The organism is Psychrobacter sp. I-STPA6b (assembly GCF_020662265.1).
GTDB lineage: Bacteria > Pseudomonadota > Gammaproteobacteria > Pseudomonadales > Moraxellaceae > Psychrobacter.
In genome coordinates, this window is sequence record NZ_VEWM01000070.1 from 115,343 (window position 1) to 158,355 (window position 43,013).

41 protein-coding genes and 1 pseudogene (1 of these 42 cut by a window edge) are annotated in these 43,013 nt (G+C 37.5%); 29 read left to right on the forward strand and 13 right to left on the reverse strand.

Annotated features, from left to right (window positions below):
- On the forward strand, window positions 1–633 hold the final stretch of the coding sequence (locus FHK88_RS08290; protein WP_264480645.1) for a lytic murein transglycosylase. 753 nt of this gene lie to the left of the window's left edge; only the last 633 of its 1,386 coding nucleotides appear in the window; the start codon falls outside the window, past its left edge; its stop codon occupies window positions 631–633.
- 345 nt (window positions 634–978) lie between these two features.
- Complete coding sequence (locus FHK88_RS08295; protein ID WP_227430269.1) at window positions 979–1,659, forward strand: MarC family protein; 681 nt, start codon at window positions 979–981, stop codon at window positions 1,657–1,659.
- A 60-nt stretch (window positions 1,660–1,719) separates the two neighbouring features.
- Here FHK88_RS08295 and FHK88_RS08300 read toward each other — a convergent pair whose 3' ends face one another.
- Window positions 1,720–2,652: an acyl-CoA thioesterase gene (locus tag FHK88_RS08300; protein ID WP_227430270.1), complete on the reverse strand. Its 933-nt coding sequence runs from the start codon at window positions 2,650–2,652 to the stop codon at window positions 1,720–1,722.
- 268 nt (window positions 2,653–2,920) lie between these two features.
- Here FHK88_RS08300 and plsB point away from each other — a divergent pair, with 268 nt between their 5' ends.
- The 4 genes from plsB (at window position 2,921) to FHK88_RS08320 (ending at window position 8,257) form a co-directional block, all read left to right on the forward strand.
- Entirely contained in the window at window positions 2,921–5,617 is a 2,697-nt protein-coding gene (plsB, locus tag FHK88_RS08305) for a glycerol-3-phosphate 1-O-acyltransferase PlsB (protein ID WP_227430271.1), read from the forward strand.
- A 56-nt stretch (window positions 5,618–5,673) separates the two neighbouring features.
- Entirely contained in the window at window positions 5,674–5,874 is a 201-nt protein-coding gene (locus FHK88_RS08310; protein WP_227430272.1) for a hypothetical protein, read from the forward strand.
- 52 nt (window positions 5,875–5,926) lie between these two features.
- Complete coding sequence (locus FHK88_RS08315; RefSeq protein WP_227430273.1) at window positions 5,927–6,640, forward strand: hypothetical protein; 714 nt, start codon at window positions 5,927–5,929, stop codon at window positions 6,638–6,640.
- A gap of 216 nt (window positions 6,641–6,856) precedes the next feature.
- Window positions 6,857–8,257 (forward strand): hypothetical protein, encoded by a 1,401-nt coding sequence (locus FHK88_RS08320; protein ID WP_227430274.1) that lies wholly within the window; start codon window positions 6,857–6,859, stop codon window positions 8,255–8,257.
- Window positions 8,258–8,425: 168 nt separating this feature from the next.
- Here the strand turns inward: FHK88_RS08320 and FHK88_RS08325 are convergent, their stop codons facing one another.
- From FHK88_RS08325 to FHK88_RS08335, 3 genes are all read right to left on the reverse strand, one after another.
- Window positions 8,426–8,854, reverse strand: a complete 429-nt coding sequence (locus FHK88_RS08325; RefSeq protein ID WP_227430275.1) for a hypothetical protein — start codon at window positions 8,852–8,854, stop codon at window positions 8,426–8,428.
- A gap of 93 nt (window positions 8,855–8,947) precedes the next feature.
- Entirely contained in the window at window positions 8,948–9,370 is a 423-nt protein-coding gene (locus FHK88_RS08330; protein WP_227430276.1) for a hypothetical protein, read from the reverse strand.
- A 329-nt stretch (window positions 9,371–9,699) separates the two neighbouring features.
- Window positions 9,700–10,122 carry a hypothetical protein gene (locus tag FHK88_RS08335; protein ID WP_227430277.1) on the reverse strand — a complete coding sequence of 141 codons (423 nt, stop codon included), beginning with the start codon at window positions 10,120–10,122 and terminating at the stop codon, window positions 9,700–9,702.
- A 249-nt stretch (window positions 10,123–10,371) separates the two neighbouring features.
- Between FHK88_RS08335 and FHK88_RS08340 the strand changes: the two genes are divergently transcribed.
- Both FHK88_RS08340 and FHK88_RS08345 read left to right on the forward strand, forming a co-directional pair.
- Entirely contained in the window at window positions 10,372–10,839 is a 468-nt protein-coding gene (locus FHK88_RS08340; RefSeq protein WP_227430278.1) for an ATP-binding protein, read from the forward strand.
- A gap of 12 nt (window positions 10,840–10,851) precedes the next feature.
- Window positions 10,852–11,613, forward strand: a complete 762-nt coding sequence (locus FHK88_RS08345; RefSeq protein WP_227430279.1) for a tRNA(His) guanylyltransferase Thg1 family protein — start codon at window positions 10,852–10,854, stop codon at window positions 11,611–11,613.
- Between the two features lie 120 nt (window positions 11,614–11,733).
- Here FHK88_RS08345 and ettA read toward each other — a convergent pair whose 3' ends face one another.
- Complete coding sequence (gene ettA, locus FHK88_RS08350; protein WP_227430280.1) at window positions 11,734–13,395, reverse strand: energy-dependent translational throttle protein EttA; 1,662 nt, start codon at window positions 13,393–13,395, stop codon at window positions 11,734–11,736.
- Between the two features lie 305 nt (window positions 13,396–13,700).
- Here ettA and FHK88_RS08355 point away from each other — a divergent pair, with 305 nt between their 5' ends.
- The 5 genes from FHK88_RS08355 to FHK88_RS08375 all read left to right on the forward strand — a co-directional run bounded on the left by FHK88_RS08355 (window position 13,701) and on the right by FHK88_RS08375 (window position 17,420).
- Entirely contained in the window at window positions 13,701–13,982 is a 282-nt protein-coding gene (locus tag FHK88_RS08355; RefSeq protein ID WP_227430281.1) for a GNAT family N-acetyltransferase, read from the forward strand.
- A gap of 337 nt (window positions 13,983–14,319) precedes the next feature.
- Entirely contained in the window at window positions 14,320–15,201 is an 882-nt protein-coding gene (locus FHK88_RS08360; RefSeq protein ID WP_227430282.1) for a substrate-binding periplasmic protein, read from the forward strand.
- Window positions 15,202–15,740: 539 nt separating this feature from the next.
- Window positions 15,741–16,037: a 4a-hydroxytetrahydrobiopterin dehydratase gene (locus FHK88_RS08365; RefSeq protein ID WP_227430283.1), complete on the forward strand. Its 297-nt coding sequence runs from the start codon at window positions 15,741–15,743 to the stop codon at window positions 16,035–16,037.
- 64 nt (window positions 16,038–16,101) lie between these two features.
- On the forward strand, window positions 16,102–16,827 hold the full coding sequence (locus FHK88_RS08370) for a metal-dependent hydrolase (RefSeq protein WP_227430284.1): 726 nt from the start codon (window positions 16,102–16,104) through the stop codon (window positions 16,825–16,827).
- Window positions 16,828–16,871: 44 nt separating this feature from the next.
- Window positions 16,872–17,420: a YchJ family protein gene (locus FHK88_RS08375; RefSeq protein ID WP_227430285.1), complete on the forward strand. Its 549-nt coding sequence runs from the start codon at window positions 16,872–16,874 to the stop codon at window positions 17,418–17,420.
- A gap of 354 nt (window positions 17,421–17,774) precedes the next feature.
- On the opposite strand, the gene FHK88_RS08380 is transcribed toward FHK88_RS08375, so the two are convergent.
- From FHK88_RS08380 to FHK88_RS08390, 3 genes are read right to left on the reverse strand one after another with little or no spacing between them, the layout of a single operon-like run.
- Window positions 17,775–18,671 (reverse strand): class II glutamine amidotransferase, encoded by an 897-nt coding sequence (locus tag FHK88_RS08380; protein WP_227430286.1) that lies wholly within the window; start codon window positions 18,669–18,671, stop codon window positions 17,775–17,777.
- Window positions 18,672–18,941, reverse strand: a complete 270-nt coding sequence (locus FHK88_RS08385; RefSeq protein WP_227430287.1) for a hypothetical protein — start codon at window positions 18,939–18,941, stop codon at window positions 18,672–18,674.
- 23 nt (window positions 18,942–18,964) lie between these two features.
- Window positions 18,965–20,197 carry a homoserine kinase gene (locus FHK88_RS08390; RefSeq protein ID WP_227430288.1) on the reverse strand — a complete coding sequence of 411 codons (1,233 nt, stop codon included), beginning with the start codon at window positions 20,195–20,197 and terminating at the stop codon, window positions 18,965–18,967.
- Window positions 20,198–20,580: 383 nt separating this feature from the next.
- On the opposite strand from FHK88_RS08390, the gene FHK88_RS08395 reads away from it, so the two are divergent.
- Window positions 20,581–21,441, forward strand: coding sequence for a hypothetical protein (locus FHK88_RS08395; protein ID WP_227430289.1), 861 nt, complete (start codon window positions 20,581–20,583; stop codon window positions 21,439–21,441).
- 45 nt (window positions 21,442–21,486) lie between these two features.
- On the opposite strand, the gene FHK88_RS08400 is transcribed toward FHK88_RS08395, so the two are convergent.
- Together FHK88_RS08400 and FHK88_RS08405 are read right to left on the reverse strand one after the other, a co-directional pair.
- Entirely contained in the window at window positions 21,487–21,969 is a 483-nt protein-coding gene (locus FHK88_RS08400; protein WP_227430290.1) for an HAD domain-containing protein, read from the reverse strand.
- On the reverse strand, window positions 21,966–22,634 hold the full coding sequence (locus FHK88_RS08405; RefSeq protein WP_227430291.1) for a LysE family translocator: 669 nt from the start codon (window positions 22,632–22,634) through the stop codon (window positions 21,966–21,968). The genes FHK88_RS08400 and FHK88_RS08405 overlap by 4 nt, the downstream gene beginning before the upstream one ends.
- 136 nt (window positions 22,635–22,770) lie before the next feature.
- On the opposite strand from FHK88_RS08405, the gene hisF reads away from it, so the two are divergent.
- The 12 genes from hisF (at window position 22,771) to FHK88_RS08465 (ending at window position 38,282) form a co-directional block, all read left to right on the forward strand.
- The gene (gene hisF, locus FHK88_RS08410; RefSeq protein WP_227430292.1) at window positions 22,771–23,556 is read left to right on the forward strand and encodes an imidazole glycerol phosphate synthase subunit HisF; all 786 of its coding nucleotides are present in this window, start codon (window positions 22,771–22,773) and stop codon (window positions 23,554–23,556) included.
- 252 nt (window positions 23,557–23,808) lie between these two features.
- Window positions 23,809–24,324: a 6,7-dimethyl-8-ribityllumazine synthase gene (gene ribE / locus FHK88_RS08415; protein WP_227430293.1), complete on the forward strand. Its 516-nt coding sequence runs from the start codon at window positions 23,809–23,811 to the stop codon at window positions 24,322–24,324.
- 216 nt (window positions 24,325–24,540) lie between these two features.
- On the forward strand, window positions 24,541–25,308 hold the full coding sequence (gene nusB, locus FHK88_RS08420; RefSeq protein ID WP_227430294.1) for a transcription antitermination factor NusB: 768 nt from the start codon (window positions 24,541–24,543) through the stop codon (window positions 25,306–25,308).
- Entirely contained in the window at window positions 25,305–26,357 is a 1,053-nt protein-coding gene (thiL, locus tag FHK88_RS08425; protein WP_227430295.1) for a thiamine-phosphate kinase, read from the forward strand. Before nusB ends, thiL begins: the two co-directional genes overlap by 4 nt.
- A 52-nt stretch (window positions 26,358–26,409) precedes the next feature.
- Entirely contained in the window at window positions 26,410–27,000 is a 591-nt protein-coding gene (locus tag FHK88_RS08430; protein WP_227430296.1) for a phosphatidylglycerophosphatase A, read from the forward strand.
- A 132-nt stretch (window positions 27,001–27,132) separates the two neighbouring features.
- Window positions 27,133–28,527, forward strand: a complete 1,395-nt coding sequence (gene glmU / locus FHK88_RS08435) for a bifunctional UDP-N-acetylglucosamine diphosphorylase/glucosamine-1-phosphate N-acetyltransferase GlmU (protein WP_227430297.1) — start codon at window positions 27,133–27,135, stop codon at window positions 28,525–28,527.
- Between the two features lie 50 nt (window positions 28,528–28,577).
- Complete coding sequence (gene glmS, locus FHK88_RS08440; protein WP_227430298.1) at window positions 28,578–30,425, forward strand: glutamine--fructose-6-phosphate transaminase (isomerizing); 1,848 nt, start codon at window positions 28,578–28,580, stop codon at window positions 30,423–30,425.
- Window positions 30,426–30,573: 148 nt separating this feature from the next.
- Window positions 30,574–31,389: a TnsA endonuclease N-terminal domain-containing protein gene (locus FHK88_RS08445; protein ID WP_227430299.1), complete on the forward strand. Its 816-nt coding sequence runs from the start codon at window positions 30,574–30,576 to the stop codon at window positions 31,387–31,389.
- Window positions 31,373–33,475 carry a Mu transposase C-terminal domain-containing protein gene (locus FHK88_RS08450; RefSeq protein WP_227430300.1) on the forward strand — a complete coding sequence of 701 codons (2,103 nt, stop codon included), beginning with the start codon at window positions 31,373–31,375 and terminating at the stop codon, window positions 33,473–33,475. Before FHK88_RS08445 ends, FHK88_RS08450 begins: the two co-directional genes overlap by 17 nt.
- Before the next feature lie 22 nt (window positions 33,476–33,497).
- A complete protein-coding gene (locus FHK88_RS08455; RefSeq protein ID WP_227430301.1) occupies window positions 33,498–35,171 on the forward strand; it encodes an AAA family ATPase in 1,674 nt (557 codons plus the stop codon).
- A gap of 1 nt (window position 35,172) precedes the next feature.
- Window positions 35,173–36,720, forward strand: a complete 1,548-nt coding sequence (locus FHK88_RS08460) for a TnsD family Tn7-like transposition protein (RefSeq protein WP_227430302.1) — start codon at window positions 35,173–35,175, stop codon at window positions 36,718–36,720.
- Entirely contained in the window at window positions 36,717–38,282 is a 1,566-nt protein-coding gene (locus FHK88_RS08465) for a Tn7-like element transposition protein TnsE (RefSeq protein WP_227430303.1), read from the forward strand. The genes FHK88_RS08460 and FHK88_RS08465 overlap by 4 nt, the downstream gene beginning before the upstream one ends.
- A 61-nt stretch (window positions 38,283–38,343) precedes the next feature.
- On the opposite strand, the gene FHK88_RS08470 is transcribed toward FHK88_RS08465, so the two are convergent.
- Window positions 38,344–38,553, reverse strand: coding sequence for a helix-turn-helix domain-containing protein (locus FHK88_RS08470; protein WP_227430304.1), 210 nt, complete (start codon window positions 38,551–38,553; stop codon window positions 38,344–38,346).
- Window positions 38,554–38,641: 88 nt separating this feature from the next.
- Between FHK88_RS08470 and FHK88_RS08475 the strand changes: the two genes are divergently transcribed.
- From FHK88_RS08475 to FHK88_RS08485, 3 genes are all read left to right on the forward strand, one after another.
- Window positions 38,642–39,934, forward strand: a complete 1,293-nt coding sequence (locus tag FHK88_RS08475) for a hypothetical protein (RefSeq protein ID WP_227430305.1) — start codon at window positions 38,642–38,644, stop codon at window positions 39,932–39,934.
- 110 nt (window positions 39,935–40,044) lie between these two features.
- Window positions 40,045–40,617, forward strand: a complete 573-nt coding sequence (locus tag FHK88_RS08480) for a hypothetical protein (RefSeq protein ID WP_227430306.1) — start codon at window positions 40,045–40,047, stop codon at window positions 40,615–40,617.
- Between the two features lie 34 nt (window positions 40,618–40,651).
- Window positions 40,652–41,122 carry a hypothetical protein gene (locus FHK88_RS08485; protein ID WP_227430307.1) on the forward strand — a complete coding sequence of 157 codons (471 nt, stop codon included), beginning with the start codon at window positions 40,652–40,654 and terminating at the stop codon, window positions 41,120–41,122.
- 388 nt (window positions 41,123–41,510) lie between these two features.
- Here the strand turns inward: FHK88_RS08485 and FHK88_RS08490 are convergent.
- Window positions 41,511–41,711: pseudogene (locus FHK88_RS08490) on the reverse strand (IS5/IS1182 family transposase); the annotation flags it as partial.
- A 151-nt stretch (window positions 41,712–41,862) separates the two neighbouring features.
- The gene (locus FHK88_RS08495) at window positions 41,863–42,912 is read right to left on the reverse strand and encodes an IS481 family transposase (protein ID WP_227429178.1); all 1,050 of its coding nucleotides are present in this window, start codon (window positions 42,910–42,912) and stop codon (window positions 41,863–41,865) included.
- Between the last annotated feature and the right edge of the window lie 101 nt (window positions 42,913–43,013).

The window sequence follows — 43,013 nt, forward strand, 5'->3', positions numbered from 1 at the left end:
CAAACTCAGTTTATTCCTGCCACATGGCTAGAGCAAGGCGTTGATGGTGATGGCGATGGTCATCGTAACCCATGGTCAACTGCTGATGCACTGTCATCTACTGCAAACTACCTACGCAATTCTGGCTGGGTACGTGGCTTAGAGCCCTTTTATGAAGTACAGTTACCAAGCAATTTTGATTATACTTTAATTGGTACTAAGATGCCGTTTTCACAATGGCGTAATCTTGGTGTTATTCCTCTCACCAGTACCTATATGGATGCTAATACACCCTTAGAGCTGTGGCTACCTGCTGGTCAAGATGGTCCAGCCCTACTACTTAGCAAAAACTTTGATGTTATTAAAGTTTATAACAATTCATCAAATTACGCATTAGGTGTTAGTTTATTAGCCAAAGCCATCTCTGGACAGGGTGGCTTACAAAAAGCATGGCCACGATATGAACAGCCACTTTCGACATATCAAGTTAAGACATTGCAACAGCGCCTGACCAATGCTGGGTATGATACACGAGGTGTAGATGGTATTATCGGTACCAATACACGCAAAGCATTTGCCCGCTGGCAGGCCAATAATGGACAAATCCCTGATGGCTTTATTTCTAAACGTAGTGCTGGTTCATTGATTTGGTAAAACGGTATTTATCTACTGATAAACCATATTGATATCAATGATTTATGTATTTAGGGTATAATAAATTTCTGTTACAGATTCTTATTATACCTTACAAAAACCTTATAATAACATTAACAAATTCTTAAACTTATTGTGTTATTTTAATAATATTACTTTTTATTTAATCAGATGCTATATCCTCTTCAATATTGATATTCAAATAAAATAACAATGTATAGCAATTATTCTAACTTTATCTTTATCATCCAAATTTATATAGCCCTGCTTTAGAAAATCAATCAATGATTTCATCATTTTAATACTATAAACATGAAACCAAATATGACACTATAGGAGGATTTTATGAACTTTATTCACCAGTTTGGACTGACATTTATGGCATTTTTTGCCATTATGAACCCTATATCCAGTTTACCTGTTTATATCAGCCTCACTGCTGATGATGATCCTAAAACAGCCAAAGCCATTGCCAGAAAAGGGCTGATTTTAGCATTTTGCATTACTGCTATTTTCGCCTTAGGTGGACAATATATTTTCTCCATGTTTGGCATTACCTTACCAGCACTTCGACTGGCAGGTGGCTCATTAGTATTTTTAATTGGCTTTCACATGTTGCAAGGTCAAAGCTCTCCCACACATCGTATTACCTCAGACCATGACAACTCGACTCAATCAAATGCGAATAACCCTAATAATACAAATCAACAAATCACCGACCCTGATAAATTAAATGTTGCCATTTCACCATTAGCGACGCCTCTATTAGCAGGTCCGGGAACAATTGCCACAGCAATGAGCTTAACGGCACACCACACCATGACAGATATGATGATCACCATCTCAGCATTTGGTGTACTATGTGTTATTACCTATGTACTGTTTTTATATAGCAAAACCATTGTTAAACTCATTGGTGACAATGCTATGAATGTCATGACGCGAATGATGGGACTTATCTTGGCAGTCATTGGCGCACAGATGCTCATTTCAGGATTACAAGGCGCTTTTAAAGTGCTGGCTTAAAATTCACCAGCGACTTAGCTTAGTTTATTAGTTTAATCATTACCAATAATAAAAGCTGGCTTATGTGGTTGCTTGACGTAAGCGCATTAAGCCTTCTTGTTGCACAGTGGCAACCAATTTACCATCTTGCCAAAACTGTCCATGATTCAATCCCTTAGCATGTGATGTGGTATCACACCACATGTCATAAAGTAGCCACTGATTAAGGTCAAAGGGACGATGAAAATGCATCGAATGGTCAATACTGGCAGCTTGTAGCCCCTTGGTCATAAAGCTAATACCATGAGGCATCAGTCCTGTACCCACCAAGTAAAAGTCTGAGGAAAATGCCAGCAAGGCTTGCTGTATTGCCGTTGGTTGCTCTCCTAGCTCATGTATGCGTAGCCAGTTTGCTTGTCTGGGGCGCATAGGCTTGGGATTAATAGGGTTACGAGGTTTAACAGGTTTTATTTCAACATGGCGATGGCGCATAAAACGTGCTTTTAGTGCATCGGGGATATCCCCCACAAAAGCTTCTTTTAGACGTTGCTCTGTTAACAAGTCTTCTGGTGGTGGATAAGCTGGCATCTCCTCTTGATAATCTAACCCTCCCTCCATGGGAGAAAAAGAGGCAATCATAGAAAAAATCACCTGCTCAATCAGCTCTCCTGTTTGAGACTCCTTATATTGCACAGCAATAACTTCTCGAGCAGATAGGCTACGCCCATCACGCAAACGTCGTACTTGATAGATAACAGGATGATTGATATTGCCACTACGCAGAAAATAACCATGAAATGAGTGGCAAGGCTTATCTTCATTTAATGTCTTGGCAGCAGCCATCATTGCTTGTGCTAGTACTTGTCCACCAAAAATACGCTTTCCCACATAGTCATAACTTTGCCCTTCAAAAACATCTTCTTCAATCTGAGTAATATTTAGTGTGTTTAGCAGTTGCTCTACCAATGCGGCATAATGAGGAGTATGTTGGTTCTCAAATGACATTTGTGACATAGATGATTACTCTCTAACTAAAATTAGCAAATGAGGTGGTCATAGTTCATAAAAGGTATGGTCAAAATCATATGGCTGCTACCTTAACAGCTTTTCAATAAATTCGCCCTGACTGTTTAGTTTTATTTAATTTTTCGCAATAAATAGACAGTATTTTACCTGATAAACGGTATCATATGGATAGAAAACTGAGCGTACAAACGTATCACTTTATCTAAAATTATGGCATCATAGACACATCTTTTTTACTATAGTTTGACGATTACTCATGCTTACTAAGATTTTAAAAAATAGTCTCCGTAAACCCTTAAACGCCCTAGTTGGCTCACAAAAAAAACGACATACATCCCAAGACAGACCATCGGTGATTCCAGCATCTGGACGCTCTGTCAATCAGCTGTATCGCAAACTATCTGGACAAGCATTAAGCGTAGCAGTAAAACCAAAAGTTTTTGGTGAGCTACCTGAGATCAACCAAGATACACCAGCATTAACTTTTTATGTATTACAAGAATACTCTCGTTCAAACAGTATCCTAATTGATTTACAGACACATGAACATCGCTTACCTCCTGCCTTGGTGGCAGTAAAAGATGAGGCGCATCATATTCACGAAAATGCTGCCATCATATTTTTACATCATCCACATGCGACCGAGTCTCAAATATCTCCAAGACTACATCGTTTAGTCACCGCCTGTCTACAATACCCAGAGCTAGAGATTAATATTGTTCCTGTTTCTATTTTATGGGGACGTGCGCCAGAAAAAGAAGACTCCTTATTCAAACTATTAATGGCAGATAACTGGGAAGACCCTAGTATTACCAAACAACTATTTAACATTGGGGTGATGGGTCGAGATACCTTTGTACAATTTCATCCTGCACAATCCCTGTGCCAACTAATTCAAACCATACATAGTGCAGAGTGTACGGATAATGCGGCTATGCCTTCCACAAGCAAGGCTTTAATAACAGCCCCACAAGCCAATCTGGAACTCACTCGACTTGTACAGCAAAATCTCCGACACTACTTAGATAAACAACGTGCAACCATGCTTGGTCCAGACTTATCTGATAGACGCAATCTGGTCGATAAGCTTATTTATTCACCAGCCATTAAGCATGCTTGTGAGCAAGAAGCAGAAAGAGAGAATATCAATCTACGAGATGCTCGCCGCATTGCTCGCGGCTATGCTGATGAGATTGTGAATGATTACTCATATCCTATCATTCGTTTTTTTGATCGCTTTTTAACATGGTTGTGGACACAGCTTTATGATGGTGTTGAAGTGCATCACTTTGAGCGAGTTCGAGAGCTGGCGACAGATCATGAGATTATCTATGTGCCTTGCCATCGTAGTCATGTGGACTATTTGCTACTATCCTACGTCATTTATAAGCGAGGGTTAAGCATACCTTATGTGGCAGCTGGCAATAATTTAGACGTACCAGTTTTAGGACCTCTATTACGTGGTGCCGTGGCATTTTATATTCGCCGTAGTTTTCGAGGTAATGCCTTATACACAGCGGTACTACGTGAATATTTACACACACTAATTACCCGTAACACACCCATTGAATACTTCATTGAGGGTGGTCGCTCACGCTCTGGGCGCTTACTACCCCCTAAAATGGGAATGCTGGCAATGACGGTACATAGTCAGTTACGTCATAGCAATAAGCCAGTGGTCTTTATTCCAACTTATATTGGCTATGAACGTATCATGGAAGGTGGTACTTATATTGGTGAACTTAAAGGCAAACCAAAAGAGTCTGAATCTATCATGAGTTTGCTAAAGGTCAGCCGTAAGATTGAACGCATTTTTGGGCACGTACATTTAAGCTTTGGTACTCCCCTGCATCTTAGCGAATTTATGCGAAAATTTGATGTGCCTGCCGATAGCTTGCCTGCTGATAGGACCGACACGCCATTAGAGAACAATGCAACTGCAATGATTGACAATATCGGTGTCAAAATCATGCAGCACATTAATAAGGCAGCTGTGGTTAATCCTGTTTCTCTGTTATCTTTGGTACTTTTATCTGCTCCTAAAGCAGCCTTAGATGAAGATATCTGCCGTGAGCAAATCGCCCTATATCAACGACTTGCCAAAGAACTACCCTATGATAGCGATACCACGGTAACAGATAAGTCACCGCAAGCTATCATTGACTATGGTATCAAGCTAAAACTGATAGAACGAACCCCACATATCCTCGGTGATATCATTCAAATTACAGATAAACAAGCACCATTACTCAGCTATTTCCGCAATAATATTCTGCATGTTTTTATCTTGCTGTCTTTCTTAGCTGCATTGGTTGCCAGAAATAACCGTATTGAGCGCAAACGCTTAGATACTATCGTTGTACAGCTTTATCCATTTTTACAAAGTGAGCTGTTCTTATACTATCCTGCCCGTAACCTAACAGAAATTGTCCACCAAAAAATTGATAATCTGATTGAACATGGACTAATTATCGACCTTGGTAATGATATGCTTGGTGTACCTGAGATTAATAGCAAACCTTACCAGCAACTTGCTGTATTAGCCACGCCCATTGAGCAAAGCCTTGAGCGTTACTTTATGACTCTTGCACTATTAGCACAACAAGGCTCAGGTAACTTGACTGCACAACAAGTGGTTGATTTAGGGCATCTATTAGGTCAACGCTTGTCTGTACTCTATGCTGATGGTATTCCAGACTTTTTTGATCCTGCATTATTTACCAGCTTTGTTAATGCACTTATCCGTCTGGATTATCTACAAAAAGAAGAAGAAACAGGTCTACTAAGATTTGACCATCGTATTCAAGATATTGCCCGTCATGCTCGCTATGTACTCAGTCCCAGTATGATGCAAATCTTGGAGCAAGTCGCCAGCTTAACGGATGATGAAATTGAACATGCCATCACTGAAATTAACAATAAGAAACAACGTAAATTTAGCTTAAAACGCTAAAGTTTCCGTTTCTATAAAGGCTTTAATGAGGTAAAAATATGTGCAATGCTTGTGGAATGAACCACTTTGACGATGATGACATTGATTATGATGATGAAGAATTGATGGCAAGTTTAGGAATAGATGACTCAAACAGTGCATCTAAATTAGCTACTGTATCTACAAACTCTAACCAAAGCAGTCCAAATACAGCATCAATTTTTGTGGCTGTTAATAATGTGAGCACTTATAAAAGTGGTGTGTCATTAACTGAATAAAAAATTAACTTCATAAAAATTTGACTGGGCAAAATAAGTTAGAGTAAATATTATGCAGTTTTTTTTAAGCACCAAAAGCCTGAATAACAAAGCCATTTTGACATCTTTGCTAATGGCTAGCCATGCCCTTATGCCCAGTCAAGCTACTGCTACTGACAATCATCTTCCTTTAATTCCCAGTCACATCCTTCAATCAACAGAAGAAGATTTTCAACAAGATGCAGATATTATCAGACTGCAACATTTAAAATACTGGGTAACGCAAATAGAAGATTATCAACAAAAAACAGGGCATTATCCATTCCAAGGTCAAGCAGATGTTCCCATTTACGTTTTTGTTGCCACGCCACAACAACAAAAATATATTACCCAAGCACCTCCACCACCTGCCAAAACTTACTCAATGAAAAACTTTGTCGATACATTAGAGGCAGGATTAGGTCATCAGATTGATGAGTTTTATGACCCTCAATATGCACCCGATGTAAAACCCAATTTTTATATGTATATGGTCGATGGTGATAACTACTATTTTGCGGTGCATACCCATCAACAATATCCATTTAGCAAAATCATTGGTCGCAATTATAATAAAATAGAAGTATCTAATATCTATAATAACAGTGCTAATTTGGTTCTACTCTCTAATCAATTATTCCCGTCACCATCTTTTAATCAAGCAGTAACAATGCCCATCAAAAAGGAAGGATTTTTTAGACAACGTGAAAATAAAACCTTGCATATCAGTCAAGAAAGTAACCAGTAGCACTTTTTATTTCTTCTACTTATCCAATCGCCAATAGCCCTTAATCTGATTGTTTTTTAATTGCATTTCTCTATGGAAATTTGCTACCATCTAGACTGATGATGTAATAGTTTTGTATTGAGCCAACTATATATGCACTCAACTATAGATAAGCAACCTTATCTAAGACTTTTTTAACCTGACCCCTCCCTGTCGTCATGTTTACGACAGTTAATTATGAATGAGAAAACTTTTGATGATAACCAATTTACTGGCGATTCAAATTCTTTAACCTCCAAAATCAAACCTTCCTTACAACCTGCTAAAACGCCAATTTTTGACTTTGATAAGCAAAATCCTTGTCAAAATAACCACTGGCTAAACCCTGCCATTGCTGAATATCAATCCTTATCTGATAGTGAAAAACTCACCTTCCAGCAAGCCTATCAAGACTTTAAACACCCCTTTATTGCCGATTATCGACTCGCTAAGCACTACCCTGAGCGTCATAAACGCATACAACAAAACCCCACCAATCTCACCAATCCTTATTGGCAGTGGGTCGTTCGACATGAATTACCAGCATGCGACATTCGTCAGTTAATCCATGACGACACCTTAACTAACCGTGATACACCATTTGATAAAAGAGTGCCACTGTGGTGCTTTGAGCGTATGGGGCAAACTCATACCACGTTACCAGATGGGCGAATTATCTTTATTGGTGGCGAGTTTGATGACAGCTATGACCCTGATTTTTGTATTTATAATGATGTGGTGGTCAAATATCCTGATGGTAATATCGAAATTTATGGTTATCCAAAATCCATATTTCCGCCCACTGACTTTCACAGTGCCACACTGGTTGGTGATGAGATTATTATTATCGGTTCGCTCGGTTATCCTGAAGACAGACGTTTTCAAACGACGCCTGTTTATGCGTTAAATATCCATAGTTATACCATCAGAGTGGTTGAAACACATAACAATATCTATCCCATAGCATGGATAAATAAACACACCGCTACCTTAAAAGACAAACAAATCATTATTAGCGGTGGACGGCGACTTGGTGAGGATACGCCATTGCTGGAAAATATTGATACATGGGCATTGAATTTATCCACCTTAAAATGGAAAAACCTAAGTCAACGACAACCTCAACGTGCTTCTCAAACACCAGTCAATAGACAGTGGCAACAGTTTTATGTGATACGAAAAGACCAGCAATTTTTGCATATTGATGAGATAAAAAATTTGCTTGATTTAGAGGAACAATTAGCCAAAATAGACAATGACACCTCAACTGAATATCAGCAAATAAACACTGAATATCAATCGACTGTTCAACAACTCACTGAAGCGTTGGGCGGAAAGCCTGATTTGCATAGCTATCAAAGTTTATGTATTCCACCAATTCACCATGACATCATCAGCCATGATTATGAGGATTTACATGCCGATGCAGTGGTAGAGATTGATGGTGTACGCATTCGTTATCAGTGTGAATACGATAATATCCAAGTGGTTATAGAGGGGCAATTAGCAGAGGATATTGTCGAGTTACTACAAGAGAACTTACGCCATAAACTGACAAAAATCGAAAAAATGGCGTGTGAGGTGGTAGAAGTAGTGTAAAACTTTACTCTTCCCCTAGCCCTCTGTTTTTAGGGACTTCTACTTAAAAAAACCCAACCACCTGTTGAGCTGTGTATAGGGAACAGACAGGTGGTTGGGTTGTTTTATATTGATGATATATTTTATAAGTGGACAATTTACACTTGTATTGCATCCATAACTCAATAATTATGAATTAATAATAGCTAAAGCTCTTTCATTCTCAGGCTCTAACTCCAAAAGTTTGCTGGCATAGTACTTCTTTTGTTCTTCAGTCAATACAATTTCAGGTGGACCACCAAAATCTAATATAGCACGCAGGGTATTAGTATTATTACTATCCAACATATGTGCTTTGATTAAATAATATAGAGACAGTTGTTGAGACCCATCAATATAATGATAAAAAAACTGGTACAGAAATGAAATCATCTCAAACCAAAAAGATATATTTCTTTTATATGCGACTTCAACTATCAAACCTAAAGCAAATAGCCCACAGTCATCTTTTAAATCAAAAAATAATTTTTTTACTGATTCTTCATCATTCTCAAGGCTTATAAGTACTCTAAATATACTTTCATATTCATTATTTAGAAATATTTCTCTATGGTTCATAAGAGATCCTAATTTTTAACCCAACCTATACTAATGAAATAATTTCCACTACTATCAATAAAGCAGGGTATCTCAACAGCTTTGGTTACACCATTATGAATTAATAATAGCTAATGCTTTTTCATTCTCAGGCTCTAATTCCAAGAGTTTGGTAGCATAGTGCTTCTTTTGCTCTTCAGTTAATATATAATCTGGTGCTTCACCAAAGCTTAGGATGCCATTGATCAAAGAAATATCCCTAGGCTCTAACTCATGAGCTTTGTTGTAATAATATAAGGCAGAGAAAGTGGCACCCTCTAAGTGAGTTAAAAATGCTGTACATAATACTCCTAATTTAATATACCAAAAAGCAGTATTTTCTTTCTTCGCAATTTCTTCTAAAAGAGTTAATAAGTATATACCATAATCCTCAAAGTTGTTCATCATGAATGCAGTTACACCATCTTCATCTAACGCCATAATGTAATCTAATATCTCATTATGCGGTGAAAACCGTGATAATTTATATTCTTCCATTTTAATTTTGCCTTTGATATGAATCTTTTACTCAGCATAATACCTAAGTGGTAATAGAAGGGCAATTAGCAAAGGATATTGTCGAGTTACTACAAGAAAACTTGCGTCATAAACTGACAAAAATCGAGAAAATGGCGTGTGAGGTGGTGGAAGTAGTGTAAAACTTTACCCTTCCCCTAGCCCTCTGTTTTTAGGGACTTCTACTTAAAAAAACCCAACCACCTGTTGATCTGTGTATAGGGAACAGACAGGTGGTTGGGTTGTTTTATATTGATGATATATTTTATAAGTGGACAATTTACACTTGTATTGCATCCATAACTCAATAATTATGAATTAATAATAGCTAATGCTTTTTCATTCTCAGGCTCTAATTCCAAGAGTTTGCTGGCATAGTGCTTCTTTTGCTCTTCAGTTAATATATAATCTGGTGCTTCACCAAACCATAGGATGCCATTAAGCAAAGAAACATCTCTAGGCTCTAACTCATGAGCTTTGTTGTAATAATACAAAGCAGAGTGATTAGCACCATCTATATAACATAAATTCGCCGTACACAGTGCCCCTAACTGAATGTACCAAAAAGAGGTATTTTCTTTCTTTGCAATCTCCTCTAAGAGGGTAAGCATATATAAGCCATAATCTTCAGTATTTTGTAGTATAAATGATACTACCCTGTCATTATCTAACGACCTCATATAGTCTATTATTTCATTAGAGGGCGAAAACCGTGATAATTTATATTCTTCCATTTTAATTTTGCCTTTGATATGAATCTTTTACTCAGCATAATACCTAAGTGGTAATAGAAGGGCAATTAGCAAAGGATATTGTCGAGTTACTACAAGAAAACTTACGCCATAAACTGACAAAAATCGAAAAAATGGCGTGTGAGGTGGTGGAAGTAGCGTAAAAGCTAAGCTAAATTGTGCAAAATTTAAGTGTTGTAAAATAGCCATTATTTTGCAACACTATTTTTTTATCATCAAGACTTACAAACCATGCAACTAATCATTTTTATTGGTATTCAAGGGGCGGGTAAATCGACCTTTTTTAAACAGCAGTTTAGTGATACGCATATGCGTATTAATGGTGATATGCTAAAAACTCGTCGTCGTGAGCAGATTTTATTTGAAGCGTGTTTAACCAGCAAAACCAAAACCGTCATTGATAAAACCAATGCCACCCCAAACCATCGCCAACCTTATATTAGCCAAGCGATTGCTCATCATTTTGAAATCATTGCTTATTATTTTGATTGCCCGTTTGATGAAGCATTGGCTCGTAATAATGCACGCACTGGCAAAGCAAAAATCCCTGAGGTTGGGGTAAAAGGCACATTTAAAAAACTAACCCCACCCAGCTTTGAGGAAGGCTTTGATAAAATTTATCAGGTACAATTAATTGATAATGAGTTTATTATTAATGCCGTTAATCCACAATCAACTGAAAATGTTACTGAGCAATAATGAGAAATAACCATGCGCTTTGAAGAGTTAGATAAAAAACTACGAGTTTATGAAACCGCTTATGATTTGTGTATTCCTCCAGAGGTGTATTTAGTTGTTCGCCTTGATGGGCGCGGTTTTACCAAAAAAACCAAAGAGACTTGGCAACTGCAAGCCCCATTTGATATTCGCTTTCATGAGGTGATGGTAAAAACCTGCCATCATTTGATGAATTGTGGCTTTAATGTCATTTATGCTTATACTCAAAGTGATGAAATTTCGTTGCTATTTCACCCTGACGAGGACACCTTTAAACGCAAGCAACGCAAAATCAATTCGGTATTGGCAGGTGAAGCCAGTGGCTTTTTTAGTTTGACCTTAGGCGATTTGGCATGCTTTGATGCCCGAGTGTGCCAACTGCCCAATAAAGAGCTGGTCAAAGATTATTTTTGTTGGCGACAAGAGGACGCTCATCGCAACAGCTTAAACGCCCATTGCTATTGGCTATTACGTCATCAAGGGGTCAATGCAACTGAGGCAACCAAGCAGATGGCAGGCAAACCTTTAGCCAATAAACACGAGTTGTTATTTGCCAATCAGATAAATTTTAATGATTTGCCTAATTGGCAAAAACGAGGCACAGGATTGTATTGGGCAGAGGTAGAAAAACAAGGCTTTAACCCAATGACTAAGCAACCTACCACCACCACTCGCCGAGAAATTGTTGCCGATGAGCAGTTATTATTGGGTGAGGATTATGGGCAGTTTATTTTGGGGTTATTAGAAAATAATTAGGAAAAATTTAAAGTATTATTCATTAAAATCTAAGCCATAAAAAAGCAAGCCACTGATACCATAACTGATACAGTGACTTGCTTTTTACTTTACAGAAACAGCTTATACTACTTATATAAACTATTTACTAATCTTTTTATATTTCATACGCTTAGGTGCGGCATCTGCTCCCAACTGCTTTTTGCGATACGCTTCAAACTCAGAATAGTTCCCATCAAACCAGATAGGACCTTCTTCTTCAAACGCCAAGATATGGGTAGCAATACGGTCTAAGAACCAACGGTCATGCGAGACCACCATCACTGTACCGGGGAAGACTTGAATGGCTTCTTCTAATGCACGTAAGGTTTCGACATCAAGGTCATTTGATGGTTCGTCAAGTAAGATAACATTCGCCCCTTGTTTGAGGGTTTTTGCCAGTTGCAGACGGTTACGCTCACCACCAGAGAGACTACCAACACGTTTTTGTTGGTCTTGACCTTTAAAGTTAAAGCGTCCGATATAAGCTCGGCTTGGCGTTTCATACTCACCAACTTTAATGATATCCAAACCGTCAGACACTTCTTCCCAAACTGTTTTATTATCATCTAAGTTGTCACGTACCTGCCCAACATAGGCAACGCTGACACTTTCACCCAACTCAACACTACCTGTATCTGGTGTATCTTTGCCCGTAATCATATTAAATAAGGTGGTTTTACCCGCACCATTAGGACCGATGATACCAACAATGGCCGCAGGTGGCACATTAAATGATAGGTTTTCGTAAAGCAGACGGTCACCAAAAGATTTTGAAATATTATTCACTTCGATGACTTTATTACCCAAACGAGGACCGGGTGGAATATAAATTTCTGCCGTTTCATTGCGTTGCTGGAACTCTTTGGAGTTTAATTCCTCAAAGCGTTGAATACGTGATTTAGACTTAGCTTGCTGACCTTTTTGATTTTTACGAATCCAGTCAAGCTCTTGTTTTAATGCTTTGGCAAAAGACTCTTCTTGCTTTTGTTCTTGCTCTAAGCGTTTGTTTTTCTGCTCTAGCCACTCAGTATAGTTACCTTCATAAGGATAGCCATGACCTCGGTCAAGCTCTAAAATCCATTCAGCAACATTATCTAAGAAATAGCGGTCATGGGTAATCGCTACAATCGTGCCACTGTAATTTTGCAAGAATTGCTCAAGCCAAGCAACTGACTCTGCGTCCAAATGGTTGGTTGGCTCATCTAATAGCAACATATCAGGGCGAGATAAAAGCAGACGGCATAAAGCGATACGACGCTTTTCACCACCAGATAGCTTGCTTACCTCAGCATCCCAAGGCGGCAGGCGCAAGGCATCAGCCGCTTTTTCTAGCTGTGTATTTAGGTTATGGGCGTCCCATGCCTGAATGATGTCTTCCATTTTGCCCTGCTCTTCTGCCAATTTATCAAAATCAGCATCCGGTAGGGCATATTCTGCATAAATCTCATCAAGACGTGCCAGTGCATCTAGTGCCTCACGCATACCATCTTCGACATTACCACGTACATCTTTACTTTCATCCAGCTGTGGCTCTTGGGGTAGATAGCCGACTTTAGTGCCAGTCTGGGCGCGTGCCTCACCACTATATTCTGTATCCACGCCTGCCATAATACGAAGCAAGGTAGATTTACCCGCACCATTAATCCCTAAAACACCAATTTTGGCACCGGGGAAAAAGGATAAGTTGATATTTTTTAAGATTTCACGTTTTGGGGGAACAAGTTTTGAAACATTGTTCATGGTATAAATATACTGTGCCATTGACACTCCATTTATCAAGTTTAATTTTAAGGTGTGTTTACTACTTACAAATAAAAATTAGGGCTGGTAACTGCCATTTTGTCAAATAGATACGTCTTTATATTATCGCATATTTACTATCAGATTAGCACCTTAACTTACTTTACTTGTTGGTATTTATGACTTGTGACAATACTAATATAAAAAATGCAACCTAATAAACAACTAAAACCAAGCAAAAAATTATCTTTATTTCTCTTATTATATCTATTACAGTAGAGTAATGGCGATGCCATTTTACAAGGATACATTATAAGGTGTAACTCATGAATAAACCTCTAACCATCACTCATAATGACGCACAAAACCGCTTTGAAACGACTATTGATGGACATACTGGCTATATCAGCTATCAAGAGCAAGATGATACCCTTATCTATGATCATACCATTGTACCTAGTGAGTTAGGCGGGCAAGGTATTGGCTCAGCATTAGTAAAAAATGCACTAGACTATGCCTATGCCACTAACAAAAAAGTCATTCCTCAATGCTCTTTTGTGGCAGCCTATATTAAAAAACACCCTAAATATCAAGACCTACTACTATAACTCGCCTCTAGTACTGCTTATCCGTAACAGACAAAAATCATATTAATAGCGATATTCTGAACATAAGATTGCAAAACTTCTGCAATCTTATCAGAGGCTAAACAAATAACCTGTTTCCCTTCTATATTAGAATAGCTCAATACCTTAGAGCTAACTTGCCTACACGCCTTGTCAACCCTATCTTGATGACTGGATTTTTTGATTTTATCTTTCTTCTTATCTTGTAGATTTTCTATAAAACATTTTATAATGCCTTGTTTATATTAAGGAATTATGAAAAACAGCAGGGATTATGCTGTTTTAATTATCTTACAGTTTCAGAGTATGGAGAACTTTTATGCTATCTACAAGCTCCTCACGTTTATTATTGGCGCTACTTTCATCATCTCTATTTTTACTTACTGGTTGTTCGAACTCGACCAACAACACTACCCAAAGCAATACCGCTCAAAGTGATAATACAACCCAGCAATCTGCATCAAAATCTACAACCAATAATAAAGCGCAAGAAACTGCCAATACGAGCCCTGATAATAATAAACCAAATTATGTCGTAGCAACTGTCAAAATCTTTAAGCCATTTGTATTACGTGACGAACAACTCAAGCTAACGGGCTTTGATATCGATACTCTCAATGCCATTGCTAAAGATCAAAATTTTAATATTACCTTTGCCGTCGTGCCCAGAGATGAAATATACGAAGGGATTATGGAACATAAATATGATATGGCAATTTCAGGCATATCTATCACACCAGAAAGACAGGAAACTATGCAGTTTAGTGAGCCATATTATCATTCTCACAAAGCCGTACTCGCCAAAGCAGATAAGCCTGAAATTACCAATCTAAAAGACCTAAGCTCATATAACGTCTCTGTCATTGCCAATGGTACATCTGCTGAACTGATTGAAGATATTATCCCTGACAAGGCTCATATCCAATATGTTGAGACACCATATAGAACTATCGAACAAGTTATCCAAGATAAGTCAGACTATGCTCTTGGTGATGCACCTGTACTCAGTTATTACGCAAAAGATCTAAACGACTTAAATTTGAAAGTCTATAAAGATCAGCAACTACCAGCAGAGCCATATGGTATCTTATTTGCTAAAGATCGTGATGATGATTTGGTACAAAAAGTTAATTTGGGTCTTAAAAACATCAAAGCAGATGGGACATATCAAGCACTTGAGCAAAAATGGTTCGGTCAATAAGGTGTACTAAATCAGACTGGCAAACTAAGCTCTGTTGGATATCTATCCCATTAAGTTTATATTAATAAGAAGAACAGCGCTGAAACTCACCTTATTTTGCATGAATGAACGGGTTAATATCAGGATATTAACCCGTTCATTGCCTTGACTAAGACTCTACTTATTAAAATCGGTATCTCAGTTCTTCCTATAAAGATGAATGTTCAACAGCTACCATCACCCCTTTGATAAATCTTATCTTTACTGTATACCAGACATAGTAGAGAGCTATCTTAATCATAAGAAACTGTCGTTGCTCTATCTAGCAAACAAGCATACATAATATTTTTGTTAGCGACGTTGCACAAAACAACGCATAATAAATCTAAATATCACATCAATACCATAGTCAATGTATGTCGGTTTGGCTATAATGAACTCAAATTCATATAGAAAGTGTCAAACAAAGACTCCATTAAACAAATATTTGTATAAAACAATATGAAAGCTTTGCCATTTCTATTTTTATTTCTTAATTAGATGATTAAAAGGATACACATATGAGCCACTTAACCGATGACCAAGTTGCCTTACAACTACAAGACCTCCAAGGCTGGCAACAAGAAGGCAATAGTATTGTAAAAACTTTTGTTTTTAATGATTTTATCGAGGCCATGAGCTTTATGAATGCTGTTGCCTTTCATGCTGAAAAGCTAGAGCACCATCCAGAGTGGAAGAATATCTATAATGAAGTCATGGTACGTTTAACTACTCATGATGTTAACGGTATTACAAGCCATGATATTCGACTAGCAAAACGTATGGAAGAGGTGCTTACACCAAAACGACCAGCTTAATTAGCTTGTAAACTTTTGGCGTATAAAACTTTGTCTCTCAACTTGATAGCTAGCTAGCCTTTCTATGGCAAACTTTAAAACACATCTAAATGGCGCATTTGCTGTCAGTGGGGTACTTAGCCTAATCAGCTATAAAGCAGGGCTACTTGATAACCATGAGTTTCTAATTTGTGTTGCTATTGGTACAGTAGGTGGACTGTTACCTGATATAGACTCTGACAATTCAACACCGATTAAACTTGGGTTTGATGCAGCATCGTTAATGGTCGCTTTTATACTGGTGATACACTGGCGTAGCTCTCTGTCCTTACTCTCACTATTTGCATTGTGGCTCTCTGCATATGGCATCATGCGTTATGGTGTCTTTTCACTCTTTACCAAACTGACTGTCCACCGAGGAATTATCCATTCTGTGCCTTATATGGCAATCTTATCGCTAGGATTAGTCTGTATTAACTTTTATCTTCTGGGTACACCTACCATTACTAGTTGGTTTTATGGACTGTTTTTATTCATAGGGGCAATGGTACATTTGGGTTTAGATGAGGCGTACAGTGTTGACTTATTAAATCGCCGTTTAAAACGCTCATCAGGAACAGCGATGAAGTTTTATCAACACAAACAGCAACCCTACTATATGGTACTTTATGCACTACTGGCTACTTTACTTTTTATCGCACCACCATTTGCCCCGCTTTGGAATCACCTAACTGATCCTATTACTTGGTTTTTACTAAAAAAAGGACTACTACCACAAGAGTTTTTCTCTCAACTAATCAGTATCTTATAACGCCAATCAGATCGAAAACATTCAACAATAATACACGCATTGATATGAATCCAAATACTCCCTGCCCATGCTCTCAACATACTTATAGTATTAATACCTTAACAAGAAGCTATGCGGATTGTTGCCAGCCATTACACCAATCATTCCAAACAGGACAACAATTTGCCACCACTGCCGAACAGCTAATGCGCTCACGTTACAGTGCCTTTGTCTTGCAAAATATTGATTATATCGTAGCGACCACATTACCAAGCCAACAGCCATTATTGGATAAATCGGCAATTAAAACTTGGGCAAAACAGACGGATTGGGCAGGATTAGAAATCGTTCATCATAATCCCAAAATTGGCAAACGCCATGCTCAAGTTGAGTTTAAAGCGTATTTTACAACCGCTGAGGGCTTACAATGTCATCATGAACTATCTACCTTTGTAAAAATAAAGGTAAAAAGTGGTGATAAAATAGCGGAAGGAAAAGCCCTAGAAAAATGGTTTTTTGTTGACCCAACGGTAAATCTATCCATAAGCCAAAAACAACCTTGTATTTGTGGCTCAGGGGAAAAGTTTAAAAGATGTTGTGGGCAGTTTTTATGATTTTTTATATCAAGTCTTCTAAGAAAGTATTAACCATTTATTTTTACTGAATCAATATAATAAGAACCGTTAAAGTAATAATGACAATGGCAATAATCATAAATTTTTTTATCAATCTACAAAGACGATTTAACTCTTTATCATATAATAGCTCATACTCTCTTGACCAAATAAAATCTATCGTTAAAAAATTAGGTCGAGGATATCGTCTCCATATACTAGGGCGACCTAATTGTTTAAATTTTTGTGGGTGGTGTGTTTTTAATCTTTTAAATAATAAACTGATTAAAATATTCCAAGCTATGATGAGTATAAATAATAAACAAGCCATCACATCTGATAAGCTAGACACAGCTACACACTCGCCCCAACTTCCCTAGCAATAGCAATGCCTTCTTCAATGGTTAGATATTTACGCAAACTTGGCGTATCTCGATGCAATACTTGCCCATCTCGGAAAATTACACATTCATTGACCGCAAGCTGTTGCCAATCCTCATTTTCAGTTAACGGAATGGTCACTAATATCGTGGTTTTATCATTATCACCCGTAATATCTTTAAAATTAATCGCCATGTCCTCATCAGCCAGACGTGCCTCACCAAAGGGAGCTTGGCGGGTCAGATAAAACAGCAAACTGCCTGCATAAGCCAATTGCCAATCGCCATTGGATAGCAAACAATTAAACAAACCATTAGCAGACAAATAACGACATTGAGCGGTCAAAAAAGCAAACAAAGTTGCCTCATCAGGGCGTTTTTTAAAGGTGGATTTAAGCCGATTAATCAAATAACAAAACGCCATTTCCGAATCGGTATTGCCGACAGGTTGGCAATATTCAGCATTGCCATTATTTTGCAAACGCTCACAACGACGCACGAAGTTGCTATTCATCTGACCATTATGGGCAAATACCCATTCCTCCCCCCAGACTTCACGCACAAAAGGGTGCGTATTTGCCAGACAGTTTTTGCCTTGGGTGGCTTTACGAATATGAGCGATGACATTAGTGGCTTTGATGGGATAATTGTTAATCAAATCGGCAACAGGCGATTGACTGCTGGGCTGATTGTCATGAAACAGTCGCAACCCTGTTTTGGTTTGCATACTGCTACAGTCGGCAGGCTCAAAAAAGGCGATACCAAAGCCGTCCTCATGGTGGTCTGTTAGCCCACCACGCTTGCGAAATCCTGCAAAGCTAAAGCCAATATCAGTTGGCGTATTGGCGTTCATTCCTAAAAGTTGGCACATTTATTCATCACCATTATTACTATTATTTCCAAAGTCACTTTCAAAATCATCATCAACCCCATCAGCAATGCTATCCAAAATACGCTTAGCTTGGGCAAATTCTTCTTGTTGCACCCAAAGCACTGCTCCAGAGTTCATGCCGGGGATAGCACTTAATGCCTGCATAGACACATGAATACCATTATTTTTTAATAAATTGGCATGCAATTCACCTTGAATATTGGTGTCATATTGTGCCAGTTTTTGCCAGTTATCTACTTTATCGCTCATATTTCTTTCCTTAAAAAATAAATTTAATTACCACCAAATCCTTCTGACCAATCCAGCTCATTAATCGCATATTTAACAATAACAAAATCATTAGGATAATCTTTAAATCCTGTCTGAGTTTTTAATTGTTCTACTGCCATTTCTGCTTGCTGTTCACTATCAAAAATACCAATTATTTTTAACCTTGCCATATCTTCTTTATCGGTATCTCTATCAGGCAGATGCTGTAATAAATAAACATATTGAATTTGTGCCTGCGACTTTTCCACTTGTTCCCAATGATAAGACGCTAGACGCTTCATCAAATCAGGATTTTTGACCATAATATTATCGCCAGTGCGACCTTGTTGGCGATTGTAATAAATGACGTTTAGGCGTAACAACCAAAAAATCACTGACGCTTGAGCAAGCATGATTGGCAAGGCTTTGCTCTCTGCGGGAGTCAATGGGCGTTGGCGTTGATAACCCCGTAAAAAGGCGTGTTTTTTTGCCTCATCAAATTCAACCTTTTCACCATGCTCAGCATTGCCCCATGTGGTACAAAAATCATTGATGGTAATGGCAATATCCATCACATAATGCTCAACGCTAACCTCAGTAAAATCAAGCAATCCCGTCAATTTTGGCGTGTCTGGCGTGCTATGAAAATCCCATAAAGTATTATCGGCAAACATATCCAAATGACACAAACCTTTGGGCAAACTCGCCAACGGCAACGCCTCATAAGCTGACCAAATATCGTGCATAAGCCTTGCCTCATCAGCAGGCATATATTGGGTTTCGCGGTCACGCACCAAATGCCACGGATACAGCTCTACGCCATAATTTTCAGCAGGGGTTAGCGTGCTGAGCGTCTGATGTAACACCGCCAATGCCTCGCCCATCTGTTCACACATATCAATGGTGGCAACTTTTGGGTGTGTGCCTGATAATTTTGGTACAAGGGTGATGGCTTTGTTATCAAAATAAGCGACAAACTCTTTGGGGTTATTGACTTTAGCAAGCGGTGAGGCAACAGGCAGTTGTCCTTTTAATTGGTTTAAAATCACCGCCATTTTCTCAATTTCGTGCGGTTTACGCTCTTCAAATAAGGTAAAAACGTAAGAATACTCACCCTCTTTATCCTCAGTGGTTTGGATAAACCAGTTAGAATTTTTAATGCCTTGGGTGATGGGAATGGCTTTGGCAAATGCTACGCCAAATTGTTGACAAAAATTTCTGAATTGTTCGGTGGTTAGTTGGGTATAGACGGACATGGGATTCTCTTGAGTTTATTTGCAAAAGTTATGCTTACATTATACCGAAAAGTTGCGGATTGACACCTGTCTATTCTGGTTCTATGTACAATATTAAGTTACACTGTATTCATAACTAAAAAATAATACTACAAGGAAGTGTAATGAATGACTTAAAAACGTCCTCTCAGACATTTACATTTAGCTATACAAAGTTTTTAATAATGGCTATCTCTCTTCTAGCAACAATGATGACTCCTATAATAATAAACTTATGGCAATCATCTATAACACTATGGTCTGCTATAGAGGTTCTTACTATCATAATATTTGTTTTAATAATTGTCTTTTTTTTCGTTATTATTATTAGTTATTATCCCAAAATCATTATCAGTGATGAGAGTATGACTATTTATCATTGGTTCTCTAAAAATACTCAAATTATTTATCAAAAGCAAATTAAAGCATTAATGATTAAAGAAGGCGAAATTGGTGAATTAGGGAATACTATTGAAATGGTTGTCTTAACAGATAGCATGAATATTAATGATAACAATGAAAGTAAAATCATTAATATTTTTACCCATAGCTATATATTAAAAGGCTTTAATAGACAGCAGTCTGCTCAACAGTTACAAGACGAATTGATTAGCTTTGTTGGTGACCCTGATAAAGTTACTGATATTCGAGCCAAACAAAGATTGGATAAATTTGAATTGGGTGCATGGGCGAGAGTATTGGTTTGTTTTGGTTTTGTATATTTTTTGGCGATATTTTATGTGGATATGAACGTATTAACAGCTTGGCATTTAGGCGAAATGCCGATGACATTGCCTCGTATTGGCTTTTTGCTAATAAGCTGTATCACCTGTTATGTACTTTTTGAAAACCATCGTAAATACAAACAACCCACCCAAAATAAATATTACACGTTAATTGCATCTTTAGTGATTGGGGCTGTTTGGGGTTGGCTATTGGGCAGTAGTTATAAGTCGTTTATACATTGGCAAAATGAGCAGACAGCAAATAGCCAAACTGTGGTTTGTGATATGCTACTTGATGATTATGACAAAGTCCGTAATGAACAACGCTGGGAAATACAATCTGATGACTGCCCAATAAAAGATAGACGATTATATTTTTATGGCTCTCGTGAAAGACTGATAAACCCCAACTTAAAAGAAGGGCAGACCTATAAAATTCCTGTCAATCTTGGCAAATATGGCGATATATTTATTCAACCGGAGGAATTTCAAAACCAATAAGAAATAAGAATCGATAATATAGACAAATTATTTACAAGTGAACTGTTAATCAAAATGAGAATTTAACAAAATCTCTAACGCTTTATCTCGTCCTGTAACTGTCAATCCTTGATGAAATTGCGTCTTCACCCATCTTTTTTTAAGGTCATATTCAGGGCTATCAGGTAAATTATATAAAGATTTATCATCATCAATAATCACAAAATTTTCATCAGGATTGTTGGCAACCCATTGCAATACTTCATCACAACGATTTGCCAATTCTGCAAAGCTTTGAGCTTGGTTTACTTTAGTGATTTTATTGGTAACAATACCCCGATTGTTAAACAGTTTCAGCCACTGCACCTCATCATAATGAATACGGTGGGTGGTGGTAAGCACGATATCGGCTTGAGTTTTGGCTAAGATGTGTGCCAAATTCTGCACACATTTAGAATTAAATGCCATAAACCCATCATCTGCTTGTTCAACTGCTTGCCAAGAGGGTGTGGTAACCATCACCCCATCAAAGTCTAATAATATTTTCATGTTTGTTTTGATGTTGATAACAACAACCCTGCACCAATAAAAACCACCCCTGTTAGCCGATTAAACAGCTTTGCCCGACCTTGTTTAAGTAGCCATGCTGATGAGCTTGCCCCCATATAAGAATAGAACAACAACCACGATAATTCTAATACTACAAAGGTACTCACGAAAATTAGATATTGCGGTAACATAGTAGAATTTGGGTTAATAAACTGCGGAAATAGAGCGGTAAAAAACAGGATGGCTTTTGGATTACTCGCCCCTACCATAAAACCACTTAAATAGTGTTTATAGAAATCGGTCTTATTTTTTTGCTTATATTGTTGCTGATGTTCTGGCGTGTAATGGTTGGCATTATTAAAAACTTCTTTATAAGAGGTTTGTTTTGATAATAAAGATTTGATACCCAGATAAATCAAATAACCTGCTCCAAGCCATTTAATGATATTAAAAATCAGCTCTGATGAGGCGATAATCACCCCAAGTCCTGTAAATGATAAGGTCATGATAATGGTGATGGCAGTTAAGCTACCCAGTGCAGTCATCGCTCCCACTCGCCAGCCTGCTAGCACACTTTTACTCATGCACAATAATGAGCTAGGACCGGGAGATGCGGTCAAAATAAGCACCGCCAATAAATAGTAAAGCCATACTTGTAGGGTCATTGCACAGTCCTTGTTAATTTAGTTTAAATCTGCGTATTTCACAGATTATACGCATTTTTAAGCCATTATTTTTGTTAAAATAGCGCCATCATTTTTGTTTACTCTATTTATTTTTATAAACCTAAGGCGATTTTCTATGCTTGCAAAACGTATTATTCCCTGCCTTGATGTCGATAATGGTCGTGTGGTCAAAGGGGTGCAGTTTGTCGATATTAAAGACGCTGGCGACCCTGTGGAAGTAGCAAAACGCTACAACGAGCAAGGGGCAGATGAAATCACCTTTTTGGATATTACTGCAACCTATCATGGGCGAGAAACCACTTATCATACCGTTGAGCGTATGGCAGAGACGGTATTTGTTCCATTAACTGTGGGCGGTGGGGTGCGTCAAGTGGCTGATATTCGTAATTTGCTTAATGCTGGAGCGGATAAAGTCGCCATTAACTCAGCAGCAGTGTTTAATCCAGAATTTGTTGGCGAAGCGGCAAATCGCTTTGGTAATCAATGTATTGTCGTAGCGATTGATGCCAAACGAGTAGCAGATGTGGTCGATAGTCAGGGCAAAACTCAACCACGTTGGGAAATTTTTACTCATGGTGGGCGCAAACCCACTGGCATTGATGCCGTTGAATGGGCAGGTAAAATGGCACAGTTTGGTGCAGGTGAGTTATTGGTGACCTCAATGGACGGTGATGGCACACGCAAAGGCTATGATTTAGCATTGATGAAAGCCATTACTGATAGCGTTTCTGTGCCTGTGATTGCTTCAGGTGGTGTGGGCACGCTGCAACATTTAGCCGATGGTGTACTACAAGGTGGGGCAGATGCCGTGCTGGCTGCCAGTATTTTCCACTTTGGCGACCATACGGTCGGTGAGGCAAAACGCTTTATGGCAGAGCAAGGCATTGAGATGCGGTTATAAACCAAAACTACCAAATAATACCGTCTAAACAACCTTATACTATACAAGATGATATCAGGTTTATTGCTCATTTATCACCAAACGAATCATAATATCTGCAACGACTATCATTTAGGACTCATACTGTGGTGCGTTAGCGCTTTATAATCCCCTCGCACCACAAAAAATGTTATCATAACCGCATTATATTTTATCCCTAATTCCAGCCATTTTATTGCTCACTATTAATAAACGGCAAACTGAGAGACCCTTATGAAAAATCTACAACAACAACGTGACGACATTATCCACATTGATGGCAACTTACACGAAAACACCAACGCTCGTATTGGTATCGTTGTTGCTCGCTTTAACAGCTATATTGTTGAATCTTTAGTTAATGGAGCGATTGACACCCTATTACGTCATGGCGTACAAGGTAAGCAAATCACCATCGTACGAGTACCGGGTGCTTTTGAACTACCCATTACTGCCCAAAATATGGCAGAAACTGACCGTTTTGACGCCATTATCGCGTTAGGTGCAGTGATTCGTGGCAGTACACCACATTTTGACTATGTAGCGGCTGAGTCAGCAAAAGGCTTAGGCAGTGTGGCGATTGACTATAATATTCCTGTGATTAATGGTGTATTAACCACTGACAGTATTGAGCAAGCCATCGAACGGGCAGGTACTAAAGCTGGTAATAAAGGCAGTGAAGCGGCAATGGTGGCACTAGAAATGGTGGCGGTATTGTCACAGTTAGATAATAATGAGGTTATTGATTAAACATCATTGACTAATCTATCACTGATTAACAGTGCCATTAATAATTAACAATGTCGCTAATCAATCAGTTTTTTAATGTTGTTTTTTTATTTTTTACGTTAAGGTCAATTCATTGGCGTTGTATTTTGAATTGACCCTGCCTTTATTGTTTAATTCATTGTTTGACCATTTTTATTTGACATACTCTTTTACTTGATATAACCAGAGCCACTTAATATGAGCGATACCAGCCACAGCAAACCTTCTCACGCAAATCCGCAAACACAAGATGAAACTCAGCAATCATTTGATATTAATGAGTCTTCTTATAAGACCAGTCATACTGCTGTACGAAAAGCACGCCGTTTTGCCTTGCAGGGGATTTATGAATGGCTGATGACTGACCATCGCTTTGAACAAGACGGACAACGAGAATGGAAAGCCAACGCCCCACATGACATTGCTGCTCGTACTCGTGCCACCAATGCCATGCATACCGTACATTTGGGCTATTATCACCAGATGATGCGTGACATTCCTGAGCAAATTGATGAGCTTGATGAGCTTATCAGTCAGCACCTCGACCGTGAGCTTAACAAGCTAGACATGATTGAGCATGCCATCTTATTAATCGGCACTTATGAACTCAAATACAGCCTACACATTCCTTATAAAGTGGTGCTTGATGAGGCAATGAAACTCAACACCCATTTTGGGGCAACTGACGCTCATAAACTCATTAATGCTGTCTTGGATAAAATGGCGGTGCAACTGCGTGCCGTTGAAGTCAATGCGGATAAAAGTGCCAAATCTAGTAAGCCACAACCGCCCACCTTAACTACTGATGAAACTGGCTCTGATACCACAAAACCTGAACCCGTAGACACAACACCAGACACAGAATTAGAAAACAAAACGACGGATAGTCATCATACTGCCAAGCCTAGAATCAGTCGTAAAAGCCAATCCTCTGCTAAAGTACAAAAAACCGATAAACCATCATGACCGAATTTGAGCTGATTTACGATATTTTTGCCAAACAATCAGCAACTGCCTCTATTAATCAGATGGCAAAAGTTGATAAAGGCATTGGTGATGATGCCTCAGTAATCAGCCCTGCTAATGGTGTCAAACTGGTCAGCTGTGTTGATACGATGGTACAAGGTCGGCATTTTAGTGATGACTGGCAAACAATAGAACAGCTTGGTTTTGCTATTGGCTATAAATCAGTAGTCGTCAATTTATCTGACTTGGCAGCGATGGGCGCAACCCCGCACCATATTTTACTTGCCCTTGCTCTACCCAAACGCTTGGCAACTCAAACATGGCTTACTGAGTTTGCCAAAGGTTTATTTCATGCTTGCCAGCAATATGGTGTGCAACTTATCGGTGGCGATACCACACAACATGATAAGTTGGTTATTAGTATTACCGCTCAAGGTTTTTTACCACCAAGCTCGTCATCAAAGTCCATCTCACCCATTTATCGTGATGGCGCAAAAGTTGGTGATAAAGTCTATGTATCAGGTACGTTAGGCGATGCCAATTATGCCCTAAATCACCCCGATACCACGATTGGTCAACAGCTTGCTCACCGCTTACATATGCCAACGCCTAGAGTAGCACTGGGTCAGGTATTGGCTCAGCAAGGCAAAGCGACAGCGATGATTGATATCTCTGATGGATTGGTGCAGGATTTGGGGCATATTTGCCAGCAAAGTGGTGTGAGTATGCATGTGAATTTGGAAAGTCTACCCTGTAGCCAACCACTTGCCAGCCTAGAGGAAATACCGTTAGATAAGCGTTTATTATGCCAGCTAACAGGTGGTGATGATTATGAGTTGGCATTTACCCTACCTGCCGATGTTGATATTTCCAGCATTGCTAACTTGGCACAGATTAATAACACCCCCATTACTTGTATTGGTAAAGTAGTCGCTACGACAGACTCTTATCACCAACCAATCTTGTTTTATAATAATCAACCAGTCACTGCCAATAATCCTTACCCTTTTAGCCAGTTACCAAATCTGCATGGTTTTCAGCATTTTTAATTGTTATAAACTTTAATTATCATAAAGAAAATAGATAACACGAGCCTACCCCATGACAGATTCTCATCAACACAAACCTGACGTTCGCAAAGCCAACGACTGCCCACCACTGCCTGCTAACGCCAGTGCATTTGATAAACTTATTTATTGGCTTGGCATTGGGCTAGGCAGTGGTATGCCCAAACGGGCAGCAGGTACATGGGGCACAGTGGGTGGATTGATTGTTGCCATTCCATTAATGGCATTAGGATTTGTACCATTTTTAATCATTACCGTGATTGCAGGGATTGTCGGAGTTTATATTTGTGGGCGTACTTCGGACTTAATGGGTGTGCATGATGACCCGCATATCGTATGGGACGAATGGGTGGGTATGTGGATTACTTTATTGCCACTGGTTTATATAGGACTAAAACCATCACTTTTGATAGGAGGTGGTGAAAACTTATGGATTTCTTGGTGTTTATTTTTAGGAGCATTTGTTGCCTTTCGCTTTTTTGATATTTTAAAACCATTCCCAATTAGTTGGCTAGACAAAAAATTATCGGGCGGGCTTGGTATCATGCTTGATGATATTATCGCAGGAATAATGCCTTATCTTATATGGTATCTCATTATTTTTATAGGTATGCTTATTTTTTAGACACAAATAACCAAATCAATATAAAGTTCATTCACTTACAATTTCCCCTATTCATTATTTTGACTTATAATAAATTTGCTTATTCCATTTTTATTGACTAACTTTTCATTTAACAGCTAAGATTTTTTCACTATGAATACAACAAGCACTGCAAATAATAATTCAGACATTCTATCCATCATCATCCTCGCAGCTGGCAAAGGCACACGCATGAAATCGGCGAAACCCAAAGTTTTGCAAACCCTTGCCCATAAGCCATTATTAGCCCACGTTTTGGATACTTGCGGACAGCTAAATGCTGATAAAACCATTGTTGTCTATGGCTTTGGCGGTGAGCAAGTGCAATCAGCGATGAATGATTATGCCTTGACTTGGGTTGAACAAACTGAGCAACTCGGCACAGGTCATGCGGTAAAAGTTACCCTAGAAGAATTACCACAAAATGGTAAGAGCCTAATTTTATATGGTGATGTGCCACTGGTCAGTGAACATACCCTAAAACGCTTGCAAGATAACAATACTCAAGGTATGTCCATGCTGACCTTAACCGTGGATAATCCTTTCGGTTTGGGTCGTATTAAACGAGATGCTGAGGGGAAAATCACCGCCATTGTTGAGCAAAAAGATGCCAGTGAAGCAGAACAAAAAATCTGCGAGATTAACAGTGGTATCTATTGTGTCGATAATGCCTTATTGCACAAATACCTACCCAAGCTGTCGAATGATAATGCCCAACAAGAGTATTATCTAACTGATATCGTCAAAATGGCAGTGGCTGACGGTATTAATATCATCGCCATTGAGCCGACTTTTAATTTTGAGATAGATGGTGTTAATGACCGCATCCAATTAGCTCAGCTAGAGCGTACCTACCAAAGCCATCAAGTCAGTCAGTTACAACAGCAAGGGGTACAATTTGCTGACCCCAATCGTGTCGATATTCGTGGCACATTGCAAGCAGGGCAAGATGTATTTATTGATGTTAACGTGGTGTTTGAAGGCGACTGCGTACTTGGAGATAACGTCTATATCGAGGCAGGCTGTGTCATCAAAAACAGTCAAATTGGTAATGCCTGCTATCTAAAGCCATATTGTGTCCTTGACCAAGCAACTGTTGGTGCAGGCGTAGATATTGGACCTTTTGCTCATTTGCGTCCACAAACAGTACTTGCTGATAACAGCAAAATTGGTAACTTTGTCGAGACCAAAAAGTCTACCATTGGCAAAGGTAGTAAAGTCAATCACCTCAGCTATATTGGTGATGCTGTGGTTGGTGAAGGTGTCAATATCGGTGCAGGCACGATTACTTGTAACTATGATGGCGTTAATAAATCACAAACCATTATTGATGATAATGCCTTTATCGGCTCAAACTCTAGCCTTGTCGCTCCTGTACGTATTGGCAAAACCGCAACTGTGGGAGCAGGCTCGGTAATTACCAAAGATGTGAGCGATGATACATTGGCTGTAGCTCGTGGCAAACAGGTACAAAAAGAAGGCTGGCAACGTCCTTCAAAAAGCAAATAGTTTTTAGGATTAATACATTAGAAAAAATAATGACTTTATAAGGAAAACCTATGTGTGGAATTGTTGGCGCAATCGCTGAACGTAATATTTCAACCATCTTGTTAGAAGGGCTAAAACGCCTTGAATATCGAGGCTATGATTCAGCAGGATTAACTGTCATATATAATAGTGAAAATGGTACTGAGCTACACCGTGAGCGCCAAGTTGGTAAAGTGCAAGAACTGGTCAATGCGGTCAATAAAAATCCTGAGTATTTTCAAGGAAATATTGGTATTGCTCATACCCGCTGGGCAACACATGGCGAGCCTGCTGAGCGTAACGCTCACCCACATGTATCAGGCAAAGTAGCGGTGGTGCATAACGGCATTGTTGAAAACTACGCCACACTCAAACAAGAAATGCTGGATAAAGGCTATACCTTTACCTCACAAACTGATACCGAAGTGGTCGCTCATTTGATTGCAGACGCCTATGAAACGACGAACGACTTATTGCAAGCGGTAGAGCAAGTGCGTCCTAGATTACATGGGGCGTTTGCCTTAGGAGTGATTCATGTCGATAATCCAAATGAACTCATTGCTGTACGTTTGGGTTCACCCTTAGTAATTGGTGTCGGTATTGGTGAGAATTTTATTGCCTCCGACCAGTTAGCATTATTACCTGTGACCAACCGTTTTATGTACCTTGAAGAAGGTGATATTGCTTGTATTACTCGTACGGATATTCGTGTGTATGCCAATGGCAAAGTGGTTCAACGAGCTGTTAAAGAATTAGACGCCAAACAGCACAACGCTGATAAAGGTGAATTTAAGCACTATATGCTTAAAGAGATTTATGAACAGCCCGATGCTGTTGCCCGTACCGTTGAGATGGCAGTCGAAGGTAATGCGTTAAAAAGTGACTTTCTAGCTCCTTATCAAGATAAGCTGGCTAGTGTCAAACATATTCAAATCTTAGCCTGTGGTACAAGTTACCATGCTGGTATGGTAGCAAAATATTGGTTTGAAGGTTTAACGCGTCTGCCTTGCTCAGTTGAGATTGCCAGTGAATTTCGGTATCGTGAGCCTGTAGTTTTAGACGACACCTTGATGATTTGTATTTCTCAGTCAGGTGAGACAGCAGATACCCTGTCAGCATTGCGTGATGTGCAGCAAAAACAAGTGGCAGGTTTTGTTAGCCTTGCCTTATGTAATGTCCCCACTTCATCTTTAGTACGTGAAACCGATATTTTCTTACCAACAATGGCAGGGGTAGAAATCGGTGTTGCCTCAACCAAAGCCTTTACCACACAATTGGTCGCTTTGATGTTGTTGGTACTAAAAATTGGGCAAGTGCAACATAGGCTAAGTGATGAAAAGTTACAAAGTCTTATTAGCGAACTCCATAATTTATCAGGGCAATTGCATAGTAGCTTGACCCTTGACCATGCCATTCAAGAGCTGAGTTCATTATTTGAAAATAAACACAGCACCATATTTTTAGGGCGTGGTGTGCAGTTCCCCATTGCTTTAGAGGGAGCATTAAAGCTTAAAGAAATCTCATATATTCATGCGGAAGGCTATGCAGGTGGTGAGCTAAAACATGGACCTTTAGCTCTTGTTGATAAAGACATGCCGATTGTGGTGCTTGCCCCCAAAGACAGTATGCTAGATAAGCTCAAAGCAAATATGCAAGAGGTACATGCTCGTCATGGTGAACTGTTCGTCTTTGCCAGTGAAAATAGCCAAATTGAGGCAAGTGAGCGACTACATGTGGTCAATGTACCAGAAGTGTGTGAGACCCTAGCCCCTATTGTCTATAGTATCCCTGTTCAGTTACTGTCTTACCATGTCGCAGTGATGCGGGGGACAGATGTTGACCAGCCTAGAAATTTGGCAAAGAGCGTCACTGTAGAATAAAACTTATACCACTCACTGACATGTTTGTCAGCGAGTAATAAAGTATCATACTAAGTAATAAAGTATCATACTGAGTAATAAAGTATCATACTGTTGACTCCCTTAGAATCCCCTGCTAAAGTTGATGTCACTTTAGTAGGGGTTTTTTATGCTCTCAAAAAAACAAGAAAAGTGGATTAAAGAAGGCAGAGGTCAGGGTGAGCTAGCTGAATATAAGCCATGGATAAAAGTTTCCGATATATCCTCATCAGGTCGATCACATAGAGTCTTTGGTCATAAAACAAGACGCACTCATCATTTAATGTCCGATCTAGAATTAGCAACATTTCTATTTCTTGAATGGAATCATGAAATTATAGATATTAGAGAGCAGTTCCCTCTTAAGTTTGATGAGACCATTGAAATTGCAGAGAGTATGCAAGTAAAGCATCCTGCCATTAGAGGTAATATTCATGTCATGACATCAGACTTTTATGTTGTGAGCTCTGATAAAGAGTTTAACCAATTTGCTTTGCAGGCAAAGTATTCAGAAGATCTCATGAAGCCTAGAGTCATAGAGAAGTTAGAAATAGAACGTCGATACTGGTATTCTAAAGGTATTCCATGGCAGATAATTACTGAAAAAGACATACCTATAGCTATTCAAAACAATATCAAATGGCTCTATCCAGAGGCGAGTCAGGATAGGTTTTTTGATTCTCAAGATAGCTTACATTTTTATACTAATGAGTTTGCGAAATGCCCTGATAAAAGCATTATTAACTTGTGCAAAGATATTGATAAAGCTTACTTCAATGAATTAGGTAAATCTCTAAATGAATTGAGGATACTTTTAGGGTTGAGATTCTTTACATTTGACCTTCGTATAGACTTCAGAAAATTGAAATGTAGCGACATTCAAACAAGTAACTCTCACTATTGGAACTTAATGACTGAGGAGCTTCGACATGTTGCGAATCAATGATGTTTATAGCAATCAAGACTTAAAGTATAGAATCTTAAGCCTTTTACCCGAGCATGTCGTTTGGATCGAGATTGATAATACATCTGCACTACCTGAGCTTATATTTATTGATAATTTGATCAACCTGATTGAAGAGGGTGTGTGTTATATCACTGAAGATCCTTACCAAAATTTAATTTTACAAACTCCTGAAGATGGTAGTAAAGCGCAGTTAAAAAGAGATGAGAATTATGAGCTTATTAAACCTATTATAAGTCACCCTCTCTATTACCTTCCAGAAGAACGAGCAAAATTTATAAACGAGATTATTGATGCTAAAAGAAGTACAAAGCAAACACTATATCGTTTACTTCGTAATTATTGGCAAAGAGGTCAAGTGCCCAATGCTCTTCTTCCAAACTATAAGAATTCTGGAGCGAAAGGTAAGAAACGTACTGCCAAAAACAAAGAACTGGGTAGACCTAGAGTCTATAAGAAAGGTACTACTGCCATTATTAATGAAGATATAGAAAGACTGTTTTCCATTATCATTAGTAAATACCTCTTAAATGATAGTAAGTATACAATTGTTTATGCGTACCGAAAATTTAAGACAATGTATCGTTCTCTGAATCCAGAAGTTAAAGAAGAGGACTTTCCTAGTATCTGGCAGTTTAAATACTTCTATAACAAAAACTTTACTTCTGTCCAAAAACTTAAGGCTAGGTATAATAAAATCAGCTATAACAAGGATGTAAGGCAGTTAAGGTCAACGGTGAACACACAGGTTCTAGGTCCTGGCTCACGTTATGAGATAGACGCAACAATTGCTGATATATATCTAGTATCTGATTCAGATAGACAAAGTATTGTAGGTCGTCCAGTTATCTATTTTGTAGCAGATGTGTTTAGTCGTATGGTAGCGGGCTTCTATATTGGATTCGAAAACCCTTCCTATGCTACTAGTATTCAAGCTTTAGAGATGGCAGTAGCGGATAAACAAAGTTACTGTAAAAAGTATGGTATTAATATCACATCTGATGATTGGCCATGTATAGGTTTACCTGATGCGATACTTGCAGATCGTGGTGAGTTATTGGGTCATCAAATTGAAATATTAGAAAAAAGTTTTTCAGTGCGAATAGAAAACACACCTCCTTACCGTGGTGATTTAAAACCTATTGTAGAGCGATACTTTAAAACCATGCAGGCAACATTTAAACCTTTTGCTCCAGGAGTAGTCACAGGAGTTACAGAAAAAAAGAAAGGAGGAAAAGACTACCGTTTGGATGCTACTCTAACAATTTCAGAATTTAAAAGAATAATAATTAATTCAATTTTAATGCATAACAATTCTCATCAATTAAGACATTATGATAGAGATAGCGATATGCCTCCTGATCTAGCTATGGTACCTATTGAGCTATGGAGCTGGGGGCTACAGAATCGTACAGGTAAGTTACGTTCAGTGTCAGAACAGGCTTTATATGTTGCACTATTACCTAGAAAAAAGGCTACCTTATCAGACTTAGGTATTAAGCTATTCGGTAATTATTATATTTGTTCTGAAATGAGGGAACAGGGTTGGTTACATCGGAAAAATACAATTAATCGACCTAAGTCTCTTGAAGTTGCTTATGACCCTTTAGATGCGGATACAGTCTATATTTTTTATGAAAAGGACAGTCTTAATTATTGGAAAGCTCACCTAACTGATCGTTCTAGGGAGTTTAAAGGCTGTAGCTTTTGGGAAGTTTGGCAAATTCAAGAAGAACAGAAAAAAACTACTGCTAATCAGGAGCTTAAGAGCAGTTTAGCATTAGAAGAGCTTGAAAGAGAAAATGAGAGAATTATACAGGAAGCAATCAAAGCTAAGCCAAAATCACTTAATACCAAATCTAATCAGTTAACTAATATTACTCATAACAGAAAAAAAGCAAAAGATGATGAGCGTAAAAATAGGCAGAAAAATAAAAATGAAAAAGGAAAGTTGATTCAACTACCTATTGGGATAACAAATAATGACAAGAAAAACTTAGATTTAAGTGATGAGGATTTGGCTCTTAAATTCCCTGTCTATCATGATGTTTTGTCTGACGATGATTAATTAAAAAATATTGAGATTAGCTATGATTAATGCAGTTTATAAGGAAAGCTTTGGTAGCTATAAAGGCAATCCATTTATTGAAGCATTACCTAGTATTCTAGAACCGAAACAGGTAGCTCAATATCTAAAAGGTAGTGTTGATTTTAATCAATCTGACTGTCAGGCTTCATCGTCTATTCGTGCTCACTTGATTTCTCAAATGATGGGGCAGTTTTTCCAACCCATTAATCGTCATATTGATCTTGAAAGAAAACTATCAGTGATGATTCGTGAAGGGTATGTGGGGCGTAATCCAACAGATGGATCTTTAAACACGCATCTTCAAAATGGTTATGAGCGTTTAATGTTAGGAGAAGATAATGCAGTCCGATTTCCTACGGTTACTTCCACCGCACGTAGTTTAGCTTTTATAGGTTGTTCGGGTAGCGGTAAAACAACCACACTTAATAAGATTTTATCTACTTACCCTCAGGTTATTTATCACCCTAAATTTAACTTTACTCAAATCGTTTACTTAAGGGTAGATTGTCCCCATGATGGCTCTCTTAAAAGTCTTTGTCTTCATTTCTTTAGAGCAATTGATCAAGCATTAGATTCTAACTATGAACAGAAGTATGCGTTAAAACGTCACAGCGTAGAGACCTTGCTTAATTTAATGCGTCAAATATCTAATCATCATGCTATCGGTCTATTGGTAATAGACGAGATACAGCACCTGAGTGTTAACAAATCTGGTGGTGCTGAGAAAATGCTGAATTTTTTTGTGACGCTTGTTAATACAGTAGGTTTACCCGTAGTGATGGTTGGAACACCAAAAGCAAGATTTATCTTCGAAGGAGATTTAAGATCGGCTCGTCGTGGGGCTGGATTTGGTTCAGTTTTTTGGGAACAAATGGCTAAAGAAGCAAATATGACTTTGTCAGATGGCAGAGTATACAAATCTGAATGGAATAGCTTTACCGATAACCTATGGAAGTATCAGTGGTTAAAAAAAGCAGACATTATATTGTCTGATAATATCCGAGAGTGTTGGTATGAATTATCTCAGGGTATTTTAGATATTGTGGTTAAGCTTTTCGTCCTTGCTCAATTTAGAGCAATAGATTCAGGATTAGAACGTATTACCGTTAAGCTGTTGCAAACTACTTATGATGAGGACTTAAAGCCTATTCATCCTATGATTGAGGCATTACAGTCAGGTAGATCAGATAGGATCGCTCAGTTTTCAGATCTGGTAGTACCAAATATTGATAAAAAATTATTACAGCTTCAAAGTAAGCTAGATCAAAAAAGAGATGAATTTGATGAAGTATCAGAATATCAAGGTCATGAGTTAAGTATTAGATTGCATCGTATACTAGTCGATATGGGGAAAGACTCTCCTCTCTTAGTTCCAACAGTTAAAAAGGCAGTTTCTGTGCTACCCAAAGCTACTATGGAAGATTTAATGCCCATTATTTTAGATTGGTTGAAAGAAACTAAGATAGAGAGTAGCTCTTTAAAAGATGATTCAAAAGGGAAAGAATCTATAAAAAAGCCAAAGTCTATCAAGCAGAAAGACTGGCACACTTTAGATTCTAATGACTTACGTTTTCAGTTCAACCAAAGAGGTAAGAATGAAACATTTTATAAGTATTTAAAGGCTAATACATCGTTAATTTTTGATATTAACGACTGGCTACCTAAAGTAGGCTAATATGATTAATCTTCCCATGCCATATCCTGAAGAATTAATCTATAGTACAGTTGCTAGATATAAAATTAGGGCTGGATTAATTAGTCCAAAACAGTTATTAGATGACGTATTTGAAGATAGAGGTGTTGTTGCAACAGTCGATTTTCCCTGTCATTTATCTAAGATTATGAGCCACTATTCTAATAATCTCTTTAACCTCAATGACATTGTATATCAGCACACACTTTTTCCTCTATATGCTCCTTTTATTCCTGAACTAAGAAGACAAGATTGTTTGAAGTGGATAGCTGGGCAATCACAAGGCTCTATTCATCTATCTATAGGTAGTAATGCTTCAAGACTACCACCTTTAAAATATATTCGTTTCTGTCCACAATGCTTGAATGAGCAGTTTAAAACTCATGGAGAGTGGTATTGGTCTCGCATGTGGCAAATTTCAGGAATAACCTGTTGTATTAAGCATGGAAAATTAGTGAATTCTTTAGTTAGATATCGCCCTAGCTCACGTCATGATTTTATTGCTCCCACTCCACAAAACTGTATTATAAAACAACAAGAAAGTATCAGTGAAGATGATAGATTTCTTACCTCTAAAATAACTGAGCTTTTATCTTTAACTGAACAAACTTCAGCTACTTTTGAGCAATGGACTACATTTTATCAAAATTTAGCTAGAACGCATGACTGTATCAAGGGCACTCAGCAGATTAATCATGCCTGTATATTAGAGAAAGTGAAAAAAAGATGGTCATTAGAGTTTCTAGAGTCAAATAACTTAAATAAACTTGATAGTGAAACAGGTTGGCTTCGAAATATTTTTCGTAAACATCGTAAGTCATTTAGTTATATGGAACATATTGTTGCTATTGAATCTCTATTAGAAAAAGAATGGTCTTTTAAAACAATATTAGCTCAGGTAAAAAGCCGACCAAGTAAAGAATATGGAAAAATAATACAAACAGAGAAAACCTTCAAGTCTGATAGTAACTTAGTAGAGGCTAAGCGAAATATTTGGATTAACTTAATCAAGACTAGCCAATCTATTAAAGATACTAGGAAATCCAATCAAGCACTTTATACATGGCTATATAGACATGATAAAACATGGCTTCTTAATACTAATAAAAAATATCATACCTATTACACTCCTGTAGGTACAAAAGTTAACTGGTATAACAGAGATAATGAGCTTGTGCGAAAATTGATAAGAATAAATAATGATACTGTCTGGGACTTGCAAGTACCTCGTAAATCAAAAAGATGGTGGATAAAACAGATAGGTTCGGTCTCTATGATTGAGAAAAATTTTGATAAATTACCCTTAGTATCAGCCTTTCTAAATAAATACTGTGAAGATGTCAGTGACTATCAGATTAGACGATTAAGCCGTGTGTTAATTGATAGCTTATTAGACAAAAAAGCTCTACAGTGTTGGGAGGTATTAAGACTAGCTGGATTAAGTGATGAAAGAATTAGCCCTGAGTCTAGTCGATTTCTAGCAAAGGCGCATAATATTGTGAACAATCAAATTAGCAAGGTGAGTATATGAAAGTGGAATACTATCCAGAAAACTCCCAGATATGGTATGTTGCTCATCTTTTCAAATTTCACAATTTAAAGACTTGGAACATTGACCTTTGCATAAAAAGTGGTCAGCAGGAACAGGTATTACATACTAGACTGTCAAATTTGCCAGCAATTGCAAAAAGACGTTTTATAAATCCTACTGATGGTCAGGCTCGTAAAGCTGGCTATCCATTTAATCTGAAAAATATATCTACTTCTAATTGGCAAGTGGGAACTGATTTAGAAAGTGGAGGCAATACTTTTGTATTTGACTACATCCAATTTAACGATACAACAATAACAATTCATATACCTCAAATTGAGTTTGCCCGAGTTTTATTTTTTCATAACGCTTATCTTGCCCGAAACTGTATAGATCAGAGCATACTCAGTAGAGAGTTTTGGATTCAAGAAGTTCAGAAAAATTCAATACTAGTAAATATTTTACCAACAAACTCTCTATCTCTAAAAACCTTTGAAAGTGAGAGTCAAAGACGCTTATTAGCTTGGGTACTAATAGACGATAATGCTCGCGCCTCTTATGAAAGTATAGCTAAAAATTTTATTAAAGGAGTAAAACAAACTCAAGATAAAAAGATGTGGTGCTTTAGTTTTAATCCTCCCAATTTAGAGGATATTTCGCTCGAAACTACAGGTTGGCTGGATAAAAAAACTAATAACTACTATGTCTATGAAATTTTAGGCATTAGTAATATTCCTTCGTCATTATCTCAAAAAGTACAGTTTTATAGTGATAAGTTCAAAGTTGGTAAAAAAGGTAGCACTAAAAGCAACAGTGCTAAGCCAATTGGTTCAAAAGATAGCGATACTATTGACGATCAGCAAGAACCAAATATTGATACTAAGTTAAAAAAAATAGAGATTCCAACAACCTCTTTTAGTTTTGCAAATGCAATAGAAACTCGAAAAGTTATCAAAAAAAGAGTTTCTGGTACAAAAGGGCTAGAAGCTGAAGAGTATGAGGAATTAGTAGAACTGGATCTTAGTGCAGATGAAGCCATAGTTGATGGTACTGCATGCCAAGCAGATTTCTCTGGACTTGACGATGATAGTGACGTTTTAGAACTTTATATGCAACGATTTGAAGCTTTTAAACTGTTAATAAAAAGGCTTTCCAAACACCCAGCTATTGAATGCACTGAGAGATTACATTTTTTACCTGCTGTTGGACGTTCTAGGCTACATAGAACAATAGACGGAAATAAACGCTCTATACTTGAGGTTAGAGTTAAAACGGATACATCTCAGTTTGTTATTTTAGAAATAGATACGAGTGATAACTCTAAACCAGTGTCAACTTTGATAATAAAGGTTGATGACATCAATACTTGGAATGAACATATTGATGAGGTATTAAAGATAATTGTTAAGAGGTCGCTACGCTGGCCGAAGATTAATTATCTCAAAAAATTCGGCACTGTACGCACATTAAATCACCCTCAAGGTATATTAGAGCTTACAGAGGATAGTGAGGAGATTATTAGCTGGCAACATAGATTAAACCAAGCCTTAAGTATTGTTTAGTGTGCCCTACTCTCAGATATAGAGTTTCATAAAAATAATTTAAGTATTTATTATGAATATTTTAAAATAACTGTTTAATATCAATATCTAATGCATCACATATTTCATATATTTTCTTTAGGGTAACATTTTTCTCACCTCGCTCAATATTGCCCATATAACTACGGTCAATATTGGCCAACTCAGCTAACTTTTCTTGTGAAAGTCCTTGCTCTTTTCTAACCTCACGTACTCGCTTACCAAATGCTATTACCCTATCATCTTTAGTCATATTTATAGCTACCACAACAAAGAAATAGCATTATTTGCAATGGTTCTATATAATATCTACGGACTATAGTCGGTATTACAGGGTAATAATGGAAACAACAGTAGAATATCAATCAAATATCACTGAAACACATAAGATTATCTGTAAAAAATACTGGTTACGAGCAGATGGTAAAAAAAATAGTTATATCTATAGTTGCCAAGATATTGCTCAAGAATTTGATATGAAGAGTCAGGAAGTAACAGAGATTGTTAAACAGAATTCTTGTTTAAAAATTCTTGGTCGTAGGTGTGTTGATTGTGGAGCTATCAAAACTTGTTATACACGTACAGAGTTTACCGAAACCAAGCTAGGTAAGAGAAATAACTGGCAGTGTGACAGTTGTCAAATTGCACTACAAAAGCAAAAAGAGCAAGAATATTTAGAATATTGTTTAGAGCAAGAGCGAATTAAACAGCAACATAAACAGGTACTCATAAATAAAATGGGGGAATACAGAAATTTTCAGTTACGTCATATACCTTCAGTATCTGAAATTGATGTGCTTACTAAATTATTGCTTGTATTAATTACTGAAAGTTGGGGAGTAAAGAGCTTTCAAAAGACCATTTCTTTACGTGATAATTTGTTAATACCATTGTCACCATCTAATCAGTTAGATATAAAAATAATAGAAAATTTATTCAAAGAGAATGTGTTAATACTCGGACTTCAGCAAAATATAAATAGTATTGAACTTAATGAATATGCTGAGCTGGATATAGACTACCAAACAGTTCGTTTAGACATAGCATATCCTTTAGAGGTTATGATACAGCTTAGAAAAGAGGTCAAGGAAAACAAAGAAATTGCATATCAGTTAATGAATATACCTATGTTTAAGTATTGGTGTCAGCGAATACAGCTATCAGAGTGTGTAAGCTATTTAAATGCCCAATCAAGATTAAATAATTTAACCCCTAATGTTAGTCAAAATATGTTGAATCTACTTAAAGAATGTTTAACTAAACTATCAGTATCAGATATGTATTATGTTATTTGGAAAGCTGTTGATAGTGCTAAGGAATATGCAAAACAAACAGGCATTACTAGACAACGTGCTTCAAACTCTATTCAAGGTAATATAGAGAGGGTCTTTAAAAATATATCAACAGGGCATTGGTTTCGTAATCCCTCACATCGTAAATTAGAACACCCACAATCTGCTGTCGCAAAAGTATGTTTTGACTATATTTTTGGAGTAGAAGATGGTGGATTTTATTACACATTAAATGAACTTTCTAATAAATTTGAAGAACAAGATAGTTGTAAGAAATCAAATTATTCAACATTAGCAAATGTTCAATATCTAAAGAAGGATATTGAAATAAAACGACACTAATTGACGCTTTATTAGGTTCTTGTACTCTACTTGATATTAAAGTTTGTTATATTATAAAGGTCAGTTTTTATAGCTAATTTTATATGTCACTAATCACAAAAGGATATGATATGAAAAAGTCACTCATGCTTGCCACACTTTGTTTGGGAGCAATGCTAAGTAGTACCGCTAATGCTAGAGATAAAGCACCTCAAATGACTGATTATGGCTATAAAGTTGATGCTATTGTTGATGGCTATCATATTGACCAATGTAGCCCTGATTTAGAGGGTAATATTGATATGTGTAGCCGAACAATGGTCAATAAAGTCAAAGAAATTGCAAAATACCCAGCAAACTTTGGTAAAAATTCAGTGCTATTTAGATTTTGGGATAGTGGTCTGAATTATTGGGTTTATGGTGCAGTTAATAAACAAACCAAAAATATTTTTGTATACCCTAGAGGGTTACGAGCTATGCAAGGGAATTTGAAAGATGTCAAAATTACCTTAGGCAAAAATCGGGATAGAATATGTACTGCTGGTGATGGTGTCATGATAGAAGGTACACAATATTCAAAATCATACGATGATACTTCTAATGAAGTAGATTACTGTACACCTTATAGTGATTCGGAAGGGTTTGGTCAAACTTTAGAAGTAGATAGCAAAACGAGAAAAGTTATTCAAGAAGTATGGTATTAAATTTTACACACTAAAATATAATAAGGAATTGATAATGAAAACCAAGCAAATGCTATTAGGATTAACCCTTACAATCATGACTATAAGCTCTGCTAACGCTAAATCCACTTCTACAGATTGGACTGCAAAATTGAAACCAATGACAGAAGGCTGCGCTTCTGTAGAGATGTATAGCTTATCACAAACTCTTAAAGAATCTATTGTCAATCAAAAAATGGAACATCAAAATAATGAAGAAATCACCACTTATACACTAGAAAATGCAACAGCCTTTGGTCAACCACTATCTAAAATTGAACAAATGCAAAGTCTTGAATGGGGACATATGAGATTATACTTTAAAAACAACCAATTTATGTCTTTACGTTCACAATTTAAACTACCAGTAGATGATTATGGTGATGTTGTAAGAAATGACACAATGGGGTATCAAGTTGGCGAAGGAATGTTAGTAGTATCATTAAGGTTTGATGGCGAACAAAAAACTATTACTTGTGCGTATTAATTGATAGAACACTTGTAAAATTTATTATTAGCTCTTATAACTTGTTACTTAAGATTAATAAAATAGGTGCTTTTGCACGAAGTATAATAATCAAGCATGCTTCAAACTCTATTTATACTATTTGAACCATAGTTCGGATAAAATCCAATTTAAGCATTTGATTTGAAAGCAAATTATTTTTCAATCACTCAAATACTCTATTAAACTAGAAGTGTTCTGTAAGTTTTATTCTAAGTTTATAGAGGCTTATATTCTATAGTTTTTGATAATATTAGGTTGAGCCTAAAATATTGACAGTTATTATCCCAAATTCAGGATTAATTATGTTTTTCATTGCATTGAAGTGGCTATAGTTTTCTCCCAACTATAATTATGGCGTGTATAAAATTCAAATAAGCGGAAGCCAGATATAAATACAAGCAAGGATAATAGCAGCCCCATAACTTGCCTTTAGCTTATCATAGCGAGTAGATATTCCTCTAAAGTTTTTTAACCTGGCAAACGCATTTTCAACTAAAGGACAGCAACCATACAAGTACCAATCTAAGTTATCGTTATCATTCTTATAATTTGACTTAACAGATATGACTGATAAAGAAAAATTGTAGTGGTCAAGTAATTTTAGACACCATTTAAGAGGATTTTATTAAAAAACAACCTATCTTTCTCAGTAGGTGTTAAATTGTACTAGCTCAAACCTAATCTGACAGTACCCCCAAATTGACGGTCAAGATGTCAGGTTATATTTGAGCTAAATTCTTTTGTGCCCAAACGGATTTACCCTCAGTAAGCGTTTGCATAGGTGTTCTACCACAGCACATCTTACCTTGATGAGTTCTTTCATAATTATAATAAACAAGCCAATCATCTAAATCAGCTTGTAGAGACTCTAGATTATCGTAAATCTTCTTTCGAAAAGCAATTTGATAAAACTCTTGTAAGATAGTCTTATGAAACCGCTCACAAATACCATTGGTTTGCGGGGATTTGGCTTTAGTCTTAGTATGATCTATATCATTGATAGCCAAATAAAGCTCATAATCATGTTGTTCTACCTTACCGCAATACTCAGTACCTCTATCTGTTAATATTCTAAGCATCGGTAACTCATGCTCTTGATAAAACGGCAATACCTTATCATTGAGTAAATCAGCAGCTGTAATCGGTGTTTTGGTATTATATAACTTAGCATGTGCTACCTTCGAATAAGTATCTACAAAGGTCTGCATATAAACACGTCCAACGCCTTTTAAATGACCGACATAGAAAGTATCTTGTGAGCCTAGGTAGCCTGGATGTGCTGTTTCAATCTCACCAGATGCTTCATCGTCTAGTTTTTTCTTTTCAAGTGCTGATATTTGCTCATCAGATAAGAGGATGCCTTCGGCTTCTACTTTTGCCTCTAATGCCTTTAAACGTTTATTGAAGTTTTCTAGGTTGTGTCTTAACCATATAGAACGTACACCACTGCCTGAAACAAAAATACCTACTTTTCTAAGTTCATTAGAGGTTCTGTGCTGACCGTGAGCAGGATAGTCTATGGCATGTTGTATGACAGCTTGTTCTGTGGACTCATCAACTCGATTCTTAAGGTTAGGTACTCGCCTTGATTGATTCACTAATGCGCCTATACCGCCGTTGTCTGCCATTTCTTTATAGCGATAAAAGGTGTCTCGAGAGACCCCCATTATTTTACAAGCTTTAGAGACGTTACCTAGCTCTTGAGCTAAGTTTAGTAAGCCTGCTCTGTGTTTGATGATTGGATTACTATTTGTGCTAGAATGGTTCATGTGTGTTATTCCTTATTTGATAAAGTTTAGACATCTTCATCAATTTGGGTAACACACTCTTTTTTAAAGTGTGATTGTCAGATTAGGTTGAGACTAGTACA

Coding starts and splice junctions, on each gene's coding strand:
- FHK88_RS08320 (WP_227430274.1), top strand. CDS start 6,857: ATGAATGAGAAAACTTTTGATGATAACCAATTTACTGGCGATTCAAAT.
- FHK88_RS08300 (WP_227430270.1), bottom strand. CDS start 2,652: ATGTCACAAATGTCATTTGAGAACCAACATACTCCTCATTATGCCGCA.
- FHK88_RS08330 (WP_227430276.1), bottom strand. CDS start 9,370: ATGGAAGAATATAAATTATCACGGTTTTCACCGCATAATGAGATATTA.
- nusB (WP_227430294.1), top strand. CDS start 24,541: ATGAGCGATACCAGCCACAGCAAACCTTCTCACGCAAATCCGCAAACA.
- glmU (WP_227430297.1), top strand. CDS start 27,133: ATGAATACAACAAGCACTGCAAATAATAATTCAGACATTCTATCCATC.
- FHK88_RS08340 (WP_227430278.1), top strand. CDS start 10,372: ATGCAACTAATCATTTTTATTGGTATTCAAGGGGCGGGTAAATCGACC.
- FHK88_RS08370 (WP_227430284.1), top strand. CDS start 16,102: ATGGCAAACTTTAAAACACATCTAAATGGCGCATTTGCTGTCAGTGGG.
- FHK88_RS08345 (WP_227430279.1), top strand. CDS start 10,852: ATGCGCTTTGAAGAGTTAGATAAAAAACTACGAGTTTATGAAACCGCT.
- FHK88_RS08355 (WP_227430281.1), top strand. CDS start 13,701: ATGAATAAACCTCTAACCATCACTCATAATGACGCACAAAACCGCTTT.
- plsB (WP_227430271.1), top strand. CDS start 2,921: ATGCTTACTAAGATTTTAAAAAATAGTCTCCGTAAACCCTTAAACGCC.
- FHK88_RS08365 (WP_227430283.1), top strand. CDS start 15,741: ATGAGCCACTTAACCGATGACCAAGTTGCCTTACAACTACAAGACCTC.
- FHK88_RS08465 (WP_227430303.1), top strand. CDS start 36,717: ATGAAAGTGGAATACTATCCAGAAAACTCCCAGATATGGTATGTTGCT.
- ribE (WP_227430293.1), top strand. CDS start 23,809: ATGAAAAATCTACAACAACAACGTGACGACATTATCCACATTGATGGC.
- FHK88_RS08310 (WP_227430272.1), top strand. CDS start 5,674: ATGAACCACTTTGACGATGATGACATTGATTATGATGATGAAGAATTG.
- glmS (WP_227430298.1), top strand. CDS start 28,578: ATGTGTGGAATTGTTGGCGCAATCGCTGAACGTAATATTTCAACCATC.
- FHK88_RS08380 (WP_227430286.1), bottom strand. CDS start 18,671: ATGTGCCAACTTTTAGGAATGAACGCCAATACGCCAACTGATATTGGC.
- thiL (WP_227430295.1), top strand. CDS start 25,305: ATGACCGAATTTGAGCTGATTTACGATATTTTTGCCAAACAATCAGCA.
- FHK88_RS08405 (WP_227430291.1), bottom strand. CDS start 22,634: ATGACCCTACAAGTATGGCTTTACTATTTATTGGCGGTGCTTATTTTG.
- FHK88_RS08450 (WP_227430300.1), top strand. CDS start 31,373: ATGTTGCGAATCAATGATGTTTATAGCAATCAAGACTTAAAGTATAGA.
- FHK88_RS08325 (WP_227430275.1), bottom strand. CDS start 8,854: ATGAACCATAGAGAAATATTTCTAAATAATGAATATGAAAGTATATTT.
- FHK88_RS08445 (WP_227430299.1), top strand. CDS start 30,574: ATGCTCTCAAAAAAACAAGAAAAGTGGATTAAAGAAGGCAGAGGTCAG.
- FHK88_RS08475 (WP_227430305.1), top strand. CDS start 38,642: ATGGAAACAACAGTAGAATATCAATCAAATATCACTGAAACACATAAG.
- FHK88_RS08315 (WP_227430273.1), top strand. CDS start 5,927: ATGCAGTTTTTTTTAAGCACCAAAAGCCTGAATAACAAAGCCATTTTG.
- FHK88_RS08470 (WP_227430304.1), bottom strand. CDS start 38,553: ATGACTAAAGATGATAGGGTAATAGCATTTGGTAAGCGAGTACGTGAG.
- ettA (WP_227430280.1), bottom strand. CDS start 13,395: ATGGCACAGTATATTTATACCATGAACAATGTTTCAAAACTTGTTCCC.
- FHK88_RS08495 (WP_227429178.1), bottom strand. CDS start 42,912: ATGAACCATTCTAGCACAAATAGTAATCCAATCATCAAACACAGAGCA.
- FHK88_RS08395 (WP_227430289.1), top strand. CDS start 20,581: ATGACTATTTATCATTGGTTCTCTAAAAATACTCAAATTATTTATCAA.
- FHK88_RS08430 (WP_227430296.1), top strand. CDS start 26,410: ATGACAGATTCTCATCAACACAAACCTGACGTTCGCAAAGCCAACGAC.
- FHK88_RS08295 (WP_227430269.1), top strand. CDS start 979: ATGAACTTTATTCACCAGTTTGGACTGACATTTATGGCATTTTTTGCC.
- FHK88_RS08480 (WP_227430306.1), top strand. CDS start 40,045: ATGAAAAAGTCACTCATGCTTGCCACACTTTGTTTGGGAGCAATGCTA.
- FHK88_RS08460 (WP_227430302.1), top strand. CDS start 35,173: ATGATTAATCTTCCCATGCCATATCCTGAAGAATTAATCTATAGTACA.
- hisF (WP_227430292.1), top strand. CDS start 22,771: ATGCTTGCAAAACGTATTATTCCCTGCCTTGATGTCGATAATGGTCGT.
- FHK88_RS08375 (WP_227430285.1), top strand. CDS start 16,872: ATGAATCCAAATACTCCCTGCCCATGCTCTCAACATACTTATAGTATT.
- FHK88_RS08335 (WP_227430277.1), bottom strand. CDS start 10,122: ATGGAAGAATATAAATTATCACGGTTTTCGCCCTCTAATGAAATAATA.
- FHK88_RS08385 (WP_227430287.1), bottom strand. CDS start 18,941: ATGAGCGATAAAGTAGATAACTGGCAAAAACTGGCACAATATGACACC.
- FHK88_RS08455 (WP_227430301.1), top strand. CDS start 33,498: ATGATTAATGCAGTTTATAAGGAAAGCTTTGGTAGCTATAAAGGCAAT.
- FHK88_RS08400 (WP_227430290.1), bottom strand. CDS start 21,969: ATGAAAATATTATTAGACTTTGATGGGGTGATGGTTACCACACCCTCT.
- FHK88_RS08485 (WP_227430307.1), top strand. CDS start 40,652: ATGAAAACCAAGCAAATGCTATTAGGATTAACCCTTACAATCATGACT.
- FHK88_RS08390 (WP_227430288.1), bottom strand. CDS start 20,197: ATGTCCGTCTATACCCAACTAACCACCGAACAATTCAGAAATTTTTGT.
- FHK88_RS08360 (WP_227430282.1), top strand. CDS start 14,320: ATGCTATCTACAAGCTCCTCACGTTTATTATTGGCGCTACTTTCATCA.